We start from the raw sequence: 55,573 nt of genomic DNA on the forward strand, positions 1-55,573 counted from the left end.
TCTCGGGCTGCCGGCGCAGGCCCGCGGCCGTCGCGGCGTCGGCCACGAGCAGCGGCGACCAGACGGGCCACGTGCGCACACCCGGCATCTGCGCGAACGTGCTGATCAGGGCCAGCGAGTTGCCGCTGCCCTCGACCGGCAGGGCCCCGACGAGCTGGACGACGTCGCAGTGGGGGAGCTGCCCGATGTGCCGCACCGCGGCCTCGACCGTCCGCGACCACGACACACCCACGGTCATGCCCTCGGCGATGTGCTCCCGCACGGCGCGGGCAAGCTCGACCGCGACATTCTCGCGGGTGGCGACGGGGTCGGCGCCGCTGGGCGCGACGAGGATCTCGCGCGCGCCGAGCCGGGCGGCGAGGTGTGCCCCGCGCTCGCCATCGGCCCGGGGCGCGGTGATCTCGATGCGCACCACGCCCTGCTCCCGGGCCAGCGCGAGGAGGCGCGCCACCTGGAAGCGGGAGATGCCGCGGTCGCGTGCGATGTCGACCTTGGACTTGCCGTCGAGGTAGTAGTCCGTACTCACCTCGACCATGAGGTTCGTGTCGTTCTGGGGCACCTGCGTCCTCACTCCCGCAGGCGGCAGCGGGAACCATTCGAGCGACTTCTGAGCGGGGACCTTGCTCACCTGAGCATACCCAACTACTCTGCGGATGCAGATGAGCAGTTCCATATTCTCAGATGAGCGCGGCGGAGAGGCTGCGCCGAGGAGAGGACGAGGATGTTCCGACCTCCAAGGGGTGTTTCGGCGCGAGGCAGGTCAGCACGGCGTGGTTCGGCACGGCGTTCTTCGGTGAGCGCGGCGGCGACCGCCGCGACGGCCGCCACCGCGCTGGCCCTGTCCGGTTGTGCCGGTGCAGGCGCCGTGGGCGGGGACGACGGCGAGCAGATCGTGGTGGCGATCGTCTCCAACCCGCAGATGCAGGACGCGATCTCGTTGCAGGACGAGTTCCGTGCCGCGCACCCGGGCGTGGACGTCCGCTTCGTGTCGCTGCCCGAGAACGAGGCCCGCGCCAAGATCACGGCGTCCGTGGCGACCGGCGGCGGCGAGTTCGACGTCGTCATGATCTCCAACTACGAGACGCCCATGTGGGCGGAGAACGGCTGGATCGAGAACCTCCAGCCGCACATCGACGCCACCGAGGGGTACGACGCCGAGGACTTCGTCCCGAGCGTCCGCGAGGCCCTCTCGCGCGACGGCGACATGTACTCGGTGCCGTTCTACGGTGAGTCGTCGTTCCTGGCGTACCGCGCCGACCTGTTCGAGGAGGCGGGGCTGGAGATGCCCGCGCACCCGACGTGGGACGAGGTGCGCGATCTCGCCGCCGAGCTGAACGACCCGGCCGAGGACTTCTCCGGCATCTGCCTGCGCGGCCTGGCCGGCTGGGGCGAGGTCATGGCGCCGATGAGCACCGCCATCAACACGTTCGGCGGAGGCTGGTTCGACGAGGACTGGAACGCCACCCTCGACTCGCCCGAGAGCCGCGAGGCCATCGAGACCTACGTCGACACCGTGCAGACCTCCGGGCAGCCCGGCGCGGCGACGTCCGGCTTCGGCGACTGCCTGACCCGGTTCGCCCAGGGACAGTCGGCCATGTGGTACGACGCCACGTCCATGGTCTCGTCCATCGAGGACCCGGCGTCGTCCACGGTGGCGGGCAAGGTCGGCTACGCGCCCGCGCCGGTCGCGGACACCGAGTCGGCGGGCTGGCTCTACAGCTGGTCGCTCGCCATCCCGTCCACCAGCGAGCACAAGGACGCCGCCTGGGACTTCGTGTCCTGGATGACGAACAAGGAGTACATCGAGCTGGTCGGCAACACGATCGGCTGGGAGCGGGTTCCCCCGGGCAGCCGCCTGTCCACCTACGAGATCCCCGAGTACGCGGAGGTCTCCGAGGCCTACGCCGACGCCACCCTGGAGTCGATGGGCGGGGCCACCCAGGAGGCCACGATGACCCACCCCGTGCCGTACCCGGGCATCCAGTTCGTCGGCATCCCCGAGTTCCAGGACCTCGGCACCCGCGTGGGCCAGCAGATGTCCGCGGCGATCGCCGGCCAGGTGACCGTGGACGAGGCCATCGCACAGTCCCAGCGCTACGCCGAGACCGTGGCGGAGACCTACCGGAACCAGGAGGGGCAATGAGCACCTCGACCATCGACCGGCTGGAGAGCTCGCGCCGGGCCGCCCGCGCGTCGGCGTCCGAACGCTCGATCAGCAAGGCCGAGGGGTGGCGCCGCCGCGGCCCGCTCCTGCCCGCGCTGATCTTCACCGTGATCGTCACGCAGCTCCCGTTCCTGGTGACCATCTGGTACTCGCTGCGCTCGCAGAACCTGCTGCGGCCCGGCGAGGACCTCTTCGTGGGCCTGTCCAACTACGTGGACATCGCCCAGGACTCGACGTTCCGCCAGACGGCGCTGAACTCGGTGGTCATCACCCTCGGCTGCGTGCTGGTGGCGATGGTGCTCGGCATCGTGCTGGCGCTGCTGCTCGACCGGCCGTTCTTCGGCCGGGGCGTGGCCCGCACCATGCTGATCACGCCGTTCCTGGTGATGCCGGTGGCGACGTCGGTGCTGTGGTCCGTCGCGCTGCTCAACCCCACCTACGGCCTGCTCAACTGGACGCTCGGGCTGTTCGGGATCGAGGCCGTCGACTGGACCTCGACCTACCCGATCGTCGCGATCCTGATGGCGCTGGTCTGGCAGTGGACGCCGTTCATGATGCTGCTCGTGCTCGCCGGCCTCCAGGCCCAGGCGAAGGACGTGCTGGAGGCCGCGTCGGTGGACGGCGCCGGCCCGTGGCGCACCTTCCGCTCGATCACGCTGCCGCACCTGCGGCGGTACATCGAGCTGGGCGTGCTGCTCGGCGTCATCTACGTGGTCAACACGTTCGACCAGATCTACCTCCTGACGGCCGGCGGGCCCGGTACCGCCAGCGCCAACCTGCCGTTCTACATCTACCAGCGCGCGTTCCTCGGGTTCGACATCGGGCAGGCCGCCGCCATGGGCGTCGTCGTCGTGATCGCCACGATCATCGTGGCCTCCGCCGCGCTGCGCCTCATCTTCCGCAGCTTCGAGGTCAAGGAGTGAGCATGTCCGACGTGACGCGCGCGTACCGCCGTCGAACCACCGGTGGAGTGCTGACGACGCTGACCTGGTTGCTGGCGCTCGCCTTCTTCTTCCCGGTCGCCTGGATGGCGGCCACGGCGTTCAAGCAGGAGAACCAGGCGGCGTCCGACCCGCCCACCTGGTTCTTCACGCCCACGCTCGACCAGTTCCGGGCCGTGATCGAGGGCGGGTCCGGGGTCTACGTGGCCAACTCGGCCATCGCGACCGGCGTCTCGACCGTGCTGGTGCTGCTGCTGGGTATCCCGGCGGCGTACGCGCTGTCGATCCGGCCGGTGGAGAAGGTCAGCGACGTGCTGTTCTTCTTCATCTCCACCAAGATGCTGCCCGTCGTGGCCGTGATCGTGCCCATCTACGTGGTGGCCGGGCAGCTCAAGGTGCTCGACAACATCTGGACCCTGGTGGTCCTGTACACGGCGATGAACCTGCCGATCGCGGTGTGGATGATGCGCTCGTTCTTCCTCGAGGTGCCGGGAGAGGTGCTGGAGGCGGCGTCCGTGGACGGCGCCGGGCTGATGCGGACCCTGCGGTCCGTGCTCATCCCGATGGTGGCGCCCGGCATCGCGGCCACGGCGCTGATCTGCGTGATCTTCTCGTGGAACGAGTTCTTCTTCGCGCTCAACCTGACCGCCTCGCGGGCGGCGACGGTGCCGGTGCTCATCGTGTCGACCATGACGAGCGAGGGCCTGTTCCTGGCGCGGCTGTGCGCGGCTGCGCTGCTCGCGTCGCTGCCGGTGATCATCGCGGGCTGGGTGGCGCAGAAGCAGCTGGTCCGGGGCCTCTCGATGGGCGCGATCAAGTAGGAGTTGCCTTCTACCCAGTCATCGGGCCCGGAACCGCGCGGTTTCCGGGCCCGATGACTGGGTAGACGTGTTTGTGCCGAGGATCGGACGAATTCCCTACTTTTTCTGTCGGGTACTTGCCGGAGAAAATCGGCGCTCGTTCGATGGGTGGCATGCGCCTTGGATCAGATCGACGGAGACCGGTCCGGACCGGGTGGGTCGCGGCGTTTGCCGCTGCGGTGCTCGCCGCGGGGGTCGCCCCGCTGCCGTTGGCCGCGGCCGACGACGGCGGCGCCGTCGGTGCGTCGTCCGCTGCCGCCCCGCCGGCCGCCCCAGCCCCCGGCACCTATACCAACCCCGTCACCGCCGGGGTCACCGACACCTTTCCCGACCCCGCGGTGATCCGCGGCAAGGACGGCGCCTGGTACGCCTACGGGACGCAGAACCCGGTGTTCAACGGCCAGGGCGAGCCGGGGGAGCGCATCCTGCCGATCCTGCGCTCCACCGACCTGGTGACCTGGGAGTACGCGGGCGAGGTGATCCAACCGGACGAGGTGCCGGCCACGTGGCGCGACAACTCGCGCGCCTGGGCCCCCGACATCCGCTACGTCGACGGCGAGTACCTGCTCACCTACGGGCTGTCCACGGGCGGCCTCGCCGTGGCCACCGCGCCGACGCCCACGGGGCCGTGGGAACACCGGGACGAGCTGCTGGTCCCGTCGGCACCCGTCGACGGCTGCCCCACCGGCAACATCGACCAGGCCCTGTTCACCGACGACGACGGCACGCTCTACCTGTACTGGGGCAGCTACGACGTCGTCTGCGTCTCGGAGCTGACGCCCGGCGCGGGCGAGCTCACCGGACCCGTGACCCAGGTGGCCCAGGGCCGCCGCGTGGAGGGCGCGTACGTGGTGCGGCACGACGACCTCTACTACCTGATGTACTCCGACGCGGGTTGCTGCGAGGGCGCATTCAGCGGCTACACCGTCAAGGTGGGGCGCGGCGAGAGCCCGCGCGGCCCCTTCGTGGACGACGACGGCACCGACCTCACGGCCGAGTCGAGCAAGGGCGGCTACGTGCTGACCTCCAACGGCAACGGGTTCGCGGGCCCCGGCCACCACTCGGTGGTCACCGACCTGGCGGGCCAGGACTGGATGGCGTACCACGCGATCCCGACGGCGGACCCCGACTTCCCGCCCGTGGAGACCCGCAACGGCGTGCTCAACCTGACCAAGCGCCCGCTGATGATCGACCGGCTCGACTGGATCGACGGCTGGCCCGTGGTCAACGCGGGCGCCGGGCCGTCGTCGTCCCCGCAGGCCGCGCCCGTGACGGACGGCGCCGTGCGCACCACGTTCGCGGACGGCTCCCTCTCCGGCTGGCGGGCCGACGGCGACGTCGTCGTCGGCGAGGAAGCGGACGCGGGGCCGTACGCGGCCCTGGCGGGCTCGACCCTCACCAGCCGCGACCGGGCGGCCGGCGACCTGCGCGCCCAGGCGGACCTGCGCGTCACGGACGACGACGGCGCCGCCGGGCTCACGCTGGGCGCGGGCGCGGGCCGGGTGACGGCGTGGGTCGACCGCGCCGCCGGCGAGCTGCGCGTGGAGACGGGCCGGGGACCCCGGGCCGAGCGTGTGGCGGTACCCCTGCCGCCGGACTTCCCGTACGCCGGCTGGAACGTGGTGACCCTCGACCGGGACGTGCGGTCCGGCACGTACACGGCCACCGTCTCCGCCGACAACCTCAAGGAGCCGCTCGCCACGGTCGCCCTCGACGTGCGGGGGCACGCCGGTCGCGTCCCGGTGGCCGTCACCGCCCGCGGCGGGGCCGACGCAGACAACGTGAGCCTGGTGCCGGCCGCGCGCCCCGTGACCGAGCGCGTGCCCGACCCCGAGCCGGGGGAGCCGGTGCCGGAGAGCTCGGACGAGTTCGACGGCGACGTCGTGCCCGGGGCCGCCGGATCGGGCTGGGACTGGGTGCGTGGCCCGGCCGCCGGCGTCCGCCTGGCGGACGGCGCCTTCGCCTGGCCGACCCAGGGCGCCGAGCTCTACCAGGGCACCAACACCGCGTCCGTGCTGACGCGGGCCGCGCCCGCGGGGGACTACCTGGTCGAGACCCGGCTGGACCTCGACGGCGTGGGTGTGAACCGGCAGGCCGGGCTCGTGCTCTACGCGGACGACGACCAGTTCGTGAAGCTGGTGCACTCCCAGCTCGGGCTGCTGCGCAAGCCCGGCAGCGCGGCGCAGACGGTGGAGTTCACCAAGGAGGCCGCGCGGCTGACCAGCACGCCGCCCGTCGCCGCGTACAGCGCGCCGATGTTCGGGGCGGCCCCGGGGGAGACCACGTGGCTGCGGCTGGCCGTCCACCGGGACACGGCGAATGGCGAGTACGAGGTGCGCATGGCGTCCAGCACCGACGGGGAGACCTGGCGGTGGGGCGGCGTCTGGACCCTGCCCGACGACCAGCCCCTGCGCATCGGCCTGGTCTCGATGAACACCCCAGGCGCGACGGCAACCTTCGACTACGTCCGCACGTACGCCCTGCCCTGACCGGCACTCACCGAGGGCGGGGGCGGGGTTCTGGTTAGATCCGACCGAATTGGTCTGGTTTTCTGCCGGGTCGTTGACGGAAAATTTGGAGGTTCCTATGGTCGCCAGCATGTCGACGACGACAACCGGCAGCTCCGCGCGGCGCGCCCACGAGAGCCGCGTGCTGGCCGCGCTCCGTGACGGCCCGTTGAGCCGCGCCGAGCTCGCCCGCCGCGTCGGCCTGTCCCGCACCACCCTCTCCGAGACCACGGCCGAGCTGCTGCGGCGCGGCGCCGTCGTGGTGGTCGACACCGACGCCGCCACCCGGCGCGGTAGCGGCCGCCCGGCCGAACGGCTCGCGCTCGACCCCGGCTCCGGCCAGTACCTCGGCGTCGACTTCGGCCACCGCCGCGTACGTGCCGCCGTGGCCGACGCGGCCCGCGAGACCGTCGCGTCCGGCGTCGAGCACTACGACGACGACACGCCCTGGCCCCAGCGGCTCGACCTCGCCTTCCGGCTGGTCGACCGGCTCGCGCGCGAGCACGACCTGCACTTCGGCGAGCTCCAGGCGGTCGGCATCGGCGTCGTCGGCCCGTACGGCGGGTGGCGCGTGGACAGCCGGCAGGTCTCGTGGGCCCGCCGGTCGGCGCCCCACGACGTGCACGGCGCGTTCGCGGAACGGTTCGGCGCGCCCGTCGTCGTGGACAACAACACGCGACTGGCGGCGCTCGCGGAGGCGGTGTCCCAGCCCGAGGGCACCACCGACCTGCTGTACGTGCGGCTGTCGGACGGCGTGGGCGGCGGCCTCGTCGTCTGCGGGCGGATCGGTACCGGGGCGCACGGGTTCGCCGGCGAGCTGGGCCACATCTGCGTGGACCCCGGGGGCAGCCGGTGCCGGTGCGGCAAGCGCGGCTGCCTGGAGACCGTCGCGTCCGCGCCCGCCGTGCTCGCGGCGTGCCGCGCCCAGGGGGCCGAGGTCACCACGTTCGACGACCTGGCCGCCGCCGTCGCGACCAGCGACCCGGTGGTCGAGGGCGTGCTGCGCGAGGTCGGCGCGGCCGTGGGCCGCGTGCTCAGCACCGCGGCGCTCACCCTGGACCCCGACGAGATCGTGATCGGCGGCGAGATCGTGCACGTGGCGCCCGTGATCGTCGAGCAGGCGGCGGCCACCCTGCGCTACGAGCTGCACCCGCTGCCCACGGACGAGCCGCTCGTCGTGCGGGCCGGGCGCCTGCGCGACACCGACGGCGCGCTCGGCGCGCTGGCGGCCGCCTTCCACCTGTCCCCGCTGCTGGCCGGCTACCCCCGGCCCGAGGCCGCCGACGACGTCGGGGACCTGCGCGGCACGCTGCGCACCCCGATGCCCGCACCCCTGCACGCACGCCTGAGGAGAGCCCTGTGACCATGTCGACCGGGTCGACGGTGTCGACCCCGACCCCCGCGAGGAACGGGTCACCGCCGCGCCGCCGGGCGGGGAAGCGCACCACGCTGCTCGCGCTGAACGCCGTCTCGATCCTGGGCGGCGTCGGGATCTGGTGGGTGCTGTCCCTGAGCGGCCTCCAGCTCCCGACGCCGCCCGAGGTGCTGGCCAAGGCCGTGGACCTGGCGGTCAGCGGGACGCTGGCCGAGGACCTGCTGGCCAGCCTCGGCCGGGTGCTGGCCGGGTTCCTGCTCGGCTCCGCCGCCGCCGTCCCGGTCGGGTTCCTCATGGGCTGGTACACCCCGGCGCGGGGCCTGTTCGAGCCGTGGATCCAGTTCTTCCGCACCATCCCCCCGCTGGCCCTGCTTCCGCTCGTGCTGGTGCTCATGGGCATCGGCGAGCTGCCCAAGGTGTTCGTCATCTTCCTCGCGGCGTTCCTGGCCTGCGTGATCTCCACCTACCAGGGCGTGGTGAGCGTGGACCGCACCCTGATCAACGCGGCCCGCGTGCTCGGCGCCAAGGACGGCACGATCTTCCTGCGTGTGGTGGTGCCGGCGTCCTCGCCGTACATCCTCGTGGGCATGCGCGTGGGCCTCGGATCGGCGTGGGCCACCCTCGTGGCCGCGGAGCTGCTCGCCGCGCAGGCAGGCCTCGGGTTCCGCATGCAGCAGGCCCAGACCTACTACGACCTCGCGACGATCTTCGTCTCCGTCGTCGCCATCGGCGTGCTCGGCCTGGTGATGGACCGGCTGCTGCTGCTCGCGGAGACCCGGCTGACCGGATGGCAGGAACGACGATGACCACCAGCACGCAGGACGCCCCGCGCACCACGACGGGCGCCGCCAAGATCTCCGTGCGGGACACCCGCAAGACCTTCGCCCTCAAGGACGAGGAGTTCGTCGCCCTCGACGGCGTGGACCTCGACGTGGCCGACAACGAGTTCGTCACCGTGGTGGGCCCCTCCGGCTGCGGCAAGTCCACGCTGATGAACATCGTCGCGGGCCTGGAGACGCCGACGTCGGGCCGGGTGCTCGTGGACGGCGCGGACGTGACCGGGCCCGGCCCGGAGCGCGGCGTCATCTTCCAGCAGTACGCGCTGTTCCCGTGGCTGACGGTGCGCAAGAACGTCGAGTTCGGGCTCAAGGTCGCGGGCCTGCCCGCCGCCGAGCGGCGCGAGCGCGCCGAGCACTACGTGCGCCTGGTGGGCCTGGAGCAGTTCGCGGACGCGCTACCCAAGACCCTCTCGGGCGGCATGAAGCAGCGGTGCGCCATCGCCCGCGCCTACGCCGTCAACCCGTCGATCCTGCTGATGGACGAGCCTTTCGGCGCCCTGGACGCCCTGACACGCGTGCGCCTCCAGGAGCAGCTCCTGGACACCTGGAGCACCGAGAAGCGCACCGTCCTGTTCATCACGCACGACGTGGACGAGGCCGTGTTCCTCGCCGGCCGCGTGGTGGTCATGGCCGCCCGGCCGGGCCGCATCCACGAGGTGATCGACGTCGGCCTGCCCTACCCGCGCACCGAGGAGGTGCGGCTCAGCCCCGAGTTCGCGGAGCTGCGCAACCGGGTGTGGCGGGCCGTGTACCACCAGACCCCCGGCGCGCCGCCGTCGGCCACTGAGAACCAGACCCCTACCCGGACCCAGAACTGAGGACCCCCATGCGACTGACCAGGAAGACCCTCGGCGCGGCCGCCGCCGGCCTCGCCCTCGTGCTGTCGGCGACCGCCTGCTCGTCCGGCGGCGCCGCCGCGGGCGAGGACGGCGCCGTCGAGGTCAACTTCGGCTACATCCCCGACTTCAACGGCACCAGCCTGCTGGCCGTCGCCGAGGACCAGGGCCTGTGGGAGGAGCACGGCATCGACGTGACGACGTCGTCGTTCACCAACGGTCCGCTCCAGATCCAGGCCCTCGGCACGGGCGACCTCGACTTCGGCTACATCGGGCCCGGCGCGTTCTGGCTGCCCGCCTCCGGGCAGGCCAAGATCGTCGCGCTGAACACGCTCGGCCGGGCCGACCGGGTGGTCGCGCAGCCCGGCATCGACTCCGTCGAGGACCTGGCGGGCAAGACCGTCGCCGTGCCGGAGGGCACGTCGGGCGACATGATCCTCACGCTCGCGCTGCAGGAGGCGGGCATGACCAAGGACGACGTCGAGCTGGTGCCCATGGAGCCGCCGGCCATCGTGGCCGCGCTGTCGTCCGGGCAGGTCGACGCCGCGGGGTTCTGGTACCCGGCGCTCGCGACCGTCAAGGAACAGGTGCCGGACCTGGTCGAGCTCGCCCAGAACACCGACTTCGAGGAGACCGTCGCGTTCCCGACGGCGTTCGTGGCCGGGAACGACGTGGTGGCCGACGAGCCGGAGAAGGTGGACGCCGTGCTGCAGGTGCTGCGCGAGGCCATGGCCTACCGCTCGGAGCACATGGACGAGGCGATCGCGCTCACCGCCGACTTCAACGACCTCGAGCCGGCCGACGTCGAGGCGGACGCCGCCAACGTAGACGTCCTCTCGGCGGAGGAGGTGGACGCGCTGACGCAGGACGGCACCGCCGACACCTGGCTCACCGGCATGCAGGACTACTTCGTGGGCTCCGGTCAGCTCCCCGAGGCCGTGGACCCGGCCGAGTTCTACCTGGGCGACCAGTTCGTCAAGGCCGGTGAGTGACCCGGTGGGAGGCAAGAACGTCCTGTTCCTCATGACCGACCAGCACCGGGCCGACACGCTGGGCGCCTACGGCAACCCGCGCGCGTCCACGCCGGTGCTCGACCGGCTCGCGGCGTCGGGCACCCGGTTCGACCGCTGGTACACGCCGACGGCGATCTGCACGCCGTCGCGCGCGAGCCTGCTCACGGGCCAGGCGCCGTTCCGGCACCGCGTGCTGGCCAACCACGAGCGCAACGTGGGCTACCAGGAGGACCTGGCCGACGGGACCTTCACCTTTGTCGAGGCCCTGCGCGAGCACGGGTACAACACCGGCCTGGTGGGCAAGTGGCACGCCGGCACGGAGCGGAACGCGGCGTCCTTCGGGTTCGACGGGCCGGACCTGCCGGGGTGGCACAACCCCGTCGACAACGAGGACTACCTGGCGTACCTCGCCGAGCACGACCTGCCGCCGTACGCGATCAGCGACCGCGTGCGCGGCACGCTGCCGAACGGCGGGCCGGGCAACCTGCTGGCGGCCCGGCTGCACCAGCCGGTCGAGGCCACGTTCGAGCACTACCTGGCCACGCGCACCATCGAGCTGCTGGAGCGGTACGCCGACGAGTACCGGTCGGGGGAGCGGCCCTTCTTCCTGGAGCTGAGCTTCTTCGGGCCGCACCTGCCGTACATCGTGCCGGACGAGTTCTTCGACCTGTTCGACCCGGCCGACGTGGAGCTGCCCGCCTCGATCGCGGAGACCTTCGAGGGCAAGCCGCCCGTCCAGGCGAACTACAGCGCGCACTGGACGTTCGACACCATGCCGATCGAGGTGACGCGCAAGCTGATCGCGGTCTACTGGGGCTACGTGACGCTCATCGACCAGCAGATCGGCCGCGTGCTGGACGCCCTGGAGCGGCTCGGGCTGGTGGACGACACGGCCGTGTTCTTCACGTGCGACCACGGCGAGTTCACCGGAGCCCACCGGCTGCACGACAAGGGCCCGGCGATGTACGAGGACATCTACCGCACGCCCGGCCTGCTGCGGGTCCCGGGCGGCCCGGCGGGCCAGGTACGCACCGAGTTCGTGAGCCTGCTGGACTGCACGGCCACGATCCTGGAGCTGGCCGGGATCGACCCGGCCCCCGCGGTGGACTCGCGCAGCCTGCTGCCGCTGGCCCACGGGGACGACGTCGGGTGGCAGCCGGACATCGTGTGCGAGTTCCACGGGCACCACTTCCCCTACCCGCAGCGCATGCTGCGGGAGGACCGGTACAAGCTCGTGGTCAACCCGGACTCCGTCAACGAGCTGTACGACCTCCAGGCCGACCCGGACGAGCTGACCAACGCGTACGGCGACCCGGCGCTCGCGGACGTGCGGCACCGCATGATGGGGCGGCTGTACCGGCTGCTCCGGGAGCGCGGCGACAACTTCTACCACTGGATGACCACGATGTACGACGTCGGGGAGGTCGACCACGACCCGACCCAGTCGGGGCTGGACGAGACGACGTACGCGGCGCGGTAGGCCCGGACGCCGGGCTCAGGCCCTGCGCAGGTAGTCGATCAGCAGGTCGAGGGCGGCCTCCAGCCGGTCGGGCCGGCCCGTGGCGCGCAGCACCTGGACCCCGCCCTGGATCCCGGCCACGAACGCGGCCGCTGTCCGGTCGGGGTCCAGGTCTGCCCGCACCTCGCCGCCGCGCTGCATCGCGAGCACGCCGTCGCGGATCGCCCGCTCCCACTGGCTCAGCAGCTCGGTGACCACCTCGGCGGTGCCGGGTGTGCTCGACGTCTGGTCGAGCAGCGCGCCGAGCGGGCAGTACCTGCCCTGGGCCACGTACCGGGCGACGAGGCTGTCGCGCCACGCCGTCCACGACTCCCATGAGTCGAGCGCGCTGAGGTGCGGCTCCTGGTCGGTCAGGACGCCGGCCGCCTCGTGCCGCGCGACGGCGAGCAGGAGCCCGTCCTTGCCGTCGGGGAAGTAGTGAAAGATCTGCCCCTTGCTGGTGCGGGTGACGGCACCGATGTCGTCCAGGGTGACGGAGCCCGGGTCGTTGCCGCGCAGGTACGCGGCGGTTCCGTCGATGATGCGCTGCCGGGTCGCCTGGCCCTTCGGGGTGAGCTTCACGCACCGACGGTACGGGCGATCTTCTGGACTTGCTAGTCCAAAAATGGGTTCCTAGCGTCGCGGGCATGACACAGCGACTTGAGGGCCGGACCGCCCTCGTGACCGGGTCCACCAGCAACATCGGGCGGGCGATCGCCGAGGCGCTCGCCGCGGAGGGGGCGCACGTCGTCGTCTCCGGGCGCAACGCGGAGCGCGGCGAGGAGGTCGTGGCCGGGATCCGTGAACGGGGCGGCAAGGCCGACTTCGTCGCCGCCGACCTGGACGGCAGCCCGGAGGCGAGCCACGGCCTGGCCGGCGCGGCCACCGAGGTGCTCGGCGGGCGGCTCGACATCCTGGTGAACAACGCGGGGATCTACGCGCCCACCGTGCTGCTCGCCGACACGGACTCCGCGACCTTCGACCGCTACTACGCGGTGAACGTCAAGGCGCCCTACTTCCTGACCCAGGCCGTGGCGCCGCGCATGGTGGCCGACGGCGGCGGCACGATCATCAACCTCGGGTCATGGGTGGCCCGGCTCGCGACGCCGCTCGGCGGCCTGTACGCGTCGACCAAGAGCGCGCTGGAGTCGCTGACCCGCTCGTGGGCCGCCGAGTTCGGCCCGCAGGGCGTACGCGTCAACGCCGTCTCTCCGGGCGTCATCCGGCCGCCGGAGCTGGACCCTGCGGTCGACTTCGCGGGAGCGATGACCGCCGGCACACCGGCCGGCGACGCCGGGCACCCGGACGCGATCGGCGCGGCGGTGGTCTACCTTGCCTCCGACGACGCGGCCTTTGTCCACGGCACGACGATCGACGTCGACGGTGGCCGCGCCAACGTGGCGGTCGTCGCGGGCTGACCGCCCCCGATGACCATGCACCTGCTGCCAGGATCGCGCTGGTTCTGGCAGCAAGTGCCTGGTCACCGACCGGATGAAAGCATGGCTTGTCGGTAGATTTCACCCAAAGTTTACTGATGTCACCTCAGGTCAGGGTTCCGACGTGTCAGGGTGAGCGAGGCACCGTGGCCCGCAGGGGGTCGCGGGCCGACGCACACGGAGGTCGACGATGCGCACACGTCTCGGACGGGCACGGGGTCTCGGGCGGGCCTGGGGGAGCGGGCTGTCGGCCCTGGCGGTCGCCGCGGGGGTGCTGGCGGCGCCGGGCGCGGTCGCTCAGGACGCCGCGACGTCGGCCACCACGACGTCGACCGCCGGGGCGCAGGCGGTCGCGGACATCCCCGCCGGCTACTACGCCGGCGCCGAGGGCCTGACGGGCGAGGCGCTCAAGTCCGAGCTGAACGACATCATCAGCGACGCCGACGCCGTGTCGTACAGCCAGGTGTGGGACGGCCTGATGGCCACCGACGAGGACCCCGCCAACCCGAACAACGTGATCCTGCTGTACACGGGTGAGTCGCGGGCCAAGAGCCTCAACGGCGGCGACGTGGGCGACTGGAACCGGGAGCACGTCTGGGCCAAGTCGCACGGCGACTTCGGCACGTCCACCGGGCCGGGCACCGACCTGCACCACCTGCGCCCCGCGGACGTCCAGGTCAACAGCATCCGCGGCAACAAGGACTTCGACGACGGCGGCAGCGCCGTGAGCGGCGCGCCCGGCAACTACACCGACTCCGACTCGTTCGAGCCCCGCGACGAGGTGAAGGGCGACGTCGCGCGCATGATCCTGTACATGGCGGTGCGCTGGGAGGGTGAGGACAGCTTCGCCGACCTGGAGCCCAACGACACCGTGAACAACGGCTCGGCGCCGTACCACGGCAAGGTCTCCACGCTGCTGGAGTGGAACGACGCCGACCCCGTGTCCGCCTTCGAGGCCCACCGGAACGACGTCATCTACGAGCAGTTCCAGCACAACCGGAACCCGTTCGTCGACCACCCGGAGTGGGCCGACACGATCTGGGGCTGAGGCCGGCCGCGTTGTCAGGGCCTGGTGACGCGACGGCGTCACCAGGCCCTGACGCGGCCTTCGCCCAGGTCTCAGACGGTTGCGACGTCGACGAGCTTCTCGAGCCCGATGAAGTCGTCCGGGTTGCGCGTGATCACCGGAAGGCCCTCGGTGAGCGCGACAGAGGCGATGAGCAGGTCCGCGAGGCGGCGGCGGGGCTTGCGCCCCTGAGCGACGACTGCAGCGTAGACCCTGGCGTAGCTGCGGGCGGCTTCGATGTCGAACGGGATGGGGTCGAACGCGGCTTCGGTTCTCTGGAGCCGATCCTGACGGCGAGCCCGCTCGGTCGCGTCGGTCGTGGCTGCGGGCGCCGCAGCGAGCTCCGCCAGCGTGATGGCGCAGATCGCTATCTCGACAGGTAGATCGGCGGCCGGGATGTTCTCCAGGTCGATCACCACCGAGGTGTCGAGGAGTCCCTGAGGCAGGCGCTCAGCCACGAGGCTCGATGTCCTGGTCCACGTACTCGTCGATGTCGTCCCGGATGGAGGTCCAGTCGAGCTTTGGTGCGTGACGGAACATCTCCACCGCGGCCTGGGCGGCGACAAAACGCTGGCGCCGCAGCGGGCGCAGCTCACCGACGGGGTGCCCGTTGCGGCTCACGATGAAGGTGTGTCCCTCATCCAGGGCGCGCATGATGCGCCCGCTGTCGTTGCGCAGCTCTCGCTGGCTGATCTGTTCTGTCATACCCACGACCGTAGCATGGCGTGCTACACCCCGCCCGGACCAAGGCACCGCCTCACAGCGTCGCCGACGCCAGCGCCTCCTCGTGCCCGTCGAGGGTGATCTCGATCCGGTCCATGTCGGTGAGAGACACGGCCGTCGACGCGTCCAGCCCCGTCGTCTGGCCGCCCGACCACGACCACGTCGCCGCGACCGTCCGTGCCCCGTCCCGGCCCACCAGCACCAGCTCGTACCTGATCGGCTCCGGCGGCACGTAGACCGCCTCGGGCGGCGGCTGCCCGGGAGCGGGCGGGTAGTGGCAGCTCCACCGGAACTTGGTGCCCCAGGCGGTGGGCGTCGCCACGACCTCGGCGCGCATGTCCGCCCCGGCCACCGGCCGCAGCTCGATGGTCCGGGCCGCGGTAGCAGTGGTGGTGGCGGTGGCCGACGGCGGGGTGGTGCCCCCGGCGTCCGGCACCCCGCCGTCGGGCGTGCCCAACAGGCCGCCCGCGGTGAGCACCGAACCGCCCACCGCCCCGGCGACCACGAGGGCGCTCGCGGCCACGGCGCCCAGCGCCCGCCGCCGGAACCGGGATCTGCGGGCGGCGCGGGCGAGGGGCGCGAGCGGGACGACCGCGCCGGTCCTGTGCGGTTCCGGCGCACCGTCGTCGGGCGGCACAGGGAGGCCGGCCGGCTCGGCGACGAGCGACTCCGCGTGCTCGGGGCTGATGGTGCCGAGCAGGCCCGGCAGGCCCGCGAGCTCCGCCACCGCCGCGCGGCACGCGGCGCACTCGGCCAGGTGCCGCTCGTAGGAGCGCCGGTCGCTCGGGCTCAGGGCGCCGAGCACGTAGGCCGCGTCCCACTCGGCGTACCGGTCGCCGCTGCCGCCCCCTGACTCTGCCGCGGGGATCATGCCGTGACTCCTTTCTCCTGCAGCGCCAGTCGCAGCGCCCGCAGCCCGTAGTGCAGCCGCGACTTGACCGTCCCGGCGGGGACGCCCAGCTCGGTCGAGAGCTCGGCCACCGAACGTCCCCCGTAGTACGCGCCGACCACCACCGCCCGGTGCGACGGCGAGAGCGACAGCAGCGCGTCGGCCACCAGCCACGAGTCCAGCACGGACTGGGTGGTGTCGCGCTCCTCGCGGTCGGGCAGGTGCCCGCTGGAGCGCTCGCGGGTGCGACGGGCGCTGCGGAGGTGGTCGACCGAGAGGTTCCGCGCCACCGTGAACAGCCAGGCGCGCACGGAGTCCTCGGAGCGTTCCAGCACCTCGGGGTGGCGCCACGCGCGCAGCAGGGTCTCCTGCACCACGTCACGCGCCTCCTCCTCGTCGCCCGTGCGGCGCACGACGTACCGGTACAGCGCGTCGGCGTGCGTGTCGTGCACCGCCTCGAGGAGCTCGTCCTCGGCACCCACGAGCGGCTCCTTCCCTGTCGTCTCGTCACCCGGTCCGGTCGCTACCGCGTCGTCACCGGCCGGGCGCCAGCTGCAGCGAGAACTCGATGCTGCCCTCATCCTCCACCGTCACGAACCCGAGGTCCGGCGCCTCGACGCCGAAGTCCTCGAACGTGATCGGCACGCTGCCCACCACCTGCACCGGGTCACCGCTGGTCGCGTCGCCCGCGACCTCGGCGTCGAACGTGGCCGGCTGCGTGACGCCGTGCACGGTGAGGTCGCCGGTCAGCTCCACCGACGTGGCGCCCGCCTCGATCGGCGCCGGCGAGGTGAGCACGAACGTCGCGGTCGGGAACTGGCCCACCTCCATCGCGGTGTCGCGGAAGTACCCGTCGCGGTTGGCCTCGTCGGTGGCCACGCTCGCGATGTCCACCTCGATGTCGGCGGCGCTGATCGCGCCGTCCGCGACCGTCACCGACCCGGTGACGTCCTCGGTGCGGCCGGTCACGGTCACGTCCTCGCCCTGCAGCACCTCCTCGACGCGGTAGCCGGCGAACGACCCGTCGGTCACCGTCCAGGTCCCGGCGGCCGCCTCGGCGTCGGGCAGCGGCGCCGCCGACGCCGCCAGGCTCGGTGCCTCAGCGGCGGCCTCGTTGGCCCAGTCCGCGTACAGACCCGGTCCGAAGATCGCCGCCGCCCCGCCGATCACGACCACGGCCGCTCCGACGCCGATGCCTACCTTTGCCCCAGTGCGCACGCTCCGCCCCTCTCGTTCGCAGGCCGACCGGATATCGGCCTCTGCCCCGTACTACGGGTGAAAGGGCGTACCGGTTCAATTCCGGCCGGAACTTCCGGCGCGGGTCCGATGAGCCTGCGGCCCCGGACCGGTCGATACTGGCGGGATCGTGCGCCGCGCGGCCCGCCCGGCGATCACACCTGGAGGCATCATGACCGACACCTTCGACGTCGACGTGACCCGCGACCTCGACGGACCCGTCGAGGCGGCCTGGGCCGCATGGAGCACGCCCGAGGGCCTGCGCGCCTGGTGGGGACCAGGCCCGTTCACCTGTCCCGCGGCCGAGGTCGACCTGCGGGTGGGCGGCCGCGCGCTGCTCGCGATGCGCGCCCCCGCCGAGTACGGCGGCGGCGACCAGTGGTCCACCTGGGACTTCACGCTCGTCGAGCCGGTACGGCGCATCGAGTACACGTACCGGTTCAGCGACGCCGACGGCGTGCCGCAGGCCCCGCCCATGGACGACGTGCCCGCCGAGGGGCACCACGAGGTCGAGATCACCGGCCTCGGCGACGGGCGCAGCCGCATCCACATGGTCGAGCACGGGTACACCTCCGCCGCGGCCCGCGACATGTCGCAGCAGGGACTGGAAGCGTGCCTGGACAAGATGGCCGGGTACGTGGCGGGAGGCCAGGGCTGACGCCGTCACCGGCGCCCCTCGCTCCGGCGTCCGGCCCGGAGCAGGACGACGGCGAGGGCCACGAGCAGCACCCCGGCCGCCGGCGCCTGGGCGAGCGCGGCCGGCGCACCCCAGGTGTCCGCCGCCCGGCCCGCGAGCGACGCCGCCAGGGCGGATCCGGCGGCGCTCGCGGAGTTGTTCCAGGTGAACGCCTGCGTGAGCACGGACGGGCGGACCGAGCGCTCCGTCAGCACGGTGAGCAGCACCAGGGTCGGCGGCACGGCGGCCTCCGCCAGCACCAGGGCGACGCCCAGCCAGACGGCGGACGGCGCGAACGGCAGCAGTGCCGCGGCCGCCGTCAGCCAGGCGGTGACGACCACGAGCTGGAGGCGGGCCGGGGTGCGGCGTCGGCGCCGTCCGTAGAGCCAGCCCGACAGGAGGCCGGCCACGCTCCCGGCGGCGATGACCGGCGTCGCCGCCGCGGGCGTCCCGTGGCCGACGGCGAAGGCGGTGACCGCCACGCCCATGGTGCCGAAGTACAGGCCGACGGCGAGGTTCAGCAGCGCCAGCAGCAGGAACGCCGGCCGGAGCAGGGCGGGCCGCTCGCCGCGGACCCGTCCGGCGTCCCGTTGGGCCGGCGGCGCGGTGCGCCGCTGGAGGGCCAGGGCGGTGCCGCCGCCCAGGATCAGTCCCGCCGCCAGCAGGCTGGCCGCCGTCGCGTGGCCCGTCGCACCCAGGGCCGTGACCAGCACCGGCCCGAGCAAGAAGCTCGTGGCGTTGGCCAGCGACTCCAGCGAGAACGCGCCGGGCAGGTCGTCGGCGCGATCGCCGCGCAGCAGGTGCGCCCAGCGGGCGGCGGACAGGGCGCCGAGCTGGGGGACCGCCGCGCCCGCGCAGCCCGCGGCGACGACCGCCGCGGCGGGCGTCGTCGCCAGGAGAAGGACCGCGACGGAAGCGCCGTGCGCGACGAGGCAGAGGGGGAGCACACGGGGCTGGCCGAACCGGTCGACCAGACGGGCGAGCTGCGGGCCGACGACCGCCTCGGCCAGGGCGAAGACCGCGGCGGCGAGGCCGGCCGTGGCGTAGGAGCCGGTGCGGTCGTGCAGCAGCCACACCAGGCCGAGGCCAGTCATGGCGATGCCGACACGGCCGGTGGTGGCGGCCAGGAAGAAGGCGGCGGCGCCGGGCGCGCGCAGCAGGGAACGGTAGCCGGAGGCGGCTGCAGACATGGGTGTCCTTCGTCGCCGCCCGGCGGGACGGGCCACCCGGGGTCGCCGGCGCCTGATGCTGCGATGGGGTGCGACCCGTGGCCCGCCAGGGGACATCCAGGACTGCGGTGGGACGGGACACGCGCCCCTGCCGCCGCCCCCGACACCGGGCGGTACACAACGTGGTGCCCGGGCCGATGCGGACCCGGACGACTGCCAGGGACGCTAGCAGGACCAGCTGGTCAGCGGAACCTCGTCATGCCGGGCGACGCCGAACGTGCTGCCCGGGTAGCGCAGGCCGGAGAAGTACATGTTGGTGTGGGCCACGATCTGCTCGCCGGTGATCGGCACGCCGTCCCACTCGGTGTCGCGGGTGGTGTGCGCGTCGCTCACGAGGGTCACGTCGTACCCGAGCGCGGCGGCCCGCTGCGTCGTCGTGCGGACGCAGAAGTCGGACTGCGCGCCGGCGACGACCAGCCGTGTGGCGCCGAGCGCGTCGAGGACGACGCGGAGGTCGGTGTCGGCGAACGAGTCGCGGTAGGCCTTGTGCACGAGCGCCTCGTCGGGGCGGCGGGACAGGCCGTCCGCGAGGGCCCAGCCCGGGGTGTCCCGCTCCAGGCCGGGCTCGTGGTGCTGCACCCAGACGACGGGCGTCCCGGCGGCGCGGGCGCGGTCCACGAGGGCGGCGGAGCGGGTGACGACGCCGTCGGCGTCGAAGCAGCCGCGGACGACGTCGGCCTGGAGGTCGATGAGGAGGAGGGCGGCGGTCATGGGCAGGGAACCTCGTGGAAGTCGTCGGGGTCGGCGAAGGAGAACTGGTAGCAGATGGACTCGACCTCGCCGGTGTAGCCGCCCATCCAGTTCGTGAGCTCGCGGGAGTACTTGACCACCACGTGGCCCGACGACTCCTCGACGACCGTCCCGTCCTCGATCGACGCCGGCACGGGCCGCAGGTGCAGCTCGTTGCGGTCCAGGTCGGCCAGGCGCCACGCCCACCGGTCCTGGGCGGTGTCGTACCCGGACACGCCGAGCGCCACGAGGGGGACGACGACGGTCGCGATGACGACCGCGGCGACGATCCAGCGCGTGCGATGGCGGGGCTTGGCGGTCATGGGTCGTATCGTGCCAGGTGAGCCGGCCGGCCGAACCAGGCCCACAGAGGGCGCGCGGTGACCAGGACGAAGACGGCGAACAGAGACTGGTTCACGATCCCGCCGAGCGACAGGCCCGCGGTCGTCGCGAGGACGGTGCCGTTCACCGCGACGTCGACCACGATGACGACGACGCCGAGGACCACACCGGCCCGCCGCCGCAGCAGCAGGAGCACGATGACGAGCGGGTCGACGATCGTGAGGCTCACCCAGAACAGGCGCACCGCCGTCGGGAAGCCGGCGTAGACCTCCGTGCCGCCCAGCACGAGGTCGACGACGTGGGTGGTGGTGCCCACCAGGTAGCCGAGCACCCAGAGGAGCCGGACGATCCGGAGCGCGCGGTCCGACACGGTGCTACCTGGCCAGGCGCATCGCGATGCTCGCGGGCGCCGTCTCGACGAACCCCAGGCTGCGGTACAGCGGCCGGCCGGGCTCGTCCGCGTTGAGCGTGACGTACGGGTCGGCGGGCGCGCGGTCCGCGATCTGGTCCAGGAGCCAGGACATCACCCGGCGGCCGAGACCGCGGCTCTGGTGCTCGGGCAGGGTCGCGATGTCGGCGATGTGGAAGTACCAGCCGCCGTCGCCGAGCGTCCGGCCCATCGCGACCGCCCGGTCGGTCGCCACCTCGCGGACGTGACAGAAGGCCCAGCTCGACGTCAGCACGGGCGCGGCCTGCTCGGCGCTCTTGGGGGAGAGGCCGGAGGCCGCGCGCAGGTGCAGGTACTCGTCGACGCCGGGCGCGGTGGGGACGAGGAGGTACGGGTCGTCGCTCATGAAGGCACCCTAAGCATGCGCACGCTGCGGTCACGCGGACGCCCGCTACCGTGGCTGCGCATGACGCACACCGACCTCGAGATCGACGCCGATCTGATCCGGGACCTGCTCGGCGAGCAGCACCCCGACCTGGCGGGGCTCCCGCTGGAGCTCGGGGCGCGCGGCTGGGACAACCAGCTCTGGCGTCTGGGGGACGATCTCGCCGTCCGGCTGCCGTGGGCGACGGACTCGGCGGTCGAGCTGCTGCGCAAGGAGCACGCCTGGGTGCCCGGCCTGGCGCCGGGGCTCCCGCTGCCGATCCCGGTGCCGCAGCGCCTCGGCGAACCGGCCGAGCGGTTCCCGCGGCCCTGGATCGTCACCACGTGGGTGCCCGGGACGCCCGCCGACCGCGCACCCGTGACGCGGGGTGCGGAGGCGGCGCGGGCGCTCGGCTCGTTCCTGACCGCGCTCCATCAGCCCGCGCCGGGGGGCGCGCCGTCCGGCCGCGGCCGCGGCGGGCCGCTCGCGGAGCACACCACGGGGTTCGCGGGGCAGCTCGCCGAGGCGGCGGAGCGTGGCCTCGTCGCCGACCCGGACGCCGTCCGCGCCGTCTGGGACGACGCCGTGGCCGCGCCCGTGTGGGCCGGGACGCCGGTGTGGCTGCACGGTGACCTGCACCCGGCCAACGTGCTGACGGCGGACGGCACGTTCTGCGGCGTCATCGACTTCGGTGACCTGTGCGCCGGCGACCCGGCCTACGACCTCTCGGCGGCATGGCTGCTCCTGCCCGACGGCGAGGTCGACGCCTTCCACGACGCGTACGAGCCGGAGGCCGACGACGCGATGCTTCGGCGTGCTCGGGGTGTCGCCGCGGTGAAGGCGCTCGTCGGGCTGCTCATCGGGGAGGCCGGCGTGCACGGGCGTCCCGGCGGCAAGGCGTCGTGGGGGCCGCCCGGACGCGCGGCGCTGGAGCGGCTGCTGGCGACGGCCTGACCGGCGGGCCGTCGTTACGCGGCGAGCTCGGCAAGGAGGCGCTCGCGGAGCCGGACGAGCTGGTCGGCCGACTCCTCGGGGGTGACGCCGTCGGTGAAGACGGTGGCGCCGGCGAGCTCTCCGGCCAGGGGGTCCGCGACCCACCGCGCGATCCAGTCGTGGCCCTCGATGATCCAGTCCTTGCCCCGGCTGCTGACCGCGCGTTCGCGGAGGACGGTCACCGACCGCTCGGAGTCGGGGCTGGGCAGCAGGTGGACGACGTCGGGCACGGGCGCCAGCGCCTGCCGCACCCGGTCGGCGTGCTCCGGGCCGGTGAAGCTGGTGTAGCCCGCGCCGAACGCGATGACCGCCTCCGGGTGGTCCTCGACGACGCGCCGCACGGCGTGGGCACGGGCCGGCTCCCACTCGCGTTCGGCGGCGGCCCAGCCGACGGCGTCGTCCCGCGCGAGGAGCCGGTCCAGGCTCCAGCCGACCTCGGCGCAGTAGGTCCAGGCGATGTCGTCGATGTCCACGAACGGGAGCCCGATCCGCGCGGCGACGAGGGCACCGAGCGTGGACTTCCCCGCGGCGAGCGGGCCAACCAGGATCATCGACGGACCTCCCGTGCTGTGGGCGAAATGCGCAAGTATCACCCACCGTGCGTGGCTGGTCGGCAGCGACGCTCCGTGCGCCCGTGCTCCGCGGGCCGTTGTCGGCGACGATGAAGGCATGGTCCGGGTGCTGGGCGTCGACGTCGCCAAGAAGTACTGGGTCGCGGTCGCGAGCGACCTGCGCGCCTACGCGGACCTGACACTTACCGGTCTGCTCGCGGCGGCGGATGCGGACGGTCCGGTCGAGGTGGTCGGTATCGACATGCCGATCGGTATGCCCGACGGCGTCGGATACCGCCGCGCCGACGTGCTGGCCCGCGAGGCCGTCGGACCACGACGGTCGTCCGTGTTCATGACGCCGCCGCGGGCCGCCCTGACGGCGCCGAACTATGCCGCGGCGCTGGAGATCGCGCGTCGGATCTCCGGCAAGGGGATCAGCAGGCAGGCGTGGGCGCTCGGGCCGCGCATCCTGGAGGTCGACGCCGTGGTGCGGTCGGTCGACCGGCGCATCGTGGAGGTGCACCCCGAGCTGTCCTTCGCCACCTTGGCCGGGAGTCATCTGCCGGCGTCCAAGTCGACGTGGGCGGGGCTGGAGGACCGGCGGGCTCTGCTTTCCGGGGTCGGGTACACGCTGCCTGCCGACCTCGGGTGGCCCGGGCAGGTGTCGGGTCCGGACGACGTACTTGATGCCGCCGCCGCGTGCTGGACCGCGCAGCGAGTTGCTGAGGGGGCGGCAGTGCGGCACCCCGATCCGCCGGAGATGTTGGACGGAATCAGCGCGTGCATCCATGCCTGACTGACGCTGTTGTGGTCGGGCTGGGACAGCGACCACACGGCACCCGGACGAGGGGTGTCGGGTGCGGCTTCTTTCGTTCACTCACGCCACGGGTAGTTCGTTTCTGCCGGATTGTTCAGCGGGGGCGAACTTGGCGGGGTTCACGTGAACCGTCTCCGGCAGACCTGGCACCCCCTGCTTGCGTCTACCCGACCTGGCCGGCGTCCGATATGGCCGGCCTCCGACCTGCCGGCCCGCGACCTGCCGGACCTGCCGGCCCGCGACCCGCCGGCCTCCGACGTGGCGGCCGCCCGCCCCGGCTCCCCGGCCGGAGCCCTACGTCGACGCCGGCCGGTGGTGGTCCAGGTAGTTCTGCGTGGTCGTGAGGCTCGTCATGTCGGGCATCCGGTCCAGGTAGACCAGGCAGTCGAGGTGGTCGATCTCGTGCTGGAAGACGCGCGCCGCGTACCCGCTGACCTCGGTGGTGATCGTCTGCCCGGTCTCGTCGGTGTACCGGACCGTGATGCTCTCGGACCGGGGCACCTGGCCCAGGTAGCCGGGCACGCTGAAGCAGCCCTCCCAGTCGAGAACCGTCTCGGCGGAGCGCTCCAGGACGGTCGGGTTCAGGATCTGGATCAGGCCGGTCTCGGGCCGGTCGGGGAAGACGTCGGTCTGGCGGACCTCGACGATCGCGGCCCGCACCGAGACACCGATCTGCGGTGCGGCCAGCCCGGCACCGTTCAGCTCGCGCAGCCGGGTGGTGAGGGTCGCCAGCAGCTTCTGGGCCTCGCCGGCCTCGATCTCCGAGGTGGGGGACTTCAGCCGTGGGTCGCCGATCGTGACGAGGTCGTCGTCGGCGACACCCTTGATCCAGTTGTCGTCACTGCGGTGCTGGGTCACTCGATTCCCTCCGGGCCGGGCGTGGTTCCGCGCCACCGTACCCGTGGCGTGGTTCCGTGGGGCGCATCCACGCGCGGCCCAGGCCGCATCACCAGGGGAGACACATGTCGGACGAACGCCGGGACCGGCTCGCCGGACTCCTCGCCGAGGCGGCCGACCGGTTCGGCGTGACGCTCGACGGTGAGCCGGTGCGCGGGTCCTACGACCGCACCCTCGCCGTCCGGACGTCGGGCCCGGCGTGGTTGCGGGTCACGGCGCAGGAGCCGCAGTGGGCGCAGGGGGAGTACTGGGACGGCATCGCGACCGCGACGGGCGCGCCGTTCGACGTCGTCCCGATGCCGCGGCACCTGCGGTCCGCGGAGTGGGCCGCGCGGTGGGACGACGTCGACCAGGTCGTCCGGGCGGACCTCATGACCTTCGTGGACCAGCCGGCCGTGGGCACCGGCCTGGTGCTGGACCACCCGGTCGACCTGCCCGACACCTGGTGGGCCGCGCTCCGGTCGGGGCTCGACGCGCTGCGCACCGCCACCGGCACGGATCGCCGCGTGCTGCGGCCCGAGGAGACCCGGGAGGCCATCCGCTCCCGCTTCGGCGTCGAGATCGACCTCGGTCGTGTCGAGTGGGAGGTGGCCCACGGCGACCTGCACTTCGGCAATCTCACCGGCCCGCGCCTGACGATCCTGGACTGGGAGTACTGGGGCTGGGCTCCCGCCGGGTACGACGCCGCCGTCCTGGCCTGCTCCGCCGTCCTGCGGTCCGACGTCGCCGCCCGGGTCCGCGCCGAGTTCGCCGACGTGCTCGACACCTGCTCCGGGGCGGTCGCGCGGCTTGCTGCCGCCGACAAGTACCTCCGCCTGGTCGACATCGGTGCGTATCCGGAGGTCGCCGGGCCGGTCCGCCGTCAGGTCGAGGACGTCGTCCGCGAGTGGTTCGCCTGAACCGGGGAGCCTCCGGGCTCGTTCATGCCGTGAGAGCGCGGGCGGCGTCGAGCCCCAGGGTGCGATTGAGCTTCCCGGTGATCCGCGTGGTCGCGGTACGCGGAAGGATCCGCGGGAGCCAGGACGCGACCTGGTTCAGCCGCTGCCCCGGGTACGACGCGCTCCTGCCCCGCGCGAAGTCGTCGAGGGTCCGGCGGGCCACGTCGTCGGGGGAGTCGACGAACCGCCGGTCCATGGTGTGGGTGGTGCCCTCGAAGAACGCGGTGTCGGTCCCGCCGGGGTGGGCGGCCATGACGCGGACGCCCGTGCCGCGCAGCTCCTCGGCCACCGCTTCGGTGAACGACAGCACGAACGCCTTGGTCGCGGCGTAGCTCGCCTGGTACGGCATCGGCTGGAAGGCTGCCGTCGAGGCGACGTTGATGATGCCGCCGCTGCCCCGAGCCGCCATCGGGGTGCCGAACCCGTAGGTCAGTGCCATGAGCGCGGAGACGTTGAGGTCCACCGCTGTCTGGTGGGGCTCGAACGGGCGGTCCAGGAAGGGGCCCGCCGGGCCCATGCCAGCGTTGTTGACGAGCAGGTCGACCGGTGCCGAGGCGGGGTCGAGGTCGTGCACGAGGGCGGCGACCTGGTCGCGGTCGGTCAGGTCTACCGCGCGGGTGGTCACCGTGACGTCGTGCGCGGCGCGGATGCGGGTGGCCAGCTCGTCGAGCGCCGGAGCCGAGCGGGCGACGAGCACGAGGTCCGAGCCGCGCCGGGCGAGCTCGGTGGCGTAGGCCGTGCCGAGCCCGCGAGAGGCTCCGGTCACGAGGGTGGTGGTGCCGCGGTAGCTGTGCATATTCCGCCTTCGCCGGATGAGCCAGACCGATCTCGAAGCCGTCGTCCGGGCGAACCACGAGCTCTTCATGATCACGGGCGACAAGGTGGCCGACGTCGTCGCCCGGCACCGGCTCACGCTCCAGACGGCGCAGGCGCTGTGGGTCATCGACCCGGAGGAGGCGCCGCCGTCGATGAAGGTGATGAGCGCACGCCTGCACTGCAACGCGCCGAACCTGAGCTTCGTGACCAACCAGCTCGTCGAGCGGGGCCTGGTCGAGCGCGCCACCGACCCGCACGACCGCCGTTCCCGCGTCGTCGTCCTGACCGCGGAGGGCAGGCGGGTGCGCGGCGAGATCATCGCCGGGACGCTGGACCGGACCCCGTTCGCCGGCCTGGACGCCGACGACCTGCGGGAGCTGGCCGGGCTGCTGGCGAAGGCGCTCGCGGCGAGGGGCGACACGGCCGCCCCCGAGCAGGCCGCGGGCTAGCGTCCGGTCTGCCAGGACCGTCAAGCCCGGCACACGCTGTGGGCCGGTGACACGGTTCTGAAGGAGCGTGCACTCAGGTTTCTGGATCCCCGTCGCAGAGATTCTCCGGGGCTTCCGAGCCGCAGATGTACATCTGCCAGTCACTGACCACGCCGAACTTCCTGCCGTCCGGCGTCGTGTAACGGACCGTGAGGTCCCCGACGTGGGCGCCGCCCTCGTCCGCCTTCACCGCGACGAGCAGCTCCTCGGTCTGGCCGTTGTTGTCGGCGCTCTCCGCGCAGGATCGCTCGACCCTGAAGTCTTCGACCCCCTCCTGGATGCTGCCCGAAAGGGCAGCAGGGCCGTTCTGGAGCGGCGTGCCGCGCATGCTGTTGATCGGGTCCGAGCTCGAGTCGTCGAACGACCGGAGGAAGACTCGTACGGCGATCGGCTCCAGGTTCTTGTCGCTGTTCCAGTCGACGCCGTCGATCACGACGGGGCCATCCCCGTTGGCGATGCAGGGAAGGAAGGACCCGAACGTTGTCGTCCAGGTTCCGCCCGGCGCGCGGTCCTCTGCGGACGCGGCGAAGGATCCGCCTCCCGACTGCAAGGACATCCGGTGTTCGTCGTCGTCGCCGTGCAACGTGACCCCGGCGTCCGCCTGGCAGCCCGTGATCAGTGCCAGCGCGGTGACCGTCAGTACTGTCCTGACACCCGTCGAGCCGCTCACTTCCGCTGGCCCGCGACCTCGAGCAGCAGGTCCACGAGCCGCTCGGCGGCGTCGGGCCGGCCGTTCTTGCGGGCGGCGTCGGCCATGCGCTCGCGCCGTCCGGCGTCGTCCAGGAGTCCGGCCAGCGCCCCGCGGAGGTCCGAGAACGTGAGGTCGCCCTCCAGGGCGACGGCCGCGCCCAGGTCCTGCAGCCGGCGGGCGTTGTGCGCCTGCTCGTTCCCGGCGGACGACGCCAGGGGGATCAGCACCGCCGGCTTGCCCAGCGCCGTCAGCTCGGCGATGGTCCCGGCCCCGCTGCGGGAGATCACGACGTCGGCCAGGGCGAGCACGTCCGGCAGCTCCGCCCCGACGAACCCGAGCACGCGGTACCGCGCGGCCAGCTCCGCGGGGAGCGTGGCGGTGCGTTCGAACATCTCCTTGAGGTTGTTCGGCCCGCACTGGTGGATCACGTTCGCGCGCTTGAGCATCCAGGGCAGCGTCTCGGCGACGAGGTCGTTGATCTGCACCGACCCCTGCGCTCCGCCCGTGACGTACAGGACGGGCAGGTCGGGATCGAACGAGTCGAGGCCCAGCGCGTCGACGGCCTTGAGCGGCTCGCCGGTCAGCACCTCGGCGCGCACCGGGTTGCCGGTCACCACGGCCCGCTCGCGCACCGCTTCCGGCAGCAGCTCGATGGTGGACGGCGAGGACACCGCGACGCGCGTGGCCCGCTTGGCCAGCAGGCGGTTGGCCAGCCCGAGCCGCACGGTCTGCTCGTGGACCACGAGCGGACGGCGGACCAGGCCGGCCGCGATACCGACCGGGACGGCGACGTAGCCGCCGGTCGACAGGATCACGTCCGGCTTGAACTCGGCCACGATCGACCGGGCCTGCGCCACGCCGAGCGGCACCCGCGCCATGTCCTTCATGTTGCTGGCCGACAGCATGCCCAGCGGGTTGGCCGACCGGCGCAGCTTGCCCGTCGCCACCGGCAGGAACCGGATGCCCTCGGACGCCGTGACCCGGGCCTCCAGCCCGTCGGCCGTACCCGCCCACAGGGCGCTGACGGCGGTGCCCGACTCGGCCAGCCGGGCCTGCAGCGCACGCAGCGTCGTGAGCGCCGGGTACGTGTGGCCGCCGGTCCCGCCACCGGTGACGAGCAGTCGGAACTCGGACGGCTGTGAACTCACGAGACATCTCCCTGGACGGCAGCGGAAGGGGGCGTGATCCCCACTCTAGGGGGTCGACGGCGGTCGTCCGCTTCGCCAGTGAGGTACGGATAGTCGCAGTTCAGCGGGTGTCTTTCGAGGTCAGATTTTCTCCTCTTTCAGCTGCTTCAAAGCGGAGAAACTCTGGCCTCGAAGGGGAGCGCGAGGAGCCCTCCGACGGCCCCCGGTGAGACGTAGATCACCGCGCCCCCAGCCGACGGCTGACCTCCCGCACGGGTCGGCAAATGCGCCGGGCGGCCACTCGTACGAGGTGTGGTTCCACCCAAGGCTCCTACGATTCAACTGTGTCGCTGCTTCCGCCTCTTGCGGTCGTGCTGAACGGCGGGCCCTCGGCGGTCGACTGGATGATCGCGATCGGAACCCTTGCCGCTGTACTCGTCGCGCTCGTGTTCGGCGGGTTCGAGTACTACCGGGGCACGGCCGACCGGAGAGAGCAGGCAACCGAGCGCCGACGCGCACAGGCCACGCTCGTCAACGCCTGGCTCGACGTGCACATCGAGCCGGATCCACCCCGGCTGCTCGCGGAATACAGGATCCACAACGCCTCGGCGGCGCCCGTGTACGAGGTGGTCGTATCGATCCCGGCGGGCTTCATGGGCGACGCTCCCCGACTGGAGCCGTGGGGCATGCTCACCCCGACGGACAAGCCACGGGTCGTCGAGGAGCCGGAGGTCGTTCACTTCGTGGACGACCAGGATGTCCAGCTCGAGCTGACGTTCCGGGACGCAGCCGGCCTGTGGTGGAGGCGCGGCACCGACGGGATCCTGCACGAGCTGCCCGGCAACCCGCACGTCACCGCGCCCCCAGCCGCCGGCTGACCTCCCGCGCCGCCCGGACAGGCGGGTCAACCGGCTTTGAGGAACTCAGGGCGGATGACCTCGCGCAGTGCGGCCGTGACGGTGGTCAGATCGATCGGACCCGAGGCGGGCTGGGCGGCTTGGTCGAGGTGTTCGAGGATGGCCAGGCGGGCCATCGTCGACACGGGCAGGTCTCGGTCGGCGGCCATGGCGGCGAGTCGCCGGTACTGGGCATCGGTCAGACGCACCGACAGCACCCGTGGTGCCGGTACGTCACCGCGACGTCGGCCGACGGCGTCCTCGGGCAGCGAGTCGTGCCGCTTGGTCTCGGACGCCTCCGCGACCTCTGTCAGCAGATCTTCGATGTTCGGGTTCTCACTCATCGGGTTCTTCCTCCCGCTCGTCCTGCTCCCGGTGAGCCGGAGTGGGCTCAGCGGGCGTAGCCGCACGCTCGTAGTGGCGCTGGTCGGTGTCGTTCGACTTCCACGCGTTGGCACCCCAGAGCTTGTCACCTTCGCGCACCGTAATGACTGTGATGAGGATGCCAGCGGTCTCCGACCAGCCGATCGTCCTGTCCGACAGGCCCTTCTTCGCCGCTGGGTCCGGCGAGAAGAACACGGCCGCCGGGTCTGTGAACGCCTCGTCGGCCCACTCCGGCTCGATGTTCGTCTCCCCGGCAGACTCCTTCCGTGCCGACCTGGTGCGGATGTACTCCGCCCGGTGCTTCCAGTCCGGCACCTCGTGCGGGTGCCCCTCGTTGCTCACGTAGTTGAATCTACTACGCTACCAAATTCACCGCGCCCCCAGCCGCCGGCTGACCTCCCGCGCCGCCCGGGTGGCCTGCTCCGCGAGGCCGGCCCGCGCGTCGTCGTCGTACGCCTCCGAGCGGAAGGTGATCGCGAGCCCGGCGACCGGGCGGCCCGTGTGGTCGACGACGGCGGCGGCCACCGACGCGAAGCCCGTCGTCACCTCGCCGTCCTCCACCGCGAAGCCGCGCGCCCGGGCGAGCCGCAGCACGTCACGCAGCTCCCGCAGCGTGCGGGGGCCCGAACCGGTCAGGTCCGTGAACGATCCCGGCGTCGGGTACAGGGCGCGCACCTGCGCGGGCGGCAGCAGCGCGAGGACCGCTCGGCCGCTGGCGGTGAGGTGGCTCGGGAGGTGGACGTCGACGTCGGTCACCAGGGGCGGCCGCCCCGCCGCGCGCTGCTCCACCAGGTACAGCACCTCCCGGCCGTTGAGGACGGCGAGGTGCCCGTTCTCGCCGGCCGCCTCCACCAGGCGGGCGACGACCGGCGCCGCCAGGCGGGTGAGCGGCGCCTGCCGGGTGTACGCGCTGCCCAGGCCGAGGGCCGCGACGCCCAGCCCGTACCGGCGCTCGTCGGGGAAGTGCCGCACGAAGCCCTCGTCGCCCAGCACCGACAGCAGGTGGTAGACGCTGGACCGGGGCACCCCGATGCCGTGCGCGATCGCGCCCGCGGGCACCGGCCCGGGCTGGGCCGCGAGGAACGTGAGCAGCCGCGCGGTGCTCCGTGCGGCGGGAACGGCACTGCTGCCGGCCACTGTTTCCTCCTCGGTGAGTCGTCTGGTATCCCAGACTCTATCGGCGGATCCGGCCGCGCCGCAGGGGTCGCGGCGGGGTTCTATGGGCGCATGAGCACCCTGCACGACGCGGCGACGACGCCCGCCACCGGCGCGGCCGACCGCGAGGAAAACCCGCACGGCCTGCCCCGGCACGTCGTGCTCGACGGCACCCCGCTGACCGTCGAGCAGGTCGTCGCCGTCGCCCGCCACGGCGCGACCGTCGAGATCCACGAGAGCGCGCTGGCCCGCATGGCGCAGACCCGCGCCGTCATCGACGACCTCGCCCACGACGCCGCGCCGCACTACGGCGTCTCGACCGGCTTCGGCGCGCTCGCCCGGCGGCACATCCCCGCCGAGATGCGGGCGCAGCTCCAGGTCAGCCTCGTGCGCTCGCACGCGGCCGGGTCCGGGCCGCAGGTCGAGACCGAGGTGGTGCGGGCGCTGCAGCTCCTGCGGCTGGCCACCCTGGTCACGGGCCACACCGGCGCGCGTCCCGTCACGGCGCGGACCTACGCCGCCATGCTCGACGCCGGGATCACGCCCGTCGTGCACGAGTACGGGTCCCTCGGCTGCTCCGGCGACCTCGCGCCGCTCGCGCACGTGGCGCTCGCCGCGATGGGCGAGGGCCGCGTCCGGGTGGGCGGCCAGGAGGTCGACGCCGCCCCGGCGCTCGCCGACGCCGGGATCGAGCCGCTGGTGCTCGCCGAGAAGGAGGGCCTGGCCCTCATCAACGGCACCGACGGCATGCTCGGCATGCTCTGCCTCGCGATCCACGACCTGCGCCGCCTGCTCACCACGGCCGACGTCGCGGCGTCCCTGTCCGTCGAGGCGCTGCTCGGGTCGGACGCGCCCTTCGCCGAGGACCTGATCGGCCTGCGCCCGCACCCCGGGCAGGCGGCGTCGGCGTCGAACATGCGCCGCCTCCTGGCGGGCTCGCCGCTCATGGCGAGCCACCGCGAGCTCGACGACGCCGGAAACCCCGCGTGCACCCGCGTGCAGGACGCCTACTCCCTGCGGTGCGCGCCCCAGGTGCACGGCGCCGCCCGTGACACCCTGGACCACGCGGCCACGGTCGCGGGCCGGGAGCTGGCCTCCGCGATCGACAACCCGGTCGTGACGGCCGACGGGCGCGTGGAGTCCAACGGCAACTTCCACGGCGCACCCGTGGCCTACGTGCTCGACTTCCTCGCCATCGCGGCCGCCGACCTGGCGAGCATGAGCGAGCGGCGCACCGACCGGTTCCTCGACGTCGCGCGCTCCGAGGGGCTGCCCGCGTTCCTCGCGCACGACCCGGGCGTCGACTCCGGGCACATGATCGCCCAGTACACGGCCGCCGGGATCGTCTCCGAGCTCAAGCGCCTCGCGGCGCCCGCGAGCGTGGACTCCATCCCGAGCTCCGCCATGCAGGAGGATCACGTGTCCATGGGCTGGTCCGGCGCGCGCAAGCTGCGCCGCTCCGTGGACGGGCTCACCCGCGTGCTCGCGATCGAGGTGCTCACGGCCACGCGCGCCCTGGACCTGCGGGAGCAGGCCCCGGCGGCGGGTACGGCAGCGGTGCACGACGTCGTCCGCACCGTGGTGCCTGGCCCCGGACCGGACCGCTACCTCGCCCCCGAGATCGAGCACGTGGTGCGGCTCGTCGAGGAGGGGCGCATCGTGACGGCGCCCGCAGCCGCCGTCGGACACCTGCACTGACGCAGAACCCGCACCCCCAGCCGAACTGAGCCGAAGGAGACCCAAGTGAACCAGCCGTACGACCGGGGGACCCCCGTACCCGTCCGCGCCGCGCGCGGCACCACCCTGACTGCCCGGAGCTGGCAGACCGAGGCGCCGCTGCGCATGCTCATGAACAACCTCGACCCGGAGGTGGCCGAGCGGCCCGACGACCTGGTGGTCTACGGCGGCACCGGCCGGGCGGCGCGGGACTGGCCGAGCTACCACGCGATCGTCCGCTCCCTGACGGACCTGCGCGAGGACGAGACCCTGATGGTCCAGTCCGGACGCCCCGTGGGCGTGCTGCGGACGCACGAGTGGGCGCCGCGCGTGCTGATCGCCAACTCGAACCTCGTGGGCGACTGGGCGACGTGGCCCGAGCACCGGCGTCTGGAGCAGCTCGGCCTGACGATGTACGGGCAGATGACGGCCGGGTCCTGGATCTACATCGGCACCCAGGGGATCCTCCAGGGCACGTACGAGACGTTCGCGGCAGTCGCGGCCAAGAGGTTCGGCGGCACGCTGGCCGGGACGCTCACCCTGACCGGCGGCTGCGGCGGCATGGGCGGCGCCCAGCCCCTGGCCGTGACGCTCAACGGCGGTGTGTGCCTCGTGGTCGACGTCGACCCGGCCCGCCTGCACCGGCGCGTCGAGACGCGCTACCTCGACGTCGTCGCGGCCTCCGTGGACGAGGGGGTCGAGCTGGCGCTGGCCGCGAAGAAGGAGCGGCGCGCGCTGTCGGTGGGTGTGGTCGGCAACTCCGCCGACGTCGTGCCGGAGCTGCTGCGCCGCGGCGTCGAGGTGGACGTCGTGACGGACCAGACCTCGGCGCACGACCCGCTGTCCTACCTGCCGTCAGGGGTGGAGCTGACGGACTGGGCCGACCTCGCGGAGAAGGACCCGGAGGGATTCACCGAGCGGGCGCGGGAGTCGATGGCCCGCCACGTCGAGGCGATGGTGGGCTTCCAGGACGCGGGCGCCGAGGTGTTCGACTACGGCAACTCGATCCGCGACGAGGCGCGGCAGGGCGGCTACGGCCGGGCGTTCGACTTCCCGGGCTTCGTGCCCGCCTACATCCGGCCGCTGTTCGCGGAGGGCAAGGGACCGTTCCGCTGGGCCGCGCTGTCCGGGGACGCACGCGACATCGCGGTGACCGACCAGGCCGTGCTCGACCTGTTCCCGGACAACGACCACCTGGGCCGCTGGATCCGCGCCGCCCAGGAGCGGGTCGCGTTCCAGGGTCTGCCCGCGCGCATCTGCTGGCTCGGGCACGGGGAGCGGGACGTCGCGGGGCTGCGGTTCAACGAGCTCGTCGCCTCGGGGGAGATCTCCGCCCCGCTCGCGATCGGGCGCGACCACCTGGACTCCGGCTCGGTGGCCTCGCCGTACCGGGAGACGGAGGCGATGGCCGACGGTTCCGACGCGATCGCGGACTGGCCGCTGCTGAACGCCCTGGTCAACACGGCGTCGGGCGCCACCTGGGTGTCGCTGCACCACGGCGGCGGCGTCGGCATGGGGCGCTCCATCCACGCCGGGCAGGTGTCCGTGGCGGACGGGACGGCGCTCGCCGCCGAGAAGCTCGCGCGCGTCCTGGCGAACGACCCCGCGACCGGCGTGCTGCGGCACGTCGACGCCGGGTACGACGACGCCGTGGCGGCCGCCGAGCGCGGCGGGCTGCGGGTGCCGATGCGGGAGGGGGCGTGATCCCTGGTCCGACGGCGGTGGGCGGGCTGCTCGATGCGATCGCCGACGTCGGACGGGCGCCGTCGGGCGGGTACGAGCGGTTCGCCTGGACCGTGCACGACCTGGCCCTGCGCGAGTGGTTCGCCGCCGAGGCCACGGCGCGCGGGCTGGACGTGACTGTGGACCGGGCCGGGAACCAGTGGGCCTGGTGGGGCGACCCGGACGCCGTCGGGCCCGGGGTCGTGACCGGCAGCCACCTCGACTCGGTGCCCGGCGGGGGTAGGTACGACGGTCCGCTGGGCGTGGTGAGCGCGTTCGCGGCGCTCGACGCGCTGCGGGCGGACGGCGTCGTGCCTGCTCGGCCGCTCGGGATCGTGAACTTCTCCGACGAGGAGGGCGCCCGGTTCGGGCTCGCCTGCCTGGGCTCGCGGGCCGTGACCGGGACGGTTCCGGCCGAGCGGCTGCTCGCGCTGCGAGACCGGGCGGGGGACAGTCTCGCGGACGTGCTCGGGCGGGCCGGCGGTTCGGGCTCGGCCGGCTGGTCAGGCGGGTTCGGTGCGACCGGCTCGACCGGCGGGGCGGGCCGGACCGGGGGGACTCCGCACGGCGGCGTCCGGCTCGACCACTACGGCCGCGACCCCGAGGTCCTGGCGCGCATCGGCGTCTTCGTCGAGCTGCATGTCGAGCAGGGCCGATACCTCGCCGACCTGCCCGCGGACGACGCGGCGCCGGTCGCGATCGGCGCCGCGATCTGGCCGCACGGCCGGTGGCGCGTCGACCTCGCGGGCGAGGCCAACCACGCCGGCACCACACCACTGGAACACCGGCACGATCCGATGCTCGACCTCGCACGGCTCATCACCGACGTTCGCGCCGCCGCCGAGCACGCCGGCGCGCTCGCGACGCTGGCCAAGGTCGAGGTCGAGCCGAACGGCGTCAACGCGATCCCGTCCCGGGTGCGCGCCTGGATCGACGCCCGCGCGCAAACGGAACAGGCCGTCCGTTCCGTGATCGGCGGGACGCCGAGCGGTGCGGTGCTGGGGGTCCCGGCGGAGGCAGGTCAGGTGACCGCGGGTCTAGTAGCGGAAAGAGGGCACGGAGAGCGACCAGGTCTGCGCTCATCTGTGCCGGGCGGGGCCAGTGGGCTCGGCGAGCCGAGTGGGTCCGGCGTCTTCGGCGGGCCGGGCGGGGGCGGCGGTCGCGGGCTGGGGGAGTGGGCGCCCGTCGAGGAGTCCTGGACGCCGGCGACGGTGTTCGACCCGGCGCTCGCGGCGCGGCTCGCCGACGTTGTCGGGCGGCTGGGCTCCGACCTGCCCGCCCCCGTGATCGGCACGGGCGCCGGGCACGACGCCGGCATCCTCGCCGCGGCCGGCGTGCCGACCGCGATGCTGTTCGTGCGCAACCCGACGGGCGTGTCGCACTCGCCGGCCGAGCACGCCGAACAGGCCGACTGCGACGCCGGCGTCGAGGCCCTGACCGCCGTCCTCGCGGACCTCCTGACGGCACCGGCCCTCCCGTCGGCCAGGTCGGCGACGCCGGTCGGCAGATCTGCCACGGCTGTCAGCCGGGCGGGGGCGGCCCGGTCCGCCGCGCCGGCTCGACAGGGCTCACCGTAGTCCCCTTCGAGACCTAGGTTTCTTCGCTTTGCGGCCCGTCAAAGCGAAGAAACTTAGGTCTCGAAGGGGAGCTGCGAAGAGCGACGAATCACAGAACGCGAGAGGAGAGCCATGAGCGGCTTCTGGTGCGAGCGGGCCTGGCTGCCCGGGGCCGGCGGCACTGCCCGGTCCGACGACGGGCCAGCCCCCGCCCCCGGCCGCGTCGTCGACGCCGTGCGGGTCGAGACCGCCCCCGGCCGCGTCGTCGACGCCGTGCGGGTCGAGACCGCCGCCGGGCGGATCACCGCCGTCGAGCCCGGCGCCCCGCCGTCGGACGGCGACGTGCGCCTGCGCGGCATCGTGCTCCCCGGCCTTGCCGACGCGCACTCGCACGCGTTCCACCGCGCGCTGCGCGGCCGCACCCACGCCGACGGCGGTTCGTTCTGGACGTGGCGCCAGGGCATGTACGCCCTGGCAGCCGCCCTGACGCCCGCCCGGTACGAACGCCTGGCCCGCGCCGTCTACGCGGAGCTGGCGCTCGGCGGCACCACGGCCGTCGGCGAGTTCCACTACGTGCACCACCGCCCCGACGGGACCCCGTACCCCGCGGCGCAGGGCGGCCCGAACGCCATGGCCGAGGCCCTGCGGTCCGCCGCGCGCGACGCCGGCGTGCACCTCACGCTGCTCGACACCTGCTACCTGCACGGCGGCCTCGGCACCGAGGGGCACGGGCCGCTCGCGCCGGAGCAGGCCCGGTTCGGCGACGGCACGGTCGAGCGGTGGGCGCGCCGCGTCGACGCGCTGCGCGCCGCCTGGGCCGACGACGACCGGGTGCTGGTCGGCGCCGCCGCCCACTCGGTGCGTGCCGTCGCACCGGCCGAGCTCGCCGCCGTGGCCCGCTGGGCGCGGGACGCGGGCGCGCCGCTGCACGTCCACCTGTCCGAGCAGCCGGGGGAGAACGAGGCGGCGCTCGCGGCCTTCGGCGTCACGCCGACGCGGCTGCTGCACGACGCCGGGGCGCTCGGCCCCGGCACCACGGCGGTGCACGCGGTGTACCTGACCGACGACGACGTCGCGCTGCTGGGCACCTCGGGCACGGGCGTCTGCCTCTGCCCGACGACGGAGCGCGACCTCGCCGACGGCATCGCTCCCGGTCTCCGGCTGCAGCGCGCGGGCAGCCCGCTCAGCGTCGGCACGGACCAGCACGTCGGCGCGGACGTGCTGGCGGAGGCGCGCGGCGTCGAGGAGCACGAGCGTCTCGCAGGCGGCCGGCGCGGCGCGTTCGACCCGGCGACGCTGGTCGATATCGCGACGTCGGCCGGGCACGCCGCGCTCGGCCGGCCCGACGCCGGCCGGATCGCCGTGGGCGCGCCCGCCGACCTCGTCGCGGTGCGCCTCGACACGCCCCGCACGGCCGGGGCCGACCCCGCGCAGGTCGCCCTGGTCGCGGGCGCGACGGACGTGTCCGACGTCGTGGCGGGCGGCGAGCTCGTGGTGCGCGACGGCGTGCACCGGGCCGGTGACGTGGCGCGCATGCTCGCCGAGGCGATCGACGAGATCTGGGCCGCTGCCGAGCGGGACATCGCGCGGGACCTCACGCAGGACATCACCAGGGGGAGCGACGCATGAGCGTGCTGCTGACGAACATCGGCGAGCTGGTCACCAACGACCCGGCGCACGACGGGTCGGGGCCGGCCGGGGGCGGGACCATGCCGGGCGGCCGGGGAACCGTGGCCGACGGGATCGGCCTCGTGCCCGACGCCGCCGTGCTCGTCCAGGACGGGCGCATCGCCTGGACGGGACCGGCGGCGTCGGCCCCGGCGGCGGACGACGTCGTCGACCTCGAAGGACGGTGCGTGCTCCCCGGGTTCGTGGACTCGCACTCGCACACCGTGTTCGCGGGCGACCGCGCCGCCGAGTTCGCGGCGCGCATGACCGGCGAGCCCTACACCGGCGGCGGCATCGCGACCACGGTCGCCGCGACCCGCGCCGCGAGCGAGGACGAGCTGCGGGCGCGCGGCCGGGCGCTCGTGCGCGAGATGCTCGCGCAGGGCACCACGACCGTCGAGATCAAGAGCGGCTACGGCCAGGACGTCGCCACCGAGGCCCGCACGCTGCGGATCGCCCGGGAACTCTCCCCGGAGACGACCTACCTCGGCGCGCACACCATCCCCGCCGAGTACGCCGCCGACCGCGCCGGCTACGTCGACCTCGTCACGGGCCCGATGCTCGCCGCCTGCGCGCCGCACGCCCGCTGGGTCGACGTGTTCTGCGAGCCCGCCGCGCCCACGGCCTTCGACGAGGACGAGGCCCGGACCGTGCTGCGCGCCGGGCTCCGGGCGGGCCTGGGCGCCCGCGTGCACGGCAACCAGCTCTCGGCCGGTCCCGGGGTGCGGCTCGCCGTCGAGGTCGGGGCGGCGAGCGTGGACCACTGCACCCACCTGACCGACGCCGACGTCGCCGCGCTGGCCGACTCGTGGACCACGAGCGGGTCGCGGGCCGACAGCGGCCGGACCGGCAGCGGGCTGCACGCCGGTGGGCCCGCCGACGTCGGCCCGGGGTGGCCGGCTGACGGCGAGGCGGGACGGCCGGTCGACGGGCCGTGGACCTGGCCCGGAACCGTCGCGACCCTGCTGCCCGCCGTCGAGTTCTCGACGCGGTCGTCGTACCCCGAGGCCCGCCGGCTGCTCGCCGCGGGAGTGCCGGTCGCGCTGGCCACGGACTGCAACCCCGGCTCCGGCTACTCGTCGTCGATGCCGTTCGTGGTCGCGCTCGCGGTGCGCGAGATGCGCATGAGCCCGGCAGAGGCCGTCTGGTCGGCGACGGCGGGCGGCGCCCTGGCGCTCCGCCGGGACGACGTCGGGCACCTGGCGGTCGGTGCCCGGGCCGACCTGACGGTGCTCGACGCCCCGAGCCACACCTACCTCGCGTACCGCCCGGGCGTCCCGCTGGTCCACGAGGTGTGGCAGAACGGCACCCGCGCCGTCTGACCTTGCCCCGCGAGAGCGCCCGTCGTCGAACGTAGGGTTGGTCGCTCCAAGAGGGCTCTTGGTGCGACCAACCCTACGTTCGACGACGAGCGGGCGGCCGGAGGGCGGCCGGCCGGCGGCCGGCCGGCGGCGGGCGGTTACTGCTCCGTGATGCCCAGGGCCGGCGCCGCCACGAAGCTTGCCCGCGCATCGGCCGCGCCGTGGAGCTCCAGGAGCACCAGCTCGTTGCCGGTGTCGCGCACCACCGGGCCCGGCACGTACAGCGTGTGCGTGGGGCCGAGGCTCCAGTACCGGCCCAGCAGCTCGCCGTTGACCCAGGCCAGGCCCTTGGACCAGCCGTCGAGCCGCAGGAAGTGGTCGGCGCCGCCCACCGAGTCGAACGTCGCCCGGTACAGCCCGGCCCCGGCCGGACGCGGCGCGCCGCCGTCGTCCGGGACCGGCAGCGAACGGCCCGGCGCGTCGAGCGCCGCGCGCAGCAGCTCCGGCGCGTCCTCGACGCGCAGCGCGCCGGCCTCCCACTCGTCCAGGGTGCGGGTCGCCGTGCGCGCCGGCCCGATCAGGCCCTTGGGCTCGCCGATCCGGGGCCCGTAGTTGACCCGGCCCTGGTCCTCCACCAGCAGCGTGAGGTCCCCCGCGCGGGCGGGCAGCGCGACGGCGAAGGTGTGGGACGCGCGGTCGAGCACCCCCACCTGCTCGTCGTCGACCAGCACGACGGCGCGGTCGCGCACCTCGGCGACGGTCAGGACGGCGTCGTCGGCCTGGATCCTGGTGCGGTAGACGGCGAAGCCCGACCACAGCCGCAGGTCGTCGGTGGTGGGCGTCGACGTGAACGCAGCAAGGTCCTCACGCAGCAGGCTCGGCAGCGCGTGGGCCAGCGGCACGTGGGCGGTCAGGTCGACGTCCAGCACCGGCGCCGCGCCCGGCACCCCGGCGTCCGCGGCCGGCGCCCCGGCCTCCGGCACCGGCAGGTGCCGCGCGATCACCTCGCGCATCGCGTGGTACTTGGCCGTGGGCGTGCCGTCCTCGGCGAGCGGCGCGTCGTAGTCGTACGACGTCGTGATGGGCCGGTAGATGCCCTTGTCGTTCGCGCCGCTGGTCAGCCCGAAGTTGGTGCCGCCGTGGAACATGTACAGGTTCACGGAACCGTTGGCCGCGAGCAGGTCGTCCAGGTCGGCGGCGTTCGCCTCGGCGGGGGCGACGTGGTGCTCCAGGCCCCACGAGTCGAACCAGCCGTTCCAGAACTCCATGCACATCAGCGGGCCGGTGGGCTGGTGCCGCCGCAGGATCTCCAGCCGCTCCGTGCTGCGCGAGCCGAAGGTCGCGGTCTTGTGCAGCTCCGGCAGGCCGCCGCGGGCCAGCATCTCGTCGTCCGCCTGGTCGCAGGTGAACAGCGGCACGTCGATGCCCTGCTCGCGCGTCAGGTCCACGAGCGCGCGCAGGTACTTCTGGCGCTCCGGCTGGGGGTCGTTCCCGTAGGCCCCGTACTCGTTCTCCACCTGCACCATGAGCACCGGCCCGCCGCGCGTCACCTGACGCTGCGCCACGAGCGGCAGGAGGTTCGCGAAGTACGTGCCGATCGCCGCGAGGAACCGCGGCTCGTGCCGGCGCACGCCCACGGCCCGGTCGGCGAACAGCCAGCCGGGCAGCCCGCCGCCGTCCCACTCCGCGCAGATGTAGGGCCCCGGCCGCACGATGGCGTACAGGCCCTCGGCGGCCACCAGGTCGAGGAACCGGCCGAGGTCGCGCCGCCCCGCCAGGTCGAACGTCTCCGGGTCGGGCGCGTGGAAGTTCCACGGCACGTACGTCTCGATGGTGTTCAGGCCCATGAGCCGGGCCTTGCGGATCCGGTCGGCCCACTGGTCGGGGTGCACGCGGAAGTAGTGCAGCGCGCCGCTGACGACCTGCATCCGCTCGCCGTCGAGCAGAAAGTCCTCGGGTCCGATCTCGAACGTGGCCATGTGTGGTTCCTCAGGGGTGCGGTCGTGCGGCAGAGGCACGAGGCGTGGGGGGTACAGGTGGGGACACGGGACGACGGCGGGGGAAGGCCCCCGCCGTCGTCCTGGTCAGCTCAGCCGCGGCTCACTCGGAGACGGTGAAGCCCTGCTCGTTGCCGTACTTGACGATCGACTCCTGCCAGGCCGCCAGTCCGTCCGACAGCGGGGTCGAGCCCGTGTAGGCCTGGCCGACGGTGTCGGGGAAGATGCTGTTGGCGTAGACCTGGTAGGGCAGGTACTGCCAGTCCGGGACGACGCCGGTGGCCGACGCCGACAGCACCTCGTTGATCTTCTGCCCGCCGAAGTACTCGGACTCCTCGGCCAGGAACTTCTCGTCGGTGAGGTCGGCGAGCGTCGCCGGGAAGTTGCCGCCCTCCAGGCGGGTGGCCACGCCGTCGCCGGCGTTCGCGTACTGCAGGAACCCGTAGGCCAGCGCCTTCTTCGCGCTCGCCTGGGTGATCGACAGCGCGGAGCCGCCGTTCTCGGCCGTCGCGGTGGCGCCCGCCGTCCACTGCGGCATGGGCGCGACGCGCCAGTCGCTGGACGCCGGGGCGGCACCCGACTCCAGGTTCGCGGGCATCCAGGCGCCCGTCACCAGCGCGGCGATCTCACCGCTGCCCAGGCCCTGGAACCACTCGTCCGACCAGGCCGGCACGTCGGCGACGAGGTCGTCCTCGAGGAGCTGCTGCCACATCTCGGCGAACTTCGTCGAGCCCTCGTCGCCGAGGTCCACGGTCACGTCGGTGCCGTCCACCGCGAAGGGGTGGCCGCCCGCCTGCCAGATCATCGACGTCGCGAAGCCGGCGTCGCCGTTGTCCGCGGTGATGTACGTGTTCGGGTCGGACTCGTGGATCTTCTTCGCGGCCTCGACGAACTCGTCCCAGGTGGCCGGCACCTCGACGCCGGCCTTCTCGAACGTCTTCGCGTTGTAGAACAGCGCCATCGGGCCGGAGTCCATCGGCAGGCCGTACACGGCGTCACCGCTGGTCACCGCGCCCCACGGGCCGGGGGAGTAGGTGCCGTCGAGCTCGCTCGCGCCGTACGGCGCGAGGTCGGCCAGCGACTCGCCGATGGAGAACTGCGGCAGGGCGTAGTACTCCATCTGCGCGACGTCCGGCACGCCCGAGCCCGCGCTGATCGCGTTCTGCAGGGCCACGTAGTGGTCGTTGCCGGTACCGACGTTCGCCAGCTCGACGTTCACGTTCGGGTACTCGGCCTCGAAGTCCTTGACGACCTGGTCCAGCGTGGGCTCCCAGGCCCAGACCAGCAGGTCGCCGCCCTCCTCGAGGGCCGCGGAGACGTCCTCGGGGGAGACGGTCTCCGCGGCGTCGCCGCCGTCGGACCCCGAACCGCACGCGGTCAGGGTGAGCGCCAGGGCGCTCGCCGCGGCGAGCACGCCCAGCGCGCGGTGGTGGCGGATGGTCATGGTGGTTCCTCTCACTTCATCGTCAGTCGGATCAGGTCTCGGGCACTGCGTGCTGCTGGGGGAAGCTCACTCCTTGACGCTGCCGGCGGCGAGACCCGACTGCCAGTAGCGCTGCAGGAGCAGGAAGGCCGCGATGAGCGGCAGGATGGTCAGGAGCGAGCCGGCGATGACGAGGTTGAAGATCGCCTCGCCGCCCGCCGTCGTCGCCTGCGCGTTCCACGCGTTCAGGCCCAGCGTCAGCGGGTACCAGTCCGGGTCGCGCAGCATGATCAGCGGCAGGAAGTAGTTGTTCCACGTCGCCACCACGGTGAACAGCAGCACCGTGACGATGCCGGGCGCCATCATCGGCAGGCACACCTGGAAGAAGGTGCGCGCCTCGCTGGCGCCGTCGATCCGGGCGGCCTCCATGATCTCGTCGGGCACGGCGTCGGCCGCGAAGGTCCACATGAGGTAGAGCCCGAACGGCGAGATGAGCGACGGGATGATCACGGACCAGGGCGTGTTGGTCAGGCCGAGGTTGGCGAACATGAGGAACGTGGGCACCGCCAGGGCGGTGCCGGGCACGGCCACGGCGCCGATGACGACGGCGAACACGGCGCGCTTGCCGGGGAAGTCGAACTTGGCCAGGCCGTAGCCGCCGAGCAGGGCGAGCAGCGTGGCACCGCCGGCGCCGACCACCACGTAGAGCAGCGTGTTGAGGAACCAGCGCCCGAAGACGCCGCCGTCGTAGGTCAGGACGCCGGTGATGTTGTCCCACAGGGCGAAGTCGCCGCTGAACCACAGGCCGAACGAGCTGAACAGGTCGGGCTGCGTCTTGGTCGCGTTGATCAGCAGCCACACCAGCGGGATCAGCGCGTACAGGCCGATCAGGGCGGTCAGCACCGTCAGCAGGATGCTGCGCGTGGGCCGGGCGTGCGACGTGCGGCGGTTGCGCAGCCGCGGCGGCGCCTTGCGGGGACGCACGGTGGGCGCGGACATCAGGACGTTCGTCATGGCTCAGGCCTCCTTGCGCATGCCGCGCAGCTGCACCACATAGGCCACGAGCATCGTGAGCACGCCCATGATGATCGCCACCGTGGCCGAGTAGTTGTACTGCTGGCCGGAGAAGGACAGCGAGTAGGCGTACAGGTTCGGGGTGTAGTGCGTCGAGATGTAGTTGGGCGACAGCGGCTGCAGGATGCTCGGCTCGTTGAAGAGCTGGAACGACCCGATGATCGAGAAGATCGTCGCGACCACGAGGGCGCCCCGGATCGCGGGCAGCTTGATCGCCGAGATCACCCGCCACGGGCCGGCGCCGTCGATCTCGGCCGCCTCGTACAGGGAGGCGGGGACCACGCGCAGCGCCGAGTAGAAGATCAGCATGTTGTAGCCGACGAACTCCCAGGTCACGATGTTGCCGATCGCCGGGAGCACCAGCGCGGAGGCCAGCGGGTCGGGGATGCTCGTGCCGAACAGGTCGTTGATGTTGCCGACCAGGCCGAACCGCTCGCCGTACATGAAGCCCCACATCAGGGCGGCGACGACGCCGGGCACGGCGTACGGCAGGAAGATCGTCAGGCGGAAGAAGTCACGCCCGTACAGGCGGCCGCTGTCGATCGCGAGGGCGACCAGCAGCGAGATGCCGAGCATCACCGGCACCTGGACCAGGAGGAACAGCGTCACGCGGCCCGCGCCGTCCCAGAACTGGGGGTCGCTGAGCACCCGGGCGTAGTTGTCGAACCCTACGAACGACGTGCCGCCCACGAGCTGCGTCTGGAACAGGCTCAGCCAGAGCGAGTAGACGATCGGCGCGAGGAAGACCAGGGCGAACACGGCCATGAAGGGTCCGACGAACCCCCATCCGGTCCAGCGGGAGCGGCGTCGTGCCCGCCCCAGGGTCTTGGGCACGGCCGGCGGCGATGCGAGCGTGGTCAAGGGAAGTCGCTCCTTCACGAGTGGGGTCAGCATGTCGTCGTGTTGACGTAAACATGGTGACGCGGACTAGGGTGCTCGTGAGTTGCCGGAGGTGTCAAGCGCACGCCGGTGCGAGGCACATCACGAGGAGGTGGATGCCGTGGAGGGCAGAGGTCCGTCCCTGGGCGATGTCGCGGTGCTGGCGGGAGTGTCGACCCAGACCGTGTCCCGGGTGTCGATGGGGCTCGACAACGTGCGGCCCGCGACGCGCGACAAGGTGCTCGCCGCGATGGCGCAGCTCGGCTACGCCCCCAACACCGCGGCCCGTGCGCTGCGGTACGGGAGTTTCCGGACCATCGGCATGATCGCGCACGGGCTCGCCCGGACCGGGGAGTCGCGCACCATCGAGGCGGTGGTCGAGGCGGCGCGCACCGAGGGCTACACGGTCACGCTGATCGACGTCGAGAGCCCGTCGTCCGACGTGGTCTCCGCCGCCGCGACCCGGCTCTCCCACCAGGCCATCGACGGGCTGGTGATCGTCCGGGCCGAGACCGTCACGCCCGACCGGCTCGCGCTGCCGTCCCGGCTGCCCGTCGTGGTGTCGGACTCGCGGTTCGTGGGCCACCACCCCGCCGTCGGCGCGGACCAGGTCGACGGCGCCCGGCAGGCCACCCAGCACCTCCTGGACCTGGGGCACCGCACGGTGCACCACGTGCGCGGGCCGGCCGGGTCCGCCCCCGCGCAGCTCCGGGAGGAGTCCTGGCGCGCCACGCTCGCCGCGGCCGGGCGCCCCGTCCCCGAGGTGGTCCCGGGGGACTGGACGGCGGGCTCGGGGTACGACGCCGGACGGCGCCTCGCCGCGGACCCCGAGGTCACCGCGGTGTTCTGCGCCAACGACGAGATGGCCGCCGGCGTGCTCCGCGCGCTGCACGAGGCCGGCCGCACGGTGCCGGGCGACGTGTCCGTGGTGGGGTTCGACGGCATCCTGCTGGCCGAGTACCTCTGGCCGCCGCTGACGACGGTGGTGCAGGACTTCGGCGAGATCGGCCGGCGCCTGGTGGCCCGGCTGCTGCGCGAGGTCCGGGCGGGTGCGGGCGGAGCGGGCGGCGACGCCGCTGGTGGTGCCGACGGTGACGGCGAGGGCGCCGACCTGCACGAGGTGGTCCCGGTGGAGCTCAAGATCCGCGGGAGCACGGCGCCGCCGCGGGCGTGAGCCGGGCCGCGGGTGAACGTGGGGGTGACGCCGGACACGTCCGCCGTCGTCCGGACCACGACGGGACGGACGGTCGTGACCGGCCCCGGCGGGCGGGCGCCGTCGGGCCGCGTGCGCCTGGCCTGGGACACTGTCCCAGGCGGACGGTATACGGTCACCTCTGGGTCGGTGTGACCGTTCCGGGATCGTTACCCGGAGCCCCCGCCGGACACGTCTCCGGCACCGAACATTCACCCCGAGACCCGTAGGATCGGCTCGATGGCGCAATCAGACGGCAGGGGTGTTACCCGAGTGGAGTCACAAACGACAGGGGCTCTGCTCGACCCGTCGACCCGTCCGACCTGGCGCAGCTCCGTGGTCGCCGCCGCCATCGCCGTGCTGGTCTTCGCCCTCTGCATCTGGCAGGTCGTCGTGCGCGGGCCGTTCATCGCCTGGGACTGGCAGTTCCACTACTACGTGGACTCCCACCACCCCGTGGGCTGGGAGAAGATCTTCCTCGACATCGTCGCGAGCATCACGGGCGAGCGCATGTTCACCATCCCCATGGTGGGCGGCACCGCGCTGTACGTGGCCCGCAAGCAGGGCGGCCCGGGCTCGCTCTGGGAGATCGGCACGCGCCGCCCGGTGCTCGCCGTGCTGGCGGGCCTCGCCACCATCGCGCTGATCGGCTACGGCACCAAGTTCGGGCTGGGACGCACCGGCCCGCACCACAACATGGACGTGCTGCACGCCGGCGGCCAGGCGTTCCCGTCGGGGCACGCGGCGAACACGTTCTTCACCGGCTTCTTCATCCTGTGCCTGCTGTTCACGCAGAACGGCCTGTACCCGAGCGTGTCCCGGCTGCGCAAGATGATCCCCGTGGTCGCCGTGATCGTGATGATCGCGGGCGCCCTCATGTCCTGGCTGGACTACCACTGGCTCAGCGACATCCCGGGCGGCTGGCTGCTCGGGTTCATCGCCTGCATGGTGGCGCTCTCCGTGCTGCGCGCCCCGCGCCGCGAACGAGAACCCGCTCCGCCGGCGGCACCCGCACCGCCGGCCTAGAGCCCGGCGCCCCTCAGAGCCGCCTCAGCGCGTCCTCGACCAGCTCCCCGACGGTGTCGCGCACCGCGGCGCGGTCCGCCGGCACCAGCCCGATCCGGGTCCTGCGGTCCAGCACGTCGTCGGCGTCGAGCGCGCCCTCATGGGTGACCGCCCACTCGATCTCGGCGCGCGTGACGTCCAGGTGCCCCGTGCCCGCGCCGCCCTGCCCGACGGCGTCCGTCGAACCCGGCAGCGTGGCGGCGGCCAGCACGTCGGGGGCCTCGGCGCCGTACCGGGCGACGAGGGAGGGGGCGAGGGTCGGGGTCCGTGCGCCTGCCCGCGACAGGGCATCGACCGGCAGCGCCCGAGGCGGCGGCCCGATCCGCGGCGGCGCCCCGACCAGCGGCAGGTCCGCCGTCCAGCACGGCCCGGCGGTGAGCCCGGCATGCTTGACGGCCAGGTCGACGGTGTCCTCGGCCATGGTCCGGTAGGTCGTCAGCTTGCCGCCGAGCACGTTCACCGCGCCCGTCGCGGCGGAGACCGCCACGAGGTGCCGGCGGGAGACGTCGGACGAGCCGAGCCCCGCGCCGTCGCCCGGCCCGGCGGAGTCCACGAGGGGCCGGAGCCCCGCGAAGGCGCCCACGACGTCGTCGGGCAGCAGGGGGCGGTCCAGCACGCGGGAGACCGTGGCCAGCAGGAAGTCGATCTCAGTCCGTGTGGGCTCGGGGACGTCGGGGACAGGGCCGGGCGCCTCCTCGTCGGTGAGGCCGATGATCACGCGCCCGAGCTGGGCCGGCAGCGCGAAGACGAACCGGGAGGTGGACCCGGGCACCGGCACCATGAGCGCGCCACCGGGGTCGCCCAGCCGCGCGGCGGGCACCACGACGTGCGTGCCGCGGCTCGGGCGCAGGCGCACCGACGCGTCCACGGTCCCGGCCCACACGCCCGTGGCGTTCACGACGACGCGGGCGTGCGCCCGCAGCCCCGCGCCGGTCAGCGTGTCCGTCAGCGTCGCGCCGTCCGGGTGCAGCGCCGTGGCCCGGACGCGGGTCAGGATCCGCGCCCCGCGCCCGGCCGCGGTGCGCGCCAGGGCGACGACGAGCCGCGCGTCGTCGACGAGCTGGCCGTCGTGCGCCACCCACGCCCCGTGCAGGTGCTCGCGGGCGACCGCCGGCACGAGCCGGGCGGCCTCGCCCGGCCGGGCCAGGCGCGGCGCGGGCAGCACGTCGGACGACGTCCCGGCGTCGCGCCGCAGCAGGTCGCCCAGCCCGAACCCGATGCCCGCCGTGATGCCCTGCCGCGGCCCCACGCCCTGGGTGAGCGGCAGCACCTGCGGCAGCGCCCGGACCAGGTGCGGCGCGGTGCGCGTCATGAGGACGTGCCGTTCCCGCGCGCTCTCGCGGGCCACGCCGACGTCGCCCGTGGCCAGGTACCGCAGGCCGCCGTGCACCAGCTTGGAGCTCCAGCGCGAGGTGCCCCACGCGAGGTCGTGCGCCTCGACGAGGGCGACGGACAGGCCGCGCGCCGCGGCGTCCAGCGCCACGCCGGCGCCGGTCACGCCGCCCCCGACCACGAGCAGGTCGACCGGCTCGGAGGCGAGCTCGTCGAGCTCGCGCTCGCGGCGCCGGGCGGTGAGGGCGGTGCGCTGCATCGGTCTGCTTCCGGGTCGTGTCGGGTTCGGGGTGGCGGACGCCGGTGCGCGCGTCCGGGTCAGGGGCGGAGGTACCCGTCCAGGGAGTGCGCGAGCTCGGCCCGCAGGGCGGCGTCGTCGATCACGGTGGTGACGGTCCGGTGCGAGAGCACCGCCGACTGGGAGATGAGCAGGACCATGACCGCCATGTCCGTGGCGGACCCCGCCCGGACCGTGCCGCCCTGCTGGGCGGCGGCGACCGCGGCGGCGAGCCACTCGAGGATCACGCGCTGCGACCGGCCGATCCGTTCGAAGGCGTACCGCGTGAAGACCTCGGGCTCCTCGGTCAGGAGGTGCCCGTACACGGGGTCGGCCCACAGCAGCTCGCCGAACCGCACCACCTTGGCGACGATCGTCGCGCGGTCGGCGGCCCGCGGGCCGACGGCAGTGATCACGAGCTGGGCGCGGTGCGCGAGCAGGGCGCGCAGCACGTCGTCGGCGGACTCCCAGCGGCGGTAGACCGTGGGCCGCGAGACGCCGGCCGCGCGGGCCAGCTCCGTGACGGACAGGCCGCGGGTGCCGCGCGTGGCGACGAGCCGGGCGGCCGCCTCCAGCAGGCGCGCCTCGGTGCGGTCGGGGGCATCCGGGGCCGGCGACACTGCCTCCGGGGGTGCATTACGAATTGTCATCTTGTGTAACACTGTAACGCGGCGCCGGTCGGTGGCCAACACCGGCCGCCGTCGACCACGACACGGCCGTCGACACGACCCGGAGGACGCGTGAGCACACAGCCCGACGACGAGCGCATCGAGATGCGGTGGGACGGCTGGGGTGACCCGGCCCGCGCGCACGGGCTGCCGGGCGGCGTGAAGCTCCTGCTCACGGCCGTGCTCGGCCGCACGCCCGCGCCGCCGCCCGGTCCGGACCTCGCCGACGTCACGATCAGCACCCCGCCCCTGCCCGCCGACGACGTCGCGGCACTCGCCGCCGTCGTCGGCGCCGAGCACGTGGACACCGGCCACGACGTGCGGCTGCTGCACGCCGGCGGCAAGTCCACGCCGGACCTGCTGCGGCGCCGGCACGCGGAGCAGGCGGCGCCGGGCGCCGTCGTGCGGCCCGGCTCGGAGGACGACGTCGCCGCCGTGCTGGCCGTCGCGGCCGAGCGCGGCCTCGCCGTCGTGCCCTTCGGCGGCGGCACCGCCGTGACCGGCGGCCTCGCGCCGGACGCCGGGGCGCACCGGGGCGTGGTCAGCCTCGACCTGCGCCGGCTCACCGGGCTCGTCGCGCTGGACGAGGTCTCCCACGAGGCGGCCTTCCACGCCGGGACGACGGCGCCCGCCGCCGAGGCCGTGCTGGCCGGGCGGGGCTTCGAGCTGGGGCACTTCCCGCAGAGCTTCGAGTTCGCGACCCTCGGCGGGTTCGCCGCCATGCGGTCGTCCGGCCAGAACTCCGCCGGGTACGGGCGGTTCGACGCCATGGTGACCGGCCTGCGGGTGGTCACGCCCACGGGCACGCTCGACCTGGGCCGGGCGCCCGGCTCGGCGGCCGGCCCCGACCTGGTGCGCTGGTTCCTGGGCTCGGAGGGCACGTTCGGTGTGATCACGCAGGTGCGCCTGCGCGTGCACCCCACGCCCGAGGCGCGGCTGTTCGACGCGTGGACCTTCCGCGACTTCGCCGCGGGCGCCGACGGCCTGCGCCGCGTGGCGCAGCTCGGTACGGGCCCCACGGTGATCCGGCTGTCCGACGAGGAGGAGACGGCCGTGTCCCTGGCCCAGGTCGGCAACATCGGCAGGGCGCTGACCCGGGGCTGCTCCGCCGTCGTGCTGCACGAGGGGCCCGCGGACCTGGCTGCCGCGCGCCGGGAGGCCACCACGCGCGTGCTGCGCGAGGCGGGCGGGCGGCCCGCCGCCGAGAAGCTGGCCGCGTCCTGGGACCACGGCCGGTTCAGGGCGCCGTACCTGCGCGACGCGCTGCTCGCCGCCGGCGTCTTCTGCGAGACGCTGGAGACCGCCACCACCTGGTCCAACCTGGCCGCGCTCAAGGCGGCCGTCACCGCCGCGCTGGCCGAGGGGTTCGGCCGGGAGCACGCGAAGCACCGCATCCTGTGCCACATCTCGCACGTCTACCCGACGGGCGCCTCGCTGTACTTCACGGTGATCGCCGGGCTCGGCATCGAGCCCCTGGAGCCGTGGGACCGGGTCAAGTCCGGCGTGAACGACGCGATCATGGCCGCGGGCGGCACCATCAGCCACCACCACGGCGTCGGCGCCGACCACGCGCCCTGGCTGGAGCGGGAGATCGGCGCGACGGGCCTGCGGATGCTCCGCGCGGTGCGGGCCGAGCTGGACCCGGCCGGGATCATGAACCCGGGCGCCCTGCTGGGATGAGGCCTCGGGTAGGTTGCGCGCATGACTGAGCAGGTCGGGCACATCGCGGTGCTCGTGAACCCCGCCTCGGGCAACGGTGTCGGGGCGGACAGCGGGCACGTCGCCGTCGAACGCCTGCGGGCCCGGGGCGCGCACGTCAAGGTCTACCAGGGCGCGGACGAGCGCGAGACCGTCGCGCTCGGGCGGCAGGCCGTCGGCGAGCGGCCCGACGTCGTCGTCGTGGTCGGCGGCGACGGCACGGTCTCGTCGGTGCTGGGGCCCGTGCTGACCTCGGGCACCCCGCTGGCCGTGATCCCCGGCGGCACGGGCAACGACCTGGCGCGCGAGCACGGCATCCCGCTGGACGACGCCGCGGCCGCCGCCGACCTCGTGCTCGACGGCGCGCGCCGCCGGGTCGACACGGGCACCGTCACGGCCGCCGACGGCACCGTGCGGCGCTTCGTCACCGTGCTGTGCGCCGGCCTGGACTCGCTGACCAACGAGCGCACCAACCGCATGACGTGGCCCCGGGGGCCTGCCCGGTACCTGGCCGCCGTCTACCTCGAGTGGCTGCGGCTGCGGCGGTTCGGGTACCGGCTGGAGCTGACGGGGGAGCCGGGCGCGCCGGCGCCGGGCGTGCGCGTGCTGGAGCAGGACGGGTACATGCTCGCGATCGGCCTGACCAGGACCTACGGCGGCGGCGTGCCGATCTGTCCCGGCGCGGACCCGGCCGACGGCCTGCTCGACGTCACCCTCGTGCAGGCGATGGGCCGGTTCCGGCTCCTCGCCTTCGACTCGCTCATCAAGGCCGGCACGCACGTCGACCGGCCGGAGGTCACGACGCTGCGGGCGTCCGCCGTCCGCCTGGCGGCCCCGGCGGGCCTGGTCACCTACGCGGACGGCGAGCCGATGGGCCCGGCCCCGGTGACGATCGAGGCCCACCGCAGGTCGCTCACCCTCTGCGTCCCGGCCTGACCGGGTCTGACCGAATCTGTTCCGGGCCGACCCGGGCCGCGGCCGACCCGGGTCGCAGCCGGGGTCTTCTTCTTCGAGGCCCGGCTTTCTTCGCTTTGCGGCCGCTCAAAGCGAAGAAAGCCGGGCCTCGAAGGGGATGGCAGACGGCAGGTCCCGCTCGGCCGCGACGGTGTGACCCGGGTCACCGTCCGCCGGCGTCACGTCCGGCGGGCGGGCGGTGTCTGGATGGGATCACTCGTCTCGTGGAACGGAGTCCGATCATGTCCAGCTCGCCGAGCCCCAGCACCCCGGAACGCAGCATCAGTACCCGGGTCAGCCCCGTGCCGCCAAGAACCCTGACCAACCGCGCCATGGCCGCGTTCTCCCGGTGGCGGTACGGCGCCGTGCTCGACCCGCTGGTCGCCGTCGGGCACCACGGGAAGGTGACCCGCACGTACGCCCTGACCGAGCTCGGCGTCGGCGGCTGGAAGTCGCTCGACCCGGGCCTGAGGTCGCTGGCCGTCATGGCCGCGTCCGTCCAGATCGGCTGCACGTGGTGCGTGGACTTCGGGTACTGGGAGGCGCAGCATCAGCACATGGACCCCGTGAAGCTGCACGACGTCCCCGTCTGGCGCACGAGCGAGCACTTCACCGACCTGGAGCGCGACGTGCTGGCGCTCGCGGAGGCCGAGACGGCCACGCCGCCCATCGTCGACGACGCCCTCGCCGCCCGCCTGACCGAAGCCCTGGGCACCGAGGCATTCACCGAGCTCGTCGCGATCGTGGCGGTCGAGAACCTGCGCAGCCGGATCAACGCGGCGATGGGTCTGAGCAGCCAGGGCTTCAGCGACCGGTGCGAGGTACCGATGGGCGGTCCGCTCGCCCAGGTGGGCGAGGCCTAGTGCCGGACGACGCCGCGCCCGGGCCCGCACCCGAACCCGGCCCCGCGACCGCGGCCGCGACCGCGGCCGGCGACCTCACCCAGGCCTTCACCGAGCACCGCCGCCTGCTGTTCACCGTCGCCTACGAGATGCTCGGCGCGGCCGCCGACGCCGAGGACGTGGTGCAGGAGGCCTGGCTGCGCTGGTCGGCGAAGGACCGCTCGGACGTCCTGGACCCGCGGGCCTACCTGGTGCGGGTCACCACGCGCCTCGCGCTGAACCGGCTGCGCACGCTGCGTCGGGCGCGCGAGACGTACGTGGGGCCGTGGCTGCCCGACCCGATCCTCACCACGCCCGACGCCGCCCTCCCGGTCGAGCGGGCCGAGGAGGTCTCGCTGGCGCTGCTCGTGGTGCTGGAGACGCTGTCGCCGGTGGAGCGCGCCGTGTTCGTGCTGCGCGAGGTGTTCGACCTGTCGTACCAGGAGATCGCCGGGGCGCTCGACCGCGAGGTCGCCACCGTGCGGCAGACCGCCCACCGGGCCCGCGAGCACGTGCGGGCGCGGCGGCCGCGGTACACGCCCGCCGGTCCCCAGCACGCCGAGGCCACGCAGCGGTTCCTGACGGCGTGCTTCACCGGCGACGTCGCGGGTGTGCTCGCCGCGCTCGCCCCGGAGGTGGAGCTCGTGACCGACGGCGGCGGCGTCGTCCGCGCCGCGCGCCGGGTCATCCGCGGCGCCGACAAGGTCTCGCGCGCCCTGGTCGCCTTCGCCGGCGACACGACGGTGGGCCGCATGGAGTGGGTCCCCGTGGAGATCAACGGGGCGTCGGGCATGCTCGCCCTGCTCGACGGCGCGCCCGCCATCGCGACCGTCGCCGAGTACGGAACCGGCGACCACGACGGCCTGCTGGCGCGCGTCATGGTGTTCCGCAACCCCGAGCGCCTGGCCGGGCTGCGCCGGCAGCCCGGCTGAGCCCCTGCCGGGCCACGAAGTCTCGCGAGGGTCAGACCCCCGCGAGGTCTCCCGCCACCAGGCTCAGCTCCCGGCGGGCGTGCGGCGGCACCACCTCGCCCGGGATGCTCAGCCCGACGGCCCACGACGTGTCGTCACCCGGGCGACGCGGGACGAGATGGGCGGCGCAGGCGATGTCGTTGCGGAACTCCCCGTGCTCCTCGACCACGCCGTCGGGGCGCAGGCGGGCGAGCTGGGCGTCCAGCGAGATCATGTCGGCCGCGGTCCGCGTGGTGAACTTGCGCATCCCGGCGTCGACCACCAGCTCGTGGCGCTCGCGACGGGACATGCCGAGCAGCAGGGCCTTGCCGAGCGCGGTGGCGTGCGCGGAGACGTCGAGCCCGCGCTCCAGGTCCTCGATGTACGGGGAGCCGGGGGCCTCCGCGTAGTCGACCACGACCACCCGGCCGGCGCTGATGCGGCCCAGGTACGCGCTGTAGCCGCTGCTCTGCGCGAGGTGGCGCAGCACCTCACGGGTGTCGGGGCCGCGGCCGAGCGAGCCGAGCTGCTCGTAGAACCGGTGGCTCACCTGCTCGCCGACGTCGTAGGTGCCGTCCTTGAGCCGGGTCACGTAGCCCTCGTAGGCGAGCGTGCGCACGAGGTGGTACGTGGTGGAGAGGTTGAGCCCGCTGCGCCGCGCGATCGCCTTGACGGGCAGGCCCGGGAAGCGGGTGACGACCTCGAGGACGCGGAAGGCGCGCGCGACGCTCTGGACCAGGTCGTCCGGGCGCTCGCGCTCGGAGTCCAGTGTCACGTGTCCCCCTTGATCGTCGGAGGAGGCCGACGGAACCTGTGTGACGGTGCCTTTTCGACGGTGCCCGGTCGAGGGTGAACGTGATCTGGCAGGTCTCGACACGGTGGTTCGAGGGTGCGACAGTTTGTCTGCCCTCGCAGACATGGTAGCCATGGGTGTGGCCAAGGTCACGGTACAAAACAGCAACGCGGGTGGGTTCACCCTGGGCGATCGCGGACGACTGCACAGATACGGTGAATCAATGAAAATACACGATTTGGTATATATCCGACAAGTCTTCCAGACTCGTCCCGCCCGTCGACACCGGCCGGAGCCGTCCGGCGAGAGGGTCCGCGACCGTGCTCGATGACCTGCGCGACACCCAGGACCGTCCGTGGCGGGGCACCCGGCCGCTGCAGCTCGGTGCCGTCACGCACCTGAAGCCGCTGGTCCAGGCGTCGGGGCTGGCCGACCCGCGCGAGTTCTACGACGAGCTCGGCGCGCAGTGGGGCGAGGTGGCCCCGGTCGAGCTGGAGCCCGGGGTGTCCGCGTGGCTCGTCATGGGGCAGCGGCTCGTGTACGACATCATGCGCAACGAGCACGTGTTCGCCACCGACCCGCAGCTCTGGAACGGGCACGCGCGCGGCGGGCTGCCGCGGACGTCGGGCCTGCGCCCCGTGCTCCCGTCGCACCAGCGCTTCTCCGCCAACCACGCCGACGGCGCGCTGCGGCAGCGCCTGCGCGTCCCCCTCGACGACGCGTTCGAGCAGCTCTCCGAGCCGCTCACGGCGGCGAAGGTGCGCTCCATCTGCAACCTGCTCATCGACCGCTTCGAGGACCGCGGCCGCGCCGACCTCATGCTGGAGTACGCGTCGGTGATCCCGCTCCTCGTGGTCGCCGACATGATCGGCTTCGACCCGGAGGACGGGCAGCGCCTGTTCGACCTGACGCGCCGCATGGCCGGGGGCGGCACCGACGCCGCCGACGCCGTGCACGAGCTGGACCGGATGCTCGGCGACCTCGTGGCGGTGCGCCGGGAGCACCCGCGGCGCGACCTGGCGAGCTCGCTGGTGGCCCACCCGAACATGCGGGACGACGTCGAGGTCAGCCACACCCTGCTCACCGTGGCCTACTCGGGCAACCTGACGCTGACCGCCTGGGTGGCGCAGACCCTGCTGCTGACCCTGGCGGACGCGCGGTTCTCGGGGCGGCTGCACGGCGGCCGCATCGACCTGGACAGCGCGATGGACGAGGTGCTGTGGCGCTCCACGCCGACGATCCACAGCCTGCCCCGGTTCGCCCGGCAGGACGTGGTGCTGGACGACAAGCTCGTCGCGGCGGGCGACCCGCTCGTCCTGGCGATCCACGCGGCGAACACGGACCCGCGGATGGACACGGGCGACCCGTGGGACCACGTCGGCAGCCGGGCCCACGTCTCCTTCGGCACCGGCCCGCACGCGTGCCCGGCGCCGCGCACGGCGCGCGTGGTCGCGCGGATCGCCGTCGAGACGGTGCTGCGCCGGCTGGAGGTCGTCCTGCGGA

56 protein-coding genes (2 of these 56 running past the window's edge) are annotated in these 55,573 nt (G+C 73.4%); 29 read left to right on the top strand and 27 right to left on the bottom strand.

What is annotated here, in order from left to right:
* On the bottom strand, nt 1–559 hold the 5' portion of the coding sequence (locus ACIPN7_RS19900) for a sugar-binding transcriptional regulator (protein WP_400546114.1). Its footprint begins 371 nt before the window's first position; only the first 559 of its 930 coding nucleotides appear in the window; it begins with the start codon at nt 557–559; its stop codon lies beyond the left edge, outside the window.
* Between the two features lie 162 nt (nt 560–721).
* Here ACIPN7_RS19900 and ACIPN7_RS19905 point away from each other — a divergent pair, with 162 nt between their 5' ends.
* The 9 genes from ACIPN7_RS19905 (at nt 722) to ACIPN7_RS19945 (ending at nt 12,015) form a co-directional block, all read left to right on the top strand.
* Nucleotides 722–2,143, top strand: coding sequence for an ABC transporter substrate-binding protein (locus ACIPN7_RS19905; RefSeq protein WP_400546117.1), 1,422 nt, complete (start codon nt 722–724; stop codon nt 2,141–2,143).
* A complete protein-coding gene (locus ACIPN7_RS19910) occupies nt 2,140–3,087 on the top strand; it encodes a carbohydrate ABC transporter permease (RefSeq protein ID WP_400546120.1) in 948 nt (315 codons plus the stop codon). Before ACIPN7_RS19905 ends, ACIPN7_RS19910 begins: the two co-directional genes overlap by 4 nt.
* Before the next feature lie 2 nt (nt 3,088–3,089).
* Nucleotides 3,090–3,926: a carbohydrate ABC transporter permease gene (locus ACIPN7_RS19915; protein WP_285107976.1), complete on the top strand. Its 837-nt coding sequence runs from the start codon at nt 3,090–3,092 to the stop codon at nt 3,924–3,926.
* A 218-nt stretch (nt 3,927–4,144) separates the two neighbouring features.
* Entirely contained in the window at nt 4,145–6,454 is a 2,310-nt protein-coding gene (locus ACIPN7_RS19920) for a family 43 glycosylhydrolase (RefSeq protein ID WP_400546123.1), read from the top strand.
* Between the two features lie 109 nt (nt 6,455–6,563).
* Nucleotides 6,564–7,835: an ROK family protein gene (locus ACIPN7_RS19925; RefSeq protein WP_400546126.1), complete on the top strand. Its 1,272-nt coding sequence runs from the start codon at nt 6,564–6,566 to the stop codon at nt 7,833–7,835.
* Between the two features lie 2 nt (nt 7,836–7,837).
* Nucleotides 7,838–8,653 carry an ABC transporter permease gene (locus ACIPN7_RS19930; RefSeq protein WP_400546439.1) on the top strand — a complete coding sequence of 272 codons (816 nt, stop codon included), beginning with the start codon at nt 7,838–7,840 and terminating at the stop codon, nt 8,651–8,653.
* Nucleotides 8,650–9,504 (top strand): ABC transporter ATP-binding protein, encoded by an 855-nt coding sequence (locus ACIPN7_RS19935; protein ID WP_400546129.1) that lies wholly within the window; start codon nt 8,650–8,652, stop codon nt 9,502–9,504. Before ACIPN7_RS19930 ends, ACIPN7_RS19935 begins: the two co-directional genes overlap by 4 nt.
* Nucleotides 9,505–9,512: 8 nt before the next feature.
* Nucleotides 9,513–10,514, top strand: coding sequence for an aliphatic sulfonate ABC transporter substrate-binding protein (locus ACIPN7_RS19940; protein ID WP_400546132.1), 1,002 nt, complete (start codon nt 9,513–9,515; stop codon nt 10,512–10,514).
* Between the two features lie 4 nt (nt 10,515–10,518).
* The gene (locus ACIPN7_RS19945) at nt 10,519–12,015 is read left to right on the top strand and encodes a sulfatase-like hydrolase/transferase (protein WP_400546135.1); all 1,497 of its coding nucleotides are present in this window, start codon (nt 10,519–10,521) and stop codon (nt 12,013–12,015) included.
* 15 nt (nt 12,016–12,030) lie between these two features.
* On the opposite strand, the gene ACIPN7_RS19950 is transcribed toward ACIPN7_RS19945, so the two are convergent.
* Complete coding sequence (locus ACIPN7_RS19950) at nt 12,031–12,615, bottom strand: TetR/AcrR family transcriptional regulator (RefSeq protein ID WP_400546138.1); 585 nt, start codon at nt 12,613–12,615, stop codon at nt 12,031–12,033.
* Between the two features lie 65 nt (nt 12,616–12,680).
* Between ACIPN7_RS19950 and ACIPN7_RS19955 the strand changes: the two genes are divergently transcribed.
* Together ACIPN7_RS19955 and ACIPN7_RS19960 are read left to right on the top strand one after the other, a co-directional pair.
* Entirely contained in the window at nt 12,681–13,451 is a 771-nt protein-coding gene (locus ACIPN7_RS19955) for an SDR family NAD(P)-dependent oxidoreductase (protein WP_400546141.1), read from the top strand.
* A gap of 208 nt (nt 13,452–13,659) precedes the next feature.
* Nucleotides 13,660–14,517 carry an endonuclease I family protein gene (locus ACIPN7_RS19960; RefSeq protein ID WP_400546144.1) on the top strand — a complete coding sequence of 286 codons (858 nt, stop codon included), beginning with the start codon at nt 13,660–13,662 and terminating at the stop codon, nt 14,515–14,517.
* A 71-nt stretch (nt 14,518–14,588) separates the two neighbouring features.
* Here the strand turns inward: ACIPN7_RS19960 and ACIPN7_RS19965 are convergent, their stop codons facing one another.
* The 5 genes from ACIPN7_RS19965 to ACIPN7_RS19985 are packed head-to-tail and all read right to left on the bottom strand — an operon-like array spanning nt 14,589 to nt 17,365.
* On the bottom strand, nt 14,589–14,993 hold the full coding sequence (locus ACIPN7_RS19965) for a type II toxin-antitoxin system VapC family toxin (protein ID WP_285107983.1): 405 nt from the start codon (nt 14,991–14,993) through the stop codon (nt 14,589–14,591).
* A complete protein-coding gene (locus ACIPN7_RS19970) occupies nt 14,986–15,240 on the bottom strand; it encodes a type II toxin-antitoxin system Phd/YefM family antitoxin (protein WP_400546147.1) in 255 nt (84 codons plus the stop codon). Before ACIPN7_RS19970 ends, ACIPN7_RS19965 begins: the two co-directional genes overlap by 8 nt.
* 52 nt (nt 15,241–15,292) lie before the next feature.
* Complete coding sequence (locus tag ACIPN7_RS19975; protein ID WP_400546150.1) at nt 15,293–16,129, bottom strand: anti-sigma factor family protein; 837 nt, start codon at nt 16,127–16,129, stop codon at nt 15,293–15,295.
* On the bottom strand, nt 16,126–16,629 hold the full coding sequence (locus tag ACIPN7_RS19980) for a sigma-70 family RNA polymerase sigma factor (RefSeq protein WP_400546153.1): 504 nt from the start codon (nt 16,627–16,629) through the stop codon (nt 16,126–16,128). The genes ACIPN7_RS19975 and ACIPN7_RS19980 overlap by 4 nt, the downstream gene beginning before the upstream one ends.
* Nucleotides 16,630–16,681: 52 nt before the next feature.
* Nucleotides 16,682–17,365 carry a YceI family protein gene (locus ACIPN7_RS19985; protein ID WP_400546155.1) on the bottom strand — a complete coding sequence of 228 codons (684 nt, stop codon included), beginning with the start codon at nt 17,363–17,365 and terminating at the stop codon, nt 16,682–16,684.
* Between the two features lie 190 nt (nt 17,366–17,555).
* Here ACIPN7_RS19985 and ACIPN7_RS19990 point away from each other — a divergent pair, with 190 nt between their 5' ends.
* Nucleotides 17,556–18,041 (top strand): SRPBCC domain-containing protein, encoded by a 486-nt coding sequence (locus ACIPN7_RS19990; protein WP_400546158.1) that lies wholly within the window; start codon nt 17,556–17,558, stop codon nt 18,039–18,041.
* Between the two features lie 5 nt (nt 18,042–18,046).
* Here ACIPN7_RS19990 and ACIPN7_RS19995 read toward each other — a convergent pair whose 3' ends face one another.
* The 5 genes from ACIPN7_RS19995 to ACIPN7_RS20015 form a co-directional block, all read right to left on the bottom strand.
* Nucleotides 18,047–19,249 (bottom strand): MFS transporter, encoded by a 1,203-nt coding sequence (locus ACIPN7_RS19995; protein WP_400546161.1) that lies wholly within the window; start codon nt 19,247–19,249, stop codon nt 18,047–18,049.
* A 204-nt stretch (nt 19,250–19,453) separates the two neighbouring features.
* Nucleotides 19,454–19,999, bottom strand: coding sequence for a cysteine hydrolase family protein (locus tag ACIPN7_RS20000; RefSeq protein ID WP_400546164.1), 546 nt, complete (start codon nt 19,997–19,999; stop codon nt 19,454–19,456).
* Nucleotides 19,996–20,340 carry a hypothetical protein gene (locus tag ACIPN7_RS20005; protein ID WP_400546167.1) on the bottom strand — a complete coding sequence of 115 codons (345 nt, stop codon included), beginning with the start codon at nt 20,338–20,340 and terminating at the stop codon, nt 19,996–19,998. Before ACIPN7_RS20005 ends, ACIPN7_RS20000 begins: the two co-directional genes overlap by 4 nt.
* Nucleotides 20,337–20,729 carry a hypothetical protein gene (locus tag ACIPN7_RS20010; RefSeq protein ID WP_400546170.1) on the bottom strand — a complete coding sequence of 131 codons (393 nt, stop codon included), beginning with the start codon at nt 20,727–20,729 and terminating at the stop codon, nt 20,337–20,339. Before ACIPN7_RS20010 ends, ACIPN7_RS20005 begins: the two co-directional genes overlap by 4 nt.
* Before the next feature lie 4 nt (nt 20,730–20,733).
* Complete coding sequence (locus ACIPN7_RS20015; RefSeq protein WP_400546173.1) at nt 20,734–21,153, bottom strand: GNAT family N-acetyltransferase; 420 nt, start codon at nt 21,151–21,153, stop codon at nt 20,734–20,736.
* A 60-nt stretch (nt 21,154–21,213) separates the two neighbouring features.
* Here ACIPN7_RS20015 and ACIPN7_RS20020 point away from each other — a divergent pair, with 60 nt between their 5' ends.
* Complete coding sequence (locus ACIPN7_RS20020) at nt 21,214–22,125, top strand: aminoglycoside phosphotransferase family protein (RefSeq protein WP_400546176.1); 912 nt, start codon at nt 21,214–21,216, stop codon at nt 22,123–22,125.
* 14 nt (nt 22,126–22,139) lie between these two features.
* Here ACIPN7_RS20020 and ACIPN7_RS20025 read toward each other — a convergent pair whose 3' ends face one another.
* Nucleotides 22,140–22,715 (bottom strand): shikimate kinase, encoded by a 576-nt coding sequence (locus ACIPN7_RS20025; protein WP_400546178.1) that lies wholly within the window; start codon nt 22,713–22,715, stop codon nt 22,140–22,142.
* Nucleotides 22,716–22,833: 118 nt separating this feature from the next.
* On the opposite strand from ACIPN7_RS20025, the gene ACIPN7_RS20030 reads away from it, so the two are divergent.
* Complete coding sequence (locus ACIPN7_RS20030) at nt 22,834–23,511, top strand: DUF429 domain-containing protein (RefSeq protein WP_400546181.1); 678 nt, start codon at nt 22,834–22,836, stop codon at nt 23,509–23,511.
* 315 nt (nt 23,512–23,826) lie between these two features.
* Here ACIPN7_RS20030 and def read toward each other — a convergent pair whose 3' ends face one another.
* On the bottom strand, nt 23,827–24,390 hold the full coding sequence (gene def / locus ACIPN7_RS20035) for a peptide deformylase (protein ID WP_400546184.1): 564 nt from the start codon (nt 24,388–24,390) through the stop codon (nt 23,827–23,829).
* Between the two features lie 104 nt (nt 24,391–24,494).
* Here def and ACIPN7_RS20040 point away from each other — a divergent pair, with 104 nt between their 5' ends.
* Complete coding sequence (locus ACIPN7_RS20040) at nt 24,495–25,328, top strand: phosphotransferase (protein WP_400546186.1); 834 nt, start codon at nt 24,495–24,497, stop codon at nt 25,326–25,328.
* Nucleotides 25,329–25,350: 22 nt separating this feature from the next.
* On the opposite strand, the gene ACIPN7_RS20045 is transcribed toward ACIPN7_RS20040, so the two are convergent.
* Nucleotides 25,351–26,163 carry an SDR family NAD(P)-dependent oxidoreductase gene (locus tag ACIPN7_RS20045; RefSeq protein ID WP_400546189.1) on the bottom strand — a complete coding sequence of 271 codons (813 nt, stop codon included), beginning with the start codon at nt 26,161–26,163 and terminating at the stop codon, nt 25,351–25,353.
* Nucleotides 26,164–26,179: 16 nt separating this feature from the next.
* On the opposite strand from ACIPN7_RS20045, the gene ACIPN7_RS20050 reads away from it, so the two are divergent.
* Complete coding sequence (locus tag ACIPN7_RS20050) at nt 26,180–26,632, top strand: MarR family winged helix-turn-helix transcriptional regulator (protein WP_400546192.1); 453 nt, start codon at nt 26,180–26,182, stop codon at nt 26,630–26,632.
* Nucleotides 26,633–26,705: 73 nt separating this feature from the next.
* Here the strand turns inward: ACIPN7_RS20050 and ACIPN7_RS20055 are convergent, their stop codons facing one another.
* Complete coding sequence (locus ACIPN7_RS20055; RefSeq protein ID WP_400546195.1) at nt 26,706–27,341, bottom strand: hypothetical protein; 636 nt, start codon at nt 27,339–27,341, stop codon at nt 26,706–26,708.
* The gene (locus ACIPN7_RS20060) at nt 27,338–28,510 is read right to left on the bottom strand and encodes a UDP-N-acetylglucosamine--N-acetylmuramyl-(pentapeptide) pyrophosphoryl-undecaprenol N-acetylglucosamine transferase (RefSeq protein WP_400546197.1); all 1,173 of its coding nucleotides are present in this window, start codon (nt 28,508–28,510) and stop codon (nt 27,338–27,340) included. Before ACIPN7_RS20060 ends, ACIPN7_RS20055 begins: the two co-directional genes overlap by 4 nt.
* A 323-nt stretch (nt 28,511–28,833) precedes the next feature.
* Here ACIPN7_RS20060 and ACIPN7_RS20065 point away from each other — a divergent pair, with 323 nt between their 5' ends.
* On the top strand, nt 28,834–29,367 hold the full coding sequence (locus tag ACIPN7_RS20065) for a hypothetical protein (protein WP_400546200.1): 534 nt from the start codon (nt 28,834–28,836) through the stop codon (nt 29,365–29,367).
* A gap of 26 nt (nt 29,368–29,393) precedes the next feature.
* Here ACIPN7_RS20065 and ACIPN7_RS20070 read toward each other — a convergent pair whose 3' ends face one another.
* The 3 genes from ACIPN7_RS20070 to ACIPN7_RS20080 are packed head-to-tail and all read right to left on the bottom strand — an operon-like array spanning nt 29,394 to nt 30,906.
* Complete coding sequence (locus tag ACIPN7_RS20070; RefSeq protein ID WP_400546203.1) at nt 29,394–29,729, bottom strand: hypothetical protein; 336 nt, start codon at nt 29,727–29,729, stop codon at nt 29,394–29,396.
* Nucleotides 29,722–30,111, bottom strand: a complete 390-nt coding sequence (locus ACIPN7_RS20075; protein ID WP_400546206.1) for a hypothetical protein — start codon at nt 30,109–30,111, stop codon at nt 29,722–29,724. Before ACIPN7_RS20075 ends, ACIPN7_RS20070 begins: the two co-directional genes overlap by 8 nt.
* A 27-nt stretch (nt 30,112–30,138) precedes the next feature.
* Nucleotides 30,139–30,906 carry an IclR family transcriptional regulator gene (locus ACIPN7_RS20080; protein WP_400546209.1) on the bottom strand — a complete coding sequence of 256 codons (768 nt, stop codon included), beginning with the start codon at nt 30,904–30,906 and terminating at the stop codon, nt 30,139–30,141.
* Nucleotides 30,907–30,996: 90 nt separating this feature from the next.
* On the opposite strand from ACIPN7_RS20080, the gene hutH reads away from it, so the two are divergent.
* The 5 genes from hutH to ACIPN7_RS20105 all read left to right on the top strand — a co-directional run bounded on the left by hutH (nt 30,997) and on the right by ACIPN7_RS20105 (nt 38,908).
* Nucleotides 30,997–32,622 (top strand): histidine ammonia-lyase, encoded by a 1,626-nt coding sequence (hutH, locus tag ACIPN7_RS20085; RefSeq protein WP_400546212.1) that lies wholly within the window; start codon nt 30,997–30,999, stop codon nt 32,620–32,622.
* 45 nt (nt 32,623–32,667) lie between these two features.
* Nucleotides 32,668–34,344, top strand: a complete 1,677-nt coding sequence (locus ACIPN7_RS20090; RefSeq protein WP_400546215.1) for a urocanate hydratase — start codon at nt 32,668–32,670, stop codon at nt 34,342–34,344.
* Nucleotides 34,341–35,939, top strand: coding sequence for a Zn-dependent hydrolase (locus tag ACIPN7_RS20095; protein ID WP_400546218.1), 1,599 nt, complete (start codon nt 34,341–34,343; stop codon nt 35,937–35,939). The genes ACIPN7_RS20090 and ACIPN7_RS20095 overlap by 4 nt, the downstream gene beginning before the upstream one ends.
* A 111-nt stretch (nt 35,940–36,050) precedes the next feature.
* On the top strand, nt 36,051–37,547 hold the full coding sequence (locus tag ACIPN7_RS20100; protein ID WP_400546220.1) for a formimidoylglutamate deiminase: 1,497 nt from the start codon (nt 36,051–36,053) through the stop codon (nt 37,545–37,547).
* The gene (locus ACIPN7_RS20105) at nt 37,544–38,908 is read left to right on the top strand and encodes an amidohydrolase family protein (protein WP_400546222.1); all 1,365 of its coding nucleotides are present in this window, start codon (nt 37,544–37,546) and stop codon (nt 38,906–38,908) included. The genes ACIPN7_RS20100 and ACIPN7_RS20105 overlap by 4 nt, the downstream gene beginning before the upstream one ends.
* A gap of 137 nt (nt 38,909–39,045) precedes the next feature.
* On the opposite strand, the gene ACIPN7_RS20110 is transcribed toward ACIPN7_RS20105, so the two are convergent.
* The 4 genes from ACIPN7_RS20110 to ACIPN7_RS20125 form a co-directional block, all read right to left on the bottom strand.
* Complete coding sequence (locus ACIPN7_RS20110; protein WP_400546224.1) at nt 39,046–40,866, bottom strand: glycoside hydrolase family 35 protein; 1,821 nt, start codon at nt 40,864–40,866, stop codon at nt 39,046–39,048.
* Between the two features lie 121 nt (nt 40,867–40,987).
* On the bottom strand, nt 40,988–42,328 hold the full coding sequence (locus ACIPN7_RS20115; protein WP_400546226.1) for an ABC transporter substrate-binding protein: 1,341 nt from the start codon (nt 42,326–42,328) through the stop codon (nt 40,988–40,990).
* Nucleotides 42,329–42,394: 66 nt separating this feature from the next.
* Nucleotides 42,395–43,321: a carbohydrate ABC transporter permease gene (locus tag ACIPN7_RS20120; protein ID WP_400546228.1), complete on the bottom strand. Its 927-nt coding sequence runs from the start codon at nt 43,319–43,321 to the stop codon at nt 42,395–42,397.
* A gap of 3 nt (nt 43,322–43,324) precedes the next feature.
* Nucleotides 43,325–44,275 carry a carbohydrate ABC transporter permease gene (locus ACIPN7_RS20125; RefSeq protein ID WP_400546231.1) on the bottom strand — a complete coding sequence of 317 codons (951 nt, stop codon included), beginning with the start codon at nt 44,273–44,275 and terminating at the stop codon, nt 43,325–43,327.
* A 97-nt stretch (nt 44,276–44,372) separates the two neighbouring features.
* Here ACIPN7_RS20125 and ACIPN7_RS20130 point away from each other — a divergent pair, with 97 nt between their 5' ends.
* Nucleotides 44,373–45,434, top strand: a complete 1,062-nt coding sequence (locus ACIPN7_RS20130; RefSeq protein WP_400546233.1) for a LacI family DNA-binding transcriptional regulator — start codon at nt 44,373–44,375, stop codon at nt 45,432–45,434.
* 291 nt (nt 45,435–45,725) lie between these two features.
* Nucleotides 45,726–46,478 carry a phosphatase PAP2 family protein gene (locus tag ACIPN7_RS20135; protein ID WP_400546236.1) on the top strand — a complete coding sequence of 251 codons (753 nt, stop codon included), beginning with the start codon at nt 45,726–45,728 and terminating at the stop codon, nt 46,476–46,478.
* A gap of 13 nt (nt 46,479–46,491) precedes the next feature.
* Here the strand turns inward: ACIPN7_RS20135 and ACIPN7_RS20140 are convergent, their stop codons facing one another.
* Nucleotides 46,492–48,108 carry a glycerol-3-phosphate dehydrogenase/oxidase gene (locus ACIPN7_RS20140; RefSeq protein WP_400546239.1) on the bottom strand — a complete coding sequence of 539 codons (1,617 nt, stop codon included), beginning with the start codon at nt 48,106–48,108 and terminating at the stop codon, nt 46,492–46,494.
* 59 nt (nt 48,109–48,167) lie between these two features.
* A complete protein-coding gene (locus ACIPN7_RS20145) occupies nt 48,168–48,776 on the bottom strand; it encodes a TetR/AcrR family transcriptional regulator (protein ID WP_400546242.1) in 609 nt (202 codons plus the stop codon).
* 90 nt (nt 48,777–48,866) lie between these two features.
* On the opposite strand from ACIPN7_RS20145, the gene ACIPN7_RS20150 reads away from it, so the two are divergent.
* The 4 genes from ACIPN7_RS20150 (at nt 48,867) to sigJ (ending at nt 53,259) form a co-directional block, all read left to right on the top strand.
* Nucleotides 48,867–50,474 (top strand): FAD-binding oxidoreductase, encoded by a 1,608-nt coding sequence (locus ACIPN7_RS20150; protein ID WP_400546245.1) that lies wholly within the window; start codon nt 48,867–48,869, stop codon nt 50,472–50,474.
* A 21-nt stretch (nt 50,475–50,495) separates the two neighbouring features.
* Nucleotides 50,496–51,428, top strand: a complete 933-nt coding sequence (locus ACIPN7_RS20155) for a diacylglycerol kinase family protein (RefSeq protein WP_400546248.1) — start codon at nt 50,496–50,498, stop codon at nt 51,426–51,428.
* Nucleotides 51,429–51,688: 260 nt separating this feature from the next.
* Entirely contained in the window at nt 51,689–52,309 is a 621-nt protein-coding gene (locus ACIPN7_RS20160; protein ID WP_400546251.1) for a carboxymuconolactone decarboxylase family protein, read from the top strand.
* Entirely contained in the window at nt 52,309–53,259 is a 951-nt protein-coding gene (sigJ, locus tag ACIPN7_RS20165) for an RNA polymerase sigma factor SigJ (RefSeq protein WP_400546254.1), read from the top strand. Before ACIPN7_RS20160 ends, sigJ begins: the two co-directional genes overlap by 1 nt.
* A gap of 31 nt (nt 53,260–53,290) precedes the next feature.
* On the opposite strand, the gene ACIPN7_RS20170 is transcribed toward sigJ, so the two are convergent.
* The gene (locus ACIPN7_RS20170) at nt 53,291–54,052 is read right to left on the bottom strand and encodes an IclR family transcriptional regulator (RefSeq protein ID WP_400546257.1); all 762 of its coding nucleotides are present in this window, start codon (nt 54,050–54,052) and stop codon (nt 53,291–53,293) included.
* A 338-nt stretch (nt 54,053–54,390) separates the two neighbouring features.
* Between ACIPN7_RS20170 and ACIPN7_RS20175 the strand changes: the two genes are divergently transcribed.
* Nucleotides 54,391–55,573: the 5' portion of a cytochrome P450 gene (locus ACIPN7_RS20175; protein WP_400546260.1), read on the top strand. 113 nt of this gene lie beyond the right edge of the window; 1,183 of the gene's 1,296 nt are visible here — the first part of the coding sequence; its start codon is at nt 54,391–54,393; its stop codon lies beyond the right edge, outside the window.

Source organism: Promicromonospora sp. NPDC090134 (genome assembly GCF_044746965.1).
In the GTDB taxonomy this organism is placed as follows: domain Bacteria; phylum Actinomycetota; class Actinomycetes; order Actinomycetales; family Cellulomonadaceae; genus Promicromonospora.

Coding starts and splice junctions, on each gene's coding strand:
- ACIPN7_RS19905 (WP_400546117.1), top strand. CDS start 722: ATGTTCCGACCTCCAAGGGGTGTTTCGGCGCGAGGCAGGTCAGCACGG.
- ACIPN7_RS19910 (WP_400546120.1), top strand. CDS start 2,140: ATGAGCACCTCGACCATCGACCGGCTGGAGAGCTCGCGCCGGGCCGCC.
- ACIPN7_RS19915 (WP_285107976.1), top strand. CDS start 3,090: ATGTCCGACGTGACGCGCGCGTACCGCCGTCGAACCACCGGTGGAGTG.
- ACIPN7_RS19925 (WP_400546126.1), top strand. CDS start 6,564: ATGTCGACGACGACAACCGGCAGCTCCGCGCGGCGCGCCCACGAGAGC.
- ACIPN7_RS19930 (WP_400546439.1), top strand. CDS start 7,838: ATGTCGACCGGGTCGACGGTGTCGACCCCGACCCCCGCGAGGAACGGG.
- ACIPN7_RS19935 (WP_400546129.1), top strand. CDS start 8,650: ATGACCACCAGCACGCAGGACGCCCCGCGCACCACGACGGGCGCCGCC.
- ACIPN7_RS19940 (WP_400546132.1), top strand. CDS start 9,513: ATGCGACTGACCAGGAAGACCCTCGGCGCGGCCGCCGCCGGCCTCGCC.
- ACIPN7_RS19955 (WP_400546141.1), top strand. CDS start 12,681: ATGACACAGCGACTTGAGGGCCGGACCGCCCTCGTGACCGGGTCCACC.
- ACIPN7_RS19960 (WP_400546144.1), top strand. CDS start 13,660: ATGCGCACACGTCTCGGACGGGCACGGGGTCTCGGGCGGGCCTGGGGG.
- ACIPN7_RS19970 (WP_400546147.1), bottom strand. CDS start 15,240: ATGACAGAACAGATCAGCCAGCGAGAGCTGCGCAACGACAGCGGGCGC.
- ACIPN7_RS19975 (WP_400546150.1), bottom strand. CDS start 16,129: ATGATCCCCGCGGCAGAGTCAGGGGGCGGCAGCGGCGACCGGTACGCC.
- ACIPN7_RS19990 (WP_400546158.1), top strand. CDS start 17,556: ATGACCGACACCTTCGACGTCGACGTGACCCGCGACCTCGACGGACCC.
- ACIPN7_RS19995 (WP_400546161.1), bottom strand. CDS start 19,249: ATGTCTGCAGCCGCCTCCGGCTACCGTTCCCTGCTGCGCGCGCCCGGC.
- ACIPN7_RS20000 (WP_400546164.1), bottom strand. CDS start 19,999: ATGACCGCCGCCCTCCTCCTCATCGACCTCCAGGCCGACGTCGTCCGC.
- ACIPN7_RS20005 (WP_400546167.1), bottom strand. CDS start 20,340: ATGACCGCCAAGCCCCGCCATCGCACGCGCTGGATCGTCGCCGCGGTC.
- ACIPN7_RS20015 (WP_400546173.1), bottom strand. CDS start 21,153: ATGAGCGACGACCCGTACCTCCTCGTCCCCACCGCGCCCGGCGTCGAC.
- ACIPN7_RS20020 (WP_400546176.1), top strand. CDS start 21,214: ATGACGCACACCGACCTCGAGATCGACGCCGATCTGATCCGGGACCTG.
- ACIPN7_RS20025 (WP_400546178.1), bottom strand. CDS start 22,715: ATGATCCTGGTTGGCCCGCTCGCCGCGGGGAAGTCCACGCTCGGTGCC.
- ACIPN7_RS20030 (WP_400546181.1), top strand. CDS start 22,834: ATGGTCCGGGTGCTGGGCGTCGACGTCGCCAAGAAGTACTGGGTCGCG.
- ACIPN7_RS20040 (WP_400546186.1), top strand. CDS start 24,495: ATGTCGGACGAACGCCGGGACCGGCTCGCCGGACTCCTCGCCGAGGCG.
- ACIPN7_RS20045 (WP_400546189.1), bottom strand. CDS start 26,163: ATGCACAGCTACCGCGGCACCACCACCCTCGTGACCGGAGCCTCTCGC.
- ACIPN7_RS20050 (WP_400546192.1), top strand. CDS start 26,180: ATGAGCCAGACCGATCTCGAAGCCGTCGTCCGGGCGAACCACGAGCTC.
- ACIPN7_RS20070 (WP_400546203.1), bottom strand. CDS start 29,729: ATGAGTGAGAACCCGAACATCGAAGATCTGCTGACAGAGGTCGCGGAG.
- hutH (WP_400546212.1), top strand. CDS start 30,997: ATGAGCACCCTGCACGACGCGGCGACGACGCCCGCCACCGGCGCGGCC.
- ACIPN7_RS20100 (WP_400546220.1), top strand. CDS start 36,051: ATGAGCGGCTTCTGGTGCGAGCGGGCCTGGCTGCCCGGGGCCGGCGGC.
- ACIPN7_RS20105 (WP_400546222.1), top strand. CDS start 37,544: ATGAGCGTGCTGCTGACGAACATCGGCGAGCTGGTCACCAACGACCCG.
- ACIPN7_RS20110 (WP_400546224.1), bottom strand. CDS start 40,866: ATGGCCACGTTCGAGATCGGACCCGAGGACTTTCTGCTCGACGGCGAG.
- ACIPN7_RS20115 (WP_400546226.1), bottom strand. CDS start 42,328: ATGACCATCCGCCACCACCGCGCGCTGGGCGTGCTCGCCGCGGCGAGC.
- ACIPN7_RS20120 (WP_400546228.1), bottom strand. CDS start 43,321: ATGACGAACGTCCTGATGTCCGCGCCCACCGTGCGTCCCCGCAAGGCG.
- ACIPN7_RS20125 (WP_400546231.1), bottom strand. CDS start 44,275: ATGCTGACCCCACTCGTGAAGGAGCGACTTCCCTTGACCACGCTCGCA.
- ACIPN7_RS20140 (WP_400546239.1), bottom strand. CDS start 48,108: ATGCAGCGCACCGCCCTCACCGCCCGGCGCCGCGAGCGCGAGCTCGAC.
- ACIPN7_RS20145 (WP_400546242.1), bottom strand. CDS start 48,776: ATGACAATTCGTAATGCACCCCCGGAGGCAGTGTCGCCGGCCCCGGAT.
- ACIPN7_RS20155 (WP_400546248.1), top strand. CDS start 50,496: ATGACTGAGCAGGTCGGGCACATCGCGGTGCTCGTGAACCCCGCCTCG.
- ACIPN7_RS20160 (WP_400546251.1), top strand. CDS start 51,689: ATGTCCAGCTCGCCGAGCCCCAGCACCCCGGAACGCAGCATCAGTACC.